General features: G+C 68.8%; 56 protein-coding genes, 3 tRNA genes and 1 other RNA gene (1 of these 60 running past the window's edge). 35 read left to right on the forward strand and 25 right to left on the reverse strand.

Translation table 11 applies throughout. The annotated features are described in order from the left end of the window. Positions 1 to 209 precede the first annotated feature (209 nt). From IPV10_RS04865 to IPV10_RS04915, 12 genes are all read right to left on the reverse strand, one after another. A complete protein-coding gene (locus IPV10_RS04865) occupies positions 210 to 512 on the reverse strand; it encodes a hypothetical protein (RefSeq protein WP_207481011.1) in 303 nt (100 codons plus the stop codon). Between the two features lie 438 nt (positions 513 to 950). Continuing rightward, positions 951 to 1,352: a P27 family phage terminase small subunit gene (locus tag IPV10_RS04870; RefSeq protein WP_207481013.1), complete on the reverse strand. Its 402-nt coding sequence runs from the start codon at positions 1,350 to 1,352 to the stop codon at positions 951 to 953. A 132-nt stretch (positions 1,353 to 1,484) separates the two neighbouring features. Next, complete coding sequence (locus IPV10_RS04875; RefSeq protein ID WP_207481015.1) at positions 1,485 to 2,075, reverse strand: hypothetical protein; 591 nt, start codon at positions 2,073 to 2,075, stop codon at positions 1,485 to 1,487. Between the two features lies 1 nt (position 2,076). Further along, positions 2,077 to 2,301: a hypothetical protein gene (locus IPV10_RS04880; protein ID WP_207481017.1), complete on the reverse strand. Its 225-nt coding sequence runs from the start codon at positions 2,299 to 2,301 to the stop codon at positions 2,077 to 2,079. Beyond that, positions 2,298 to 2,453 (reverse strand): hypothetical protein, encoded by a 156-nt coding sequence (locus IPV10_RS04885; RefSeq protein WP_207481019.1) that lies wholly within the window; start codon positions 2,451 to 2,453, stop codon positions 2,298 to 2,300. The genes IPV10_RS04880 and IPV10_RS04885 overlap by 4 nt, the downstream gene beginning before the upstream one ends. Beyond that, a complete protein-coding gene (locus IPV10_RS17135) occupies positions 2,453 to 2,575 on the reverse strand; it encodes a hypothetical protein (RefSeq protein WP_278249311.1) in 123 nt (40 codons plus the stop codon). Before IPV10_RS17135 ends, IPV10_RS04885 begins: the two co-directional genes overlap by 1 nt. Positions 2,576 to 3,009: 434 nt before the next feature. Further along, the gene (locus IPV10_RS04890) at positions 3,010 to 4,329 is read right to left on the reverse strand and encodes an AAA family ATPase (RefSeq protein WP_207481021.1); all 1,320 of its coding nucleotides are present in this window, start codon (positions 4,327 to 4,329) and stop codon (positions 3,010 to 3,012) included. After that, positions 4,329 to 4,751 carry a hypothetical protein gene (locus tag IPV10_RS04895; protein ID WP_207481023.1) on the reverse strand — a complete coding sequence of 141 codons (423 nt, stop codon included), beginning with the start codon at positions 4,749 to 4,751 and terminating at the stop codon, positions 4,329 to 4,331. Before IPV10_RS04895 ends, IPV10_RS04890 begins: the two co-directional genes overlap by 1 nt. Then, entirely contained in the window at positions 4,748 to 5,128 is a 381-nt protein-coding gene (locus IPV10_RS04900; protein ID WP_207481026.1) for a hypothetical protein, read from the reverse strand. Before IPV10_RS04900 ends, IPV10_RS04895 begins: the two co-directional genes overlap by 4 nt. Continuing rightward, positions 5,125 to 5,799, reverse strand: coding sequence for a hypothetical protein (locus IPV10_RS04905; protein WP_207481028.1), 675 nt, complete (start codon positions 5,797 to 5,799; stop codon positions 5,125 to 5,127). The genes IPV10_RS04900 and IPV10_RS04905 overlap by 4 nt, the downstream gene beginning before the upstream one ends. Further along, entirely contained in the window at positions 5,796 to 6,140 is a 345-nt protein-coding gene (locus IPV10_RS04910) for a hypothetical protein (RefSeq protein WP_207481030.1), read from the reverse strand. The genes IPV10_RS04905 and IPV10_RS04910 overlap by 4 nt, the downstream gene beginning before the upstream one ends. Next, positions 6,140 to 6,358 (reverse strand): AlpA family transcriptional regulator, encoded by a 219-nt coding sequence (locus IPV10_RS04915; protein ID WP_207481032.1) that lies wholly within the window; start codon positions 6,356 to 6,358, stop codon positions 6,140 to 6,142. The genes IPV10_RS04910 and IPV10_RS04915 overlap by 1 nt, the downstream gene beginning before the upstream one ends. A gap of 261 nt (positions 6,359 to 6,619) precedes the next feature. Between IPV10_RS04915 and IPV10_RS04920 the strand changes: the two genes are divergently transcribed. Both IPV10_RS04920 and IPV10_RS17375 read left to right on the forward strand, forming a co-directional pair. Continuing rightward, positions 6,620 to 7,174: a helix-turn-helix domain-containing protein gene (locus tag IPV10_RS04920; protein WP_207481033.1), complete on the forward strand. Its 555-nt coding sequence runs from the start codon at positions 6,620 to 6,622 to the stop codon at positions 7,172 to 7,174. After that, positions 7,167 to 8,309, forward strand: a complete 1,143-nt coding sequence (locus IPV10_RS17375) for a site-specific integrase (RefSeq protein WP_207481035.1) — start codon at positions 7,167 to 7,169, stop codon at positions 8,307 to 8,309. The genes IPV10_RS04920 and IPV10_RS17375 overlap by 8 nt, the downstream gene beginning before the upstream one ends. On the opposite strand, the gene IPV10_RS04930 is transcribed toward IPV10_RS17375, so the two are convergent. The 3 genes from IPV10_RS04930 to IPV10_RS04940 all read right to left on the reverse strand — a co-directional run bounded on the left by IPV10_RS04930 (position 8,296) and on the right by IPV10_RS04940 (position 9,797). Continuing rightward, positions 8,296 to 8,898: a hypothetical protein gene (locus IPV10_RS04930; RefSeq protein ID WP_207481037.1), complete on the reverse strand. Its 603-nt coding sequence runs from the start codon at positions 8,896 to 8,898 to the stop codon at positions 8,296 to 8,298. The two genes, IPV10_RS17375 and IPV10_RS04930, sit on opposite strands and share 14 nt — an antisense overlap. 401 nt (positions 8,899 to 9,299) lie before the next feature. Next, positions 9,300 to 9,387: transfer RNA gene (locus tag IPV10_RS04935), tRNA-Ser, on the reverse strand. Between the two features lie 53 nt (positions 9,388 to 9,440). Beyond that, positions 9,441 to 9,797, reverse strand: coding sequence for a DUF4406 domain-containing protein (locus tag IPV10_RS04940; protein ID WP_207481038.1), 357 nt, complete (start codon positions 9,795 to 9,797; stop codon positions 9,441 to 9,443). Positions 9,798 to 9,853: 56 nt separating this feature from the next. Here IPV10_RS04940 and IPV10_RS04945 point away from each other — a divergent pair, with 56 nt between their 5' ends. Both IPV10_RS04945 and IPV10_RS04950 read left to right on the forward strand, forming a co-directional pair. Then, the gene (locus IPV10_RS04945; RefSeq protein ID WP_207481040.1) at positions 9,854 to 10,600 is read left to right on the forward strand and encodes a DeoR/GlpR family DNA-binding transcription regulator; all 747 of its coding nucleotides are present in this window, start codon (positions 9,854 to 9,856) and stop codon (positions 10,598 to 10,600) included. A 31-nt stretch (positions 10,601 to 10,631) separates the two neighbouring features. Further along, positions 10,632 to 11,522, forward strand: a complete 891-nt coding sequence (locus IPV10_RS04950; protein WP_207481042.1) for a rhodanese-related sulfurtransferase — start codon at positions 10,632 to 10,634, stop codon at positions 11,520 to 11,522. 16 nt (positions 11,523 to 11,538) lie between these two features. Here the strand turns inward: IPV10_RS04950 and IPV10_RS04955 are convergent, their stop codons facing one another. From IPV10_RS04955 to IPV10_RS04965, 3 genes are read right to left on the reverse strand one after another with little or no spacing between them, the layout of a single operon-like run. Next, positions 11,539 to 13,791 (reverse strand): DUF3488 and transglutaminase-like domain-containing protein, encoded by a 2,253-nt coding sequence (locus IPV10_RS04955; RefSeq protein ID WP_242684666.1) that lies wholly within the window; start codon positions 13,789 to 13,791, stop codon positions 11,539 to 11,541. Continuing rightward, complete coding sequence (locus tag IPV10_RS04960; protein WP_207481045.1) at positions 13,778 to 14,968, reverse strand: DUF58 domain-containing protein; 1,191 nt, start codon at positions 14,966 to 14,968, stop codon at positions 13,778 to 13,780. Before IPV10_RS04960 ends, IPV10_RS04955 begins: the two co-directional genes overlap by 14 nt. A gap of 10 nt (positions 14,969 to 14,978) precedes the next feature. Further along, entirely contained in the window at positions 14,979 to 15,968 is a 990-nt protein-coding gene (locus IPV10_RS04965) for a MoxR family ATPase (RefSeq protein WP_207481047.1), read from the reverse strand. Positions 15,969 to 16,086: 118 nt separating this feature from the next. On the opposite strand from IPV10_RS04965, the gene ffs reads away from it, so the two are divergent. From ffs to IPV10_RS05045, 16 genes are all read left to right on the forward strand, one after another. Then, positions 16,087 to 16,183, forward strand: an RNA gene (ffs, locus tag IPV10_RS04970) — signal recognition particle sRNA small type. Positions 16,184 to 16,224: 41 nt separating this feature from the next. Next, complete coding sequence (locus IPV10_RS04975) at positions 16,225 to 16,851, forward strand: rhomboid family intramembrane serine protease (RefSeq protein ID WP_307861061.1); 627 nt, start codon at positions 16,225 to 16,227, stop codon at positions 16,849 to 16,851. Positions 16,852 to 16,952: 101 nt separating this feature from the next. Beyond that, positions 16,953 to 17,525 carry a hypothetical protein gene (locus IPV10_RS04980; protein WP_242684667.1) on the forward strand — a complete coding sequence of 191 codons (573 nt, stop codon included), beginning with the start codon at positions 16,953 to 16,955 and terminating at the stop codon, positions 17,523 to 17,525. Positions 17,526 to 17,534: 9 nt separating this feature from the next. After that, positions 17,535 to 19,646, forward strand: coding sequence for a phosphate acetyltransferase (gene pta, locus IPV10_RS04985; protein ID WP_207481051.1), 2,112 nt, complete (start codon positions 17,535 to 17,537; stop codon positions 19,644 to 19,646). Continuing rightward, complete coding sequence (locus IPV10_RS04990) at positions 19,643 to 20,863, forward strand: acetate/propionate family kinase (protein WP_207481052.1); 1,221 nt, start codon at positions 19,643 to 19,645, stop codon at positions 20,861 to 20,863. The genes pta and IPV10_RS04990 overlap by 4 nt, the downstream gene beginning before the upstream one ends. A 107-nt stretch (positions 20,864 to 20,970) precedes the next feature. Continuing rightward, entirely contained in the window at positions 20,971 to 21,753 is a 783-nt protein-coding gene (locus IPV10_RS04995) for a beta-phosphoglucomutase family hydrolase (RefSeq protein WP_207481273.1), read from the forward strand. Then, entirely contained in the window at positions 21,750 to 24,245 is a 2,496-nt protein-coding gene (locus tag IPV10_RS05000; RefSeq protein WP_207481054.1) for a glycoside hydrolase family 65 protein, read from the forward strand. The genes IPV10_RS04995 and IPV10_RS05000 overlap by 4 nt, the downstream gene beginning before the upstream one ends. Positions 24,246 to 24,331: 86 nt before the next feature. Continuing rightward, positions 24,332 to 26,695, forward strand: a complete 2,364-nt coding sequence (locus IPV10_RS05005; RefSeq protein ID WP_207481056.1) for a DNA polymerase III subunit gamma and tau — start codon at positions 24,332 to 24,334, stop codon at positions 26,693 to 26,695. Next, positions 26,695 to 27,288, forward strand: a complete 594-nt coding sequence (gene recR, locus IPV10_RS05010) for a recombination mediator RecR (RefSeq protein WP_207481057.1) — start codon at positions 26,695 to 26,697, stop codon at positions 27,286 to 27,288. Before IPV10_RS05005 ends, recR begins: the two co-directional genes overlap by 1 nt. Next, entirely contained in the window at positions 27,285 to 28,202 is a 918-nt protein-coding gene (locus tag IPV10_RS17290) for a DMT family transporter (RefSeq protein WP_207481060.1), read from the forward strand. The genes recR and IPV10_RS17290 overlap by 4 nt, the downstream gene beginning before the upstream one ends. Before the next feature lie 199 nt (positions 28,203 to 28,401). Further along, positions 28,402 to 29,688, forward strand: coding sequence for an aspartate kinase (locus IPV10_RS05020; protein ID WP_207481062.1), 1,287 nt, complete (start codon positions 28,402 to 28,404; stop codon positions 29,686 to 29,688). A 154-nt stretch (positions 29,689 to 29,842) separates the two neighbouring features. Beyond that, a complete protein-coding gene (locus tag IPV10_RS05025; protein WP_207481064.1) occupies positions 29,843 to 30,913 on the forward strand; it encodes an aspartate-semialdehyde dehydrogenase in 1,071 nt (356 codons plus the stop codon). An 84-nt stretch (positions 30,914 to 30,997) separates the two neighbouring features. Next, on the forward strand, positions 30,998 to 32,470 hold the full coding sequence (locus IPV10_RS05030; protein WP_207481066.1) for a malate:quinone oxidoreductase: 1,473 nt from the start codon (positions 30,998 to 31,000) through the stop codon (positions 32,468 to 32,470). Positions 32,471 to 32,477: 7 nt separating this feature from the next. Beyond that, positions 32,478 to 33,131, forward strand: coding sequence for a thymidine kinase (locus tag IPV10_RS05035; protein ID WP_207481068.1), 654 nt, complete (start codon positions 32,478 to 32,480; stop codon positions 33,129 to 33,131). Positions 33,132 to 33,304: 173 nt separating this feature from the next. Further along, the gene (locus tag IPV10_RS05040) at positions 33,305 to 34,030 is read left to right on the forward strand and encodes a FadR/GntR family transcriptional regulator (RefSeq protein ID WP_207481070.1); all 726 of its coding nucleotides are present in this window, start codon (positions 33,305 to 33,307) and stop codon (positions 34,028 to 34,030) included. A 10-nt stretch (positions 34,031 to 34,040) separates the two neighbouring features. Further along, positions 34,041 to 35,300: an alpha-hydroxy acid oxidase gene (locus IPV10_RS05045; protein WP_207481072.1), complete on the forward strand. Its 1,260-nt coding sequence runs from the start codon at positions 34,041 to 34,043 to the stop codon at positions 35,298 to 35,300. 42 nt (positions 35,301 to 35,342) lie between these two features. On the opposite strand, the gene IPV10_RS05050 is transcribed toward IPV10_RS05045, so the two are convergent. The 3 genes from IPV10_RS05050 to IPV10_RS05060 form a co-directional block, all read right to left on the reverse strand. Continuing rightward, positions 35,343 to 36,119 (reverse strand): HAD-IIB family hydrolase, encoded by a 777-nt coding sequence (locus IPV10_RS05050; RefSeq protein WP_207481074.1) that lies wholly within the window; start codon positions 36,117 to 36,119, stop codon positions 35,343 to 35,345. Next, positions 36,116 to 36,568, reverse strand: a complete 453-nt coding sequence (locus IPV10_RS05055) for a VanZ family protein (RefSeq protein WP_207481076.1) — start codon at positions 36,566 to 36,568, stop codon at positions 36,116 to 36,118. The genes IPV10_RS05050 and IPV10_RS05055 overlap by 4 nt, the downstream gene beginning before the upstream one ends. 82 nt (positions 36,569 to 36,650) lie before the next feature. Further along, entirely contained in the window at positions 36,651 to 37,439 is a 789-nt protein-coding gene (locus IPV10_RS05060; protein ID WP_207481078.1) for an SDR family NAD(P)-dependent oxidoreductase, read from the reverse strand. 140 nt (positions 37,440 to 37,579) lie between these two features. On the opposite strand from IPV10_RS05060, the gene IPV10_RS05065 reads away from it, so the two are divergent. After that, entirely contained in the window at positions 37,580 to 38,638 is a 1,059-nt protein-coding gene (locus tag IPV10_RS05065) for an AraC family transcriptional regulator (RefSeq protein ID WP_207481080.1), read from the forward strand. Positions 38,639 to 38,753: 115 nt separating this feature from the next. Continuing rightward, positions 38,754 to 40,133 (forward strand): NAD(P)/FAD-dependent oxidoreductase, encoded by a 1,380-nt coding sequence (locus tag IPV10_RS05070; RefSeq protein WP_207481082.1) that lies wholly within the window; start codon positions 38,754 to 38,756, stop codon positions 40,131 to 40,133. Positions 40,134 to 40,228: 95 nt separating this feature from the next. Here the strand turns inward: IPV10_RS05070 and IPV10_RS05075 are convergent. From IPV10_RS05075 to IPV10_RS05085, 3 genes are all read right to left on the reverse strand, one after another. Beyond that, a tRNA-Pro gene (locus IPV10_RS05075) sits at positions 40,229 to 40,302 on the reverse strand. A gap of 52 nt (positions 40,303 to 40,354) precedes the next feature. After that, positions 40,355 to 41,290: a metallophosphoesterase gene (locus IPV10_RS05080; RefSeq protein WP_207481085.1), complete on the reverse strand. Its 936-nt coding sequence runs from the start codon at positions 41,288 to 41,290 to the stop codon at positions 40,355 to 40,357. Further along, positions 41,287 to 43,857, reverse strand: coding sequence for a transglycosylase domain-containing protein (locus IPV10_RS05085; RefSeq protein WP_307861062.1), 2,571 nt, complete (start codon positions 43,855 to 43,857; stop codon positions 41,287 to 41,289). The genes IPV10_RS05080 and IPV10_RS05085 overlap by 4 nt, the downstream gene beginning before the upstream one ends. A 99-nt stretch (positions 43,858 to 43,956) precedes the next feature. On the opposite strand from IPV10_RS05085, the gene IPV10_RS05090 reads away from it, so the two are divergent. Further along, positions 43,957 to 44,181, forward strand: a complete 225-nt coding sequence (locus tag IPV10_RS05090; RefSeq protein WP_207481102.1) for a hypothetical protein — start codon at positions 43,957 to 43,959, stop codon at positions 44,179 to 44,181. Continuing rightward, positions 44,178 to 44,636, forward strand: a complete 459-nt coding sequence (locus IPV10_RS05095; RefSeq protein WP_207481104.1) for a RidA family protein — start codon at positions 44,178 to 44,180, stop codon at positions 44,634 to 44,636. Before IPV10_RS05090 ends, IPV10_RS05095 begins: the two co-directional genes overlap by 4 nt. A 92-nt stretch (positions 44,637 to 44,728) precedes the next feature. Here IPV10_RS05095 and acs read toward each other — a convergent pair whose 3' ends face one another. Beyond that, positions 44,729 to 46,696: an acetate--CoA ligase gene (gene acs / locus IPV10_RS05100; RefSeq protein ID WP_207481275.1), complete on the reverse strand. Its 1,968-nt coding sequence runs from the start codon at positions 46,694 to 46,696 to the stop codon at positions 44,729 to 44,731. Between the two features lie 404 nt (positions 46,697 to 47,100). Here acs and IPV10_RS05105 point away from each other — a divergent pair, with 404 nt between their 5' ends. The 11 genes from IPV10_RS05105 to IPV10_RS05155 form a co-directional block, all read left to right on the forward strand. Next, positions 47,101 to 48,114 (forward strand): TadA family conjugal transfer-associated ATPase, encoded by a 1,014-nt coding sequence (locus tag IPV10_RS05105; RefSeq protein WP_207481106.1) that lies wholly within the window; start codon positions 47,101 to 47,103, stop codon positions 48,112 to 48,114. After that, positions 48,111 to 49,004 carry a type II secretion system F family protein gene (locus IPV10_RS05110; protein WP_307861063.1) on the forward strand — a complete coding sequence of 298 codons (894 nt, stop codon included), beginning with the start codon at positions 48,111 to 48,113 and terminating at the stop codon, positions 49,002 to 49,004. The genes IPV10_RS05105 and IPV10_RS05110 overlap by 4 nt, the downstream gene beginning before the upstream one ends. A gap of 67 nt (positions 49,005 to 49,071) precedes the next feature. Next, positions 49,072 to 49,269: a DUF4244 domain-containing protein gene (locus IPV10_RS05115; RefSeq protein WP_207481110.1), complete on the forward strand. Its 198-nt coding sequence runs from the start codon at positions 49,072 to 49,074 to the stop codon at positions 49,267 to 49,269. Then, positions 49,269 to 49,625 carry a TadE family type IV pilus minor pilin gene (locus IPV10_RS05120; RefSeq protein WP_207481112.1) on the forward strand — a complete coding sequence of 119 codons (357 nt, stop codon included), beginning with the start codon at positions 49,269 to 49,271 and terminating at the stop codon, positions 49,623 to 49,625. The genes IPV10_RS05115 and IPV10_RS05120 overlap by 1 nt, the downstream gene beginning before the upstream one ends. Then, the gene (locus IPV10_RS05125) at positions 49,625 to 49,954 is read left to right on the forward strand and encodes a helicase (protein ID WP_207481114.1); all 330 of its coding nucleotides are present in this window, start codon (positions 49,625 to 49,627) and stop codon (positions 49,952 to 49,954) included. Before IPV10_RS05120 ends, IPV10_RS05125 begins: the two co-directional genes overlap by 1 nt. Before the next feature lie 99 nt (positions 49,955 to 50,053). After that, positions 50,054 to 52,894, forward strand: a complete 2,841-nt coding sequence (topA, locus tag IPV10_RS05130) for a type I DNA topoisomerase (protein ID WP_207481116.1) — start codon at positions 50,054 to 50,056, stop codon at positions 52,892 to 52,894. Next, a complete protein-coding gene (gene tmk / locus IPV10_RS05135) occupies positions 52,891 to 53,523 on the forward strand; it encodes a dTMP kinase (RefSeq protein ID WP_207481118.1) in 633 nt (210 codons plus the stop codon). The genes topA and tmk overlap by 4 nt, the downstream gene beginning before the upstream one ends. 67 nt (positions 53,524 to 53,590) lie before the next feature. Further along, positions 53,591 to 54,763, forward strand: a complete 1,173-nt coding sequence (locus IPV10_RS05140) for a DNA polymerase III subunit delta' (RefSeq protein WP_207481120.1) — start codon at positions 53,591 to 53,593, stop codon at positions 54,761 to 54,763. Beyond that, positions 54,760 to 56,316, forward strand: a complete 1,557-nt coding sequence (locus IPV10_RS05145; RefSeq protein WP_207481122.1) for an alpha/beta hydrolase — start codon at positions 54,760 to 54,762, stop codon at positions 56,314 to 56,316. The genes IPV10_RS05140 and IPV10_RS05145 overlap by 4 nt, the downstream gene beginning before the upstream one ends. A gap of 143 nt (positions 56,317 to 56,459) precedes the next feature. Next, a tRNA-Thr gene (locus tag IPV10_RS05150) sits at positions 56,460 to 56,535 on the forward strand. 65 nt (positions 56,536 to 56,600) lie between these two features. Beyond that, positions 56,601 to 56,609 carry the start of an isochorismatase family protein gene (locus IPV10_RS05155; RefSeq protein ID WP_207481124.1) on the forward strand. Its footprint extends 573 nt past the window's final position, so the window shows 9 of its 582 coding nt (coding positions 1–9); the start codon lies at positions 56,601 to 56,603; its stop codon lies off the right edge, out of view.

Raw genomic sequence — 56,609 nt, forward strand, 5'->3', positions numbered from 1 at the left:
GCCTCACTGCGCTCGGGCGAGTCTGGTGACCCCACTTGCTACCCTGGGTTCCCGGGAACCCAGGGATACCCGCGGTCATGCGTTCGCGAGCCGCCGGCTTCTCCATCTCCTCGATGGCCATGCCGAGCGCTGCGGACTCGGAGGGGAGCATCCGGCTTGCGTGCGGTGTTCTCATCCCGCTCAGCCGCTTTGTTGATGCGCCTCCGTTGTTATATGGAGCTCGGGTCGAACGGTTCATCGGGGATGAGCCTGGGGTCAACCTCTTCCTCGTCGCCGAGAGCATCAAGGATGCTCTCAAGCAACTCTGTCTGCCGCATTGACTCGACATGGATGCCGTCGAGCACGTTGTACAGGTCGTTGAACGTGCGCGGCTTCGACGGGCGCGGTGTGGGGTTCGACCCGTTCGGCGGATCATAGTTCCCGTTGCGGATCTCGTTCACGTCGCCCAGGAGGAAGGTGATGCTCTCAAGTTCCTTCAGTATCCCCTTGAGTGTTTCGCTATCGGTCGCCATGGCAGCCCTTTCAATCCGTAGGTCAGCATCCGACCCCGGACGGGGCTGAATGCTGACGCTTAGTTAAGCACTGGATTCCGGCCCCCGGCGAGAATGCGAGCTTCTGCTTCCCTGATCCACTCCCACCCCACATCCGTCAACACGAACTCCGGGTACACGCCTGGTCGCTTCTCCTGCTGCAGCATCCGAAACGCAAACATGGGGACGCCGGCACCGATCAGACTCGCGAACGACACTCGCGCGGGCTCTTCCGCCCATCCCTGGGAGACGCCCCACGCGCGCGCCACGGCGTCAAACCAGGACAGAGGACCGTCGCCTACCGTTGAGACTCCCAGGCGGTCACAGAGCGCTGCACAGCCCGTAGGATCGGCCCACACAGGATGCAGACGAGACCGCAACTCCTCCGGTGCACTGCCGCTCGCGGCGCGGCTCCTGAGCCTAGGCACCCCGTGCTCGCTTCGACTTCGCCCAACGAGCGTTCGCCGCGGCCTGAGCCTGAGACGAAATCGCTCGGGACAGTGCCACCTGCCCGTTACTGCCGTCCATCGCATCCGACAGGTTCAACGTCGCCACCAGTCGAGACAGCCCCGCCTGCTGCTGGCGAAGCTCCGGGATCGCCGGATGCACAACCGTCTGACCCATCGAGCCGGTCGACGTCACCCCGTCCTGCTCGATCGTCTCCGCAAGCGCATCGATCGTGTCCACCGCTCGGCACACCTCCAACACGAGCTCATCTTCGTGCGGATCGAACTCCAGGCGCTCATGCAGCTCAGCCCACAGCGCGCGGCCGCGCTTCTTCAACTCCGATGGAACCACCATGATTCTCCAATCTTCGAACATCTGTACGTAAAAATGAGGCCTGGCACGCTTCGGGAGGGAAACCACCTCTCCGGCGGTTCGGAAAGGGGAAGGCGATCGCGGGTGTACCCCCGGGGGTGCTCGAGCGGAGTCGAACACCCCTTCGAGTTGGGGTTAGATCGGGTCGGCTCCGTGGTGCTGGTGCCGGCTGTCGGTGTGTTCGCGGCGTGGTGCTTCGTTGCCGCTGCTGGTGATGGTCCAGCTGACGATGCTGTTGGCCTCTGCCCTGTCGGTCCAGGCGAGAGCGGCGCGTGCTTCGTCGTAGGCGGCTCGGGCTGGTGCGATGGATGCGAGCATGTCGGTGAGGGTGTCGGCGGTGTCGGCGAGTCGCTGCTGCTGGTGGGTGAGGATGCTCTCGTGGTGTTGCTGGACCCATGTATCGAGGTCTCGGTCGGCTGCTTCTATCGCGCGCTCGAGGGCTGCGACCTGCTGGTCGGCTGCGTCTCGTCGCGCGGTGAGCGCGTCTTGGTGTTCGGTCGGGTTCGCGAGCGTGGTGCCCTTGCGGGTTGCGGTGGCTACCGCATGGGCGTCTGCTGCCTGGGCCGTGTCGTCGAGCCCTCCGGTGAGGTTGCTGGGGCGTAGCTCGAGGGTGACGGCGACGGCTGCGCGGCGGCGCTGGTGGAGGTCGCTGATCTCCTTCAGGAGGGTGTGTGCGCCCTTGGGGAGGGTGTCGGCGGGTGGGATGTTCTGGAACTTGATGCGCATGTCAGTTGTCTCCTTCGTAGTGGATGCGGCCTTCGTCGGCTGCGGTTGTGATCTCAGCGAAGCGGCCTTCGGCGTAGAGCTTGTTCACGTCGTCCCTGGTGAGGGTGTTGCCGGGGGTGTGGGGTGCGGGGATGCCTTTGATCTCGTTGAGCCGGCCGTCTTCGTCGGCTTTCACGATCTCGGCGGGCGTCATCGTCTTGATGTCGTCGTGGGTGAGTTGGGTCATGTCGTCTCCTGTGTGTAGGTGTTCCGGAAGTAGCGGATCGCGTTCTCCTGTTGCCAGGCGCTCCAGTCGTTGCGGAGCTCGGTGCTGATGTTGCGGAGTGATTTCGGGTCGGCTCCGTTGTACTGGTCGGCGTTGGTCCATCGGCGTGGCATTAGGTGTCCTCTCTTTGGGTCCAGTCGTGGGCGGGGAGCCGGTGCCCGGATGCTTCGAGTTGGGTGTAGTACTTGTGCAGTTCGCGGGCGAATGCCACGGGGTCATCCCAGACGTCTGCCATAGCGCGCATGTTCAGTGGCCGCGGGGCGCTCATATCTCGTTCCTTTCCTCGCGCGGGTGGTGATCACGTGGGCTGCGGCGCGAGTGCAGAGCTTGACCGGGTGGTCGTATATGTCGTGCCAGTGCTCGCGGCACTCGGGGTGCTCGAGCTTGTGGCTGATCGGCGCGCTGAGGCACTTGACGCACAAGACATGGATCGTGTTGATGACGTAGTGGATACGGCCCGCGCCGATGACGCGGCTGCATCGGGTGCAGCTGACGGGGGTTCGGGATGGTGGGGTCATGCGTTCGGCCCGCCTTTCCCTTGTTGCGCGAGCCAAGGGCATGTGTCGTCGTGCAGGACCGCTGCGGCGTACACCTTGGGTGCTATCTCGATGAGTTGAGTTTCTGAGGTGCAGTCGGGGCAGGTGATCGCTGAGGTGACCCGGGCGGCGTTCATGCGGTCACCGGGTGATCTGCTCGGTAGTTCGCGTGGGCCGTGTCGATGGTGTCGCAGTAGCCGGGGTTGTTCATGCTGACGGGCTCGCTGCAGACTGGACAGGTCATGTCGGCGCGGTCGATGATCGCGGGCCGGTAGTCGAGGTAGGACACTGGTGCGACCTCCTTGTCGTCGGCCGCTGCCTGAGTCAAAGGTGGCGTGAAGGTGGCAAAGGTGGCGGGGTTCGGAACCGTGCCACCTTCGCCACCTTTGGTGCCACCTTCAGGTGAGATCGCCCAGACCCACCCGATTCCTCGGCCGCCCGACTTCTGCGATGCGACGCGCGGATTACGGCAGCGGCGCCTGGCGTCCTTGATCTCCTGCTCACTGAATCCGGCTGCTCGGCCCGCCTTGATGACGTCACTGGCTGCCGCTTCGTATCCGTCACGGTCGCGGAGGTAGTCGAGCAGGAACGCTTGAGCGGCGTTACGGTCGTCGACGGTCTCGGCGTCCCCGTTGGCGGTGCGGTTGATGATGTCGCTGACGGTGACGTCAGTGTCGCCGAGGTACTGGACGACGCCGATATCTGAGCATGCTCCGTCGTCGGTGTAGACGGGGGTGCTGATCAGGTTGAACGCGAACGATGCGCCGCGGTCCTGCGAGTAGTTCGCCTTGTCGAGCGTGACGACTCTCTGCCCGGTCTCGTCGTCGGTCGCGAAGAGCAACACGGACCTCACAGCGTCTCGGAAACCGTGGGAGCCTGAGAGCTTGTCTGAGGCGTTCCCGGTGCCCTTGTTGAAATGCATGATCCCGATGACCGCTATCTCGAGCGCCTGCGCGAGCTGCGTGAGCGGGTCGAGCGCTCGGCGCACATCGGTGACCTTGTGGAGGTCGCCGCTGATCGTCGACGTGATCGGGTCGATGATGATCATCCGCGCCCCGGTCTGCTCGACGGCATCGCGGATCAACTGGAGGTCGATCGGGAACGCTGGCACAGTCTCCGATGTTGTCTCGTCGATCGTCATCCGCACCTTCACCTGGTAGACGTGATCCAGGTTCGCTCCGGCTCCGATCAGTCGGGGGTTCATGACCGTAGACCAGTCGTCTTCGTGGCTGACGATGAGAACCGGGTAGCCGTTACCGTGAAGGTCGCCCTCAAGCTCGCCCTTGTTGATCAGCGCGGCGAGGTAGAGCGCAAACGTCGATTTCCCTTCCCCTCCGCGGCCGGCGAATATCGTCGTCGTGCCGAGGGGGATGCGGCCGGCCCACAGCCACGCTTGGCGGCGGGTGGGGATCTGGCTTGCGGGGGTGAGTAGCAGGTCACGCTGATCAGTCATCAGGCGGCCGTCCTTCCATGTTCAGTTGACGGGAGCCGCAGCGGTTCCCGGATGTTGTCGAGGTTGGCGAGGTAGATACGCCACGCCTCATCGAGTACGTCGTCCACGTCGGGGCGGTTCGCGAGCTCCGCGGCCTGATCGAGCCGGCTGAGCAGATACGCGCGGCGCGTGGTGTCTGGCATCGCGAGGAGCCAGTGACGATCCGCGTCGATACGCATAACGCGGATCTCGTCATCTCGGGATGCGCGGCCCTGCGTGTAGGCGACGTTGTAGAGGGTGCAGACGGCATCGGGTAGTTGCCAGAGGCGCAGCGATCCGTCTGCGAGTCCCCATGCCCACGCATCGAGGGTTCGGGATGCGTCGGGTGTGATCCGGTGCTGGGGGAGACCCGCTCCCGAAGGTGCGGGCCTCTCCCTGGTCATTGGTCCCTCTCCCGTAGGTCGTCGTCGATGTCGCTGGATCGGCGGAGGATGCGGGGTTGCTCGGCCTCCGCGGCTTTCACCATCTGAGCGAACTCGGGATGCGTGGTGATGACGTCGAGCAGGTTACGCAACTCGCCGGTCTTCGCGATGTCGTCGGCTTGCACTTCCACGGTCAGGAGCACCAACTCGAGGACCGCCATGAGCACCTCGACCCGCGCCGCGGCAGTGCCGATTTCGCCGTGGATCTTGCGCATGAGCAGGCGCTCGACCATTTCGTTCCGCAGGTCACCGAACTCGGTATTCGTGGCGATGGATACGAGTTCTTTCGCGACCCGGATCGACTCGGGTCTCTGCTGAATGCCGAACGGGTTCGTCACTGGGTCACCTCCTGCGCTGCGACCATCTCGCCGATGGTCTTGAACCCGCCTTCGCGCATCTTCTGGGCGAGGTTGCGGGCTCCCATCGATGCGGTTGCGGAGAGGGGCGGGTCTGCGGCGTCGAGGGCATCAGCAGCGGCGGTGAAGTCGGCAGCGTAGCGGCGGAGATCGTCGGCTGTGACCTCGGTCTCGTTCTTGCTGAAGTACACGTACACGCCCTTGTCGTGCTGCTGGACAACTCCGTCGCGCCAGGATGCCGCGGTGCTGATCTCCACGGCTCCCTGACTCCATCCGTAGAACAGCCCGACGCACTCGAAGTCATCGATGGTGCCGATTCTGTTGGCCCAGGCGGGGGCGGCTGCTGCGACCTCGGGGTGTACGGCGACCCACTGCTCGGTGGTGGTCCACTCGTAGTCTTCCGGCGTCGCGTCGGGGGTGTTGAGCCATTCCGCGCCGAGTCGTGCGACCTCCGCGTGCTGGAACTTCGCGATGAGGCCCGTCTCCTGGTCGAGCACATCGGTGGCGACGACGATGTAGCGGGGCGTCTCGACCTGAGCGCTGGTGTCTGAGATAATGGACATGATCTGGTTCTCCTTCTGGTTGTTGGTGTTCTGGTCATTGCCCTCAGCAGCGGTTGCAGCCGCATAGCTGGGGGCGTTCTTCTTGGTCATGCTGCGGTGTCCTTCGGGATGTTGAGCTTCCAGACGGTGGCCGCGTTGCCGAGCGCAGACTTTCCGATGCGACCCGAGTCGGCGACGTGCCCGCGGCGTGTGAGACGTGCCCGTGAAGTGCGAATCCGCTGCGGGGTGACCATCGGCACGCCGGGATAGTGCTCTACGCGGGACCGGTAGAGGGCGACGATCGAGTCGTCGACGAGCGGGCCAGCCGTGCGGAGGATGTCGAGGACAACGACCTCCACCTTCGCGAGCGTCGCGGCGTCAGCCTTCGACTCTGCTTCGACGCTGTGGCCCTCGAGGACCATCGCCCGTGCCCGTGAGGCCGGCCGAGCCATTAGGCCACCTCAGCGGTGCTGGTGCGCTCGGACCCCTCGAGCCACGCGATGATGTCGGCGCGGCGGTAGACAATTCGGCGGGGCGTCGGGGCCAGAAACTTCGGGCCGGTGCCCTTGAATCGGAGTTGCGCAAGGTTCCCCTTCGTCATGCCGGGTACGATCTCGCACACCTGCTCGGCTGTCAGGTACTCGGTGAGTTCGTTAGTTGCAGTGGCCATGTCGGCCTCCTTTCATTCGTTTGTGGAACCGCCAACAGGGCTGGCTTCCGCTGGGCTAAATCTCTCGCTGCCAATCACGTCTTTGGGATTGACGCTCGCAGTCCTCATAGCCGATTACGGGCTGTCCCCGGTTCCCTTTCGGGCCTTGACGGGCTGTTACTCCTGCAAGCACAACGTCGTCGCGTTGATTTTTAACACCGTAGCAGTGTTACAACGAGATTGTCTAGCTGTTCTACAATTTTTTGGAGTAGGCTTAACGTCATGGCTGTACCGGATGAAGAGCTGGCACGACAGATCAAGCGCGCACGCGAAGCGCAGGGCATGTCGCAAGAGGGTCTCGCAGGACGCGTCGCGACGATCCTTGGTCATGAATTCCGGCAACAGACGATCTACAAGATTGAGAGCGGCACTCGCAAGGTCGTCGTCTCTGAGCTCGTCGCCATCGCTGCGACACTTGGCGTTCCCGTGACTACGCTGCTCGGGATCGGATCGGAGCGTGCTCCCATGTTCAGCGCGGGAGGGCGCCTAGAAGAGGCGATGCGCGCCTTGCGAGAGTCTGGCATCGCCTACGCCAAGGCCATGCTGGCGTTCGCTCGCACGGCTGACGTTATGGAGGATCTTCATCCAAGCGACAAAGAGTATGCCGAAGGTGCGCTACTGCGTCAGACGCCCGCGTGGGTCGCTGCTTCAGATGCCCTAGTGTCGCTTGAGTCATCATTGAAGTTGAATCGGATCGCCGAGCTAGGACCGCACGCTCGCGCGGTTCTAGCCGTCCTAAGAGAAGATGACGAGCACTTCGGAAACGACGATGGGTAGCATCCACTCCTACGAGACGAAGGCTGGCAAGAGGTTCTATCGGATCGTCTACCGACGCCCTGATCACAAGCAGACCCAGGAGCGAGGATTCACGCGCCGACGTGACGCGGAGCTGCGACTTGCGGAAGTCGAGATCGGGAAGGCGAAGGGGGATTACGTCAACCCAGCCGACGCGCGCGAGGATGTTGCCTCAATCGCCACAGGGTGGCTCAGGGCGCGTGAACAGGTCATGAAGCCATCGAGCTATCAGGCGCTGCGCGGAGCGTGGGAGACGCACGTGCAGCCGCGCTGGGGTGCACGCCAGGTCGGGGGAGTGAGGCACTCCGAAGTACAGGACTGGGTTTCGGAGCTCTCGCGCGATAGAGCTGCCACGACGGTGCTGCGAGCGCACGGTGTGCTGGCCGCGGTGCTGGACGTCGCTCTGAAGGATCGGCGGGTGAGCCGGAACGTCGCTCGAGGGGTCTCGCTGCCGCGGAAGGTGTCGAAGTCGAAGCCGTACCTCACTCACCGCCAGGTGCAGACGCTCGCCGATGCGTCAGGGCATCCCGTCCTGGTCCTGTTCCTCGCGTACACGGGCCTCAGGTGGGGTGAGGCTACCGGGCTGCGGGTGAAGCACGTCGACGCGCTCAGGCGGCGCGTGAACGTCGAAGAGAACGCGGTCCTGGTCGGCGGCGTCATCCACATCGGGACGCCGAAGACCCATGAGGCTCGCTCGGTGCCCTATCCCGAGTTCCTGGCGCTACCGGTCGCGAAGCTCTGCGAGGGCAAGAGCCGCGATGATCTCCTGTTCGGTGATGGGCTGGTTCATATGCGGCTGCCGAACAGCGTCAAGGGTTGGTTCGCCGGCGCGGTGAATCGCGTGCTCGAGGTCGAAGCAAAGGCCGCGGCTGTGGCGAAGTCCCGAGGCGAGGAAGAGCCGGCGCGGATGCCGCGTGTCACGCCTCACGACTTGCGGCATACCGCGGCGAGCTTGGCGATCAGCGCTGGTGCCAACGTGAAGGCCGTGCAGCGGATGCTCGGCCATGCGTCGGCGAGTATGACGCTCGACACGTACGCGGATCTCTTCGATGACGACCTTGACAGTGTTGCGATTGCCCTCGATCAGGCTCGCCGTGCGGTCATCACCAATCTTTGATGACGGCGCATGCCGTGATGAACTCGACATCCTGCATGTCACGCGGGGGTGTGGCGACATCGATCTGTCGAAATCCTGCCGGTCGATAGAGGCGCTCGAACACCTCCGGGCGCGCATCGACGACAAGGAACCGCCCCGCGACGTAGTTGCGCGCCCGCTTTATGACCTCTTTCGCCTCATCCAGGATCGTCGAACCCGGGAGTTGCTTAGACGAGAAGTCATCCGAGCGAGCCAACTCGGCGATGCTGTATGCGCCGGTCTGCTCACGGCTGATGTCTCCCATCAGCTTCTTACGCGCGGTCGCACTCGCCTGACTGAAGTTGAGCGCCGTCATCCCGACGGTGAAGAACCCGGCGACGTCGATCGTGTCATCGGCAGCCGTGATCATCACGTATGTGCGGCTGTGCCCGTGCGCTTCGTACTTACGAACGCTTGTGCGAGCGAAGTTCTGCAGGTGCGGGGAACGCTCGCACTTGAACTGAGTCATCCGCTCGTTAACTCGATCAGCGAGCGCCTGATACTTCTCTTGCTGGATATCGGCGAGGGCGAAGACGTCGTACGCGATACGAGACGCCCCAGAGGCGCTCAACGTCCGTTCGTGGTGTGTGCGCTTACAAGACGCTCAAGCGTCGAAAGGCGCCGATCTGCGTTTGTCGGAGCGTGAAGGCGCGACGAAAACCCGGGCGACGCCACGGGGGCGCTCCCGTGAGCCGCCATCTCTGCCAGCTGAGATGCGCCAGCCTTCGAGAGAACATAGGCGCTACCGAGGGCCTCAGAAGCCATGTCGATCTCCGTCTCCGATTACCTCACCATGCCCCATACATGGGGAGGAACGTCCCCCCACGATAACACCTGATCCTGGGGATCCATGTTGCGATCTTGAGACATGCGATCAGCAGTTGTTGCCAAAGTGTTGCCACGGGGTCAGATCAGGGAATGAAGAAAGCCCCGACTCCCCAGCGTTTTCTAGGGGAGTCAGGGCTTTCAAACTGGCGGTGACGGCGGGATTCGAACCCGCGGTTGCTTGCACAACACACGCTTTCCAAGCGTGCTCCTTCGGCCGCTCGGACACGTCACCAGGAACAACCTGTCCATCCTATCCGATCGGCCGGGCCCCCGTTGACAGGGCGGTCAGGCAGCCGGCACCTCGTCGAGCGAGAAGTACACCGGAAGCCCCCGCTCGCGGGCTATCGCGACGTCGTTGTCGGCGCCGGCGGAGTCGCCGGGGAGCCGGAGCACCGCATCGCAGTGCTGCAGCAGCCGCGCGGCGGTGTCGTACATGACGTCGCTCCCGGCTGCCTCGGGCTCGGACATGCCTCGCAGGGTGGGCAGCGCGACCCACTCTCCGATCATCGGCACGTGGCCGAGCCGGTGCAGTGGAGCCGCCGCCCGTTCCAGTCGCTCGAGGTTGCGGGCGATCGCGTCCGCGTCGCCGCCGGTGCCCGAGCGATAGGGGCCGGCGATCAGGATCAGGAGTGGCTTCTTCATGTCGGACACTGTAGCGTTAACTGTGCAGAAACATGCAACAACAGGAAGAAGTGCGAATGCTGGGTGTGCAGCGCAAAGATCATCTCCTGAGCGTCCTGCGGCGCGAAGGACGGATCGTCGCGAAGGATGCCGCGGCGGAACTCGGCGTCTCGGAGGACTCGATCCGTCGTGATCTGCGGGAGCTCGCGGATGCCGGAGCCTGCGTGCGGGTCTATGGCGGAGCGGTGCCGGTGCCGGCAGCCGAAGCCCCGGTCGAGCAGAGGCTCACCGTCGCGACCGACAGCAAGCAGCGTGTCGCCCGCGCGGCCGTCCGCCTGATCCGCCCCGCATCCACGATCGTCCTCGACGCGGGGACGACGACGCTCGCGATGGCGAGGATGCTGCCACACGGAGCCGGCCTCACCGTGATCACGCCGAGCCCCGCGGTCGCCCTCGCCGCGATGGAGCACTCGCAGGCACGCGTGCTGATGGTCGGCGGCGAGCTCAGCAGGCACTCCGGCGTCGCCGGCGGTGCCCTTGCGCAGGAGACGATCGCGCGTCTCGGGGCCGATGCCTTCTTCCTCGGCGTCACCGGCGCCGATCCTGACGCCGGGCTTACCACGGGAGAGCTCGACGACGCCGTGACCAAGCGCGCTCTCGCGGCGCGCAGCGCTGACGTGTTCGTGCTCGCCAGCGCGGAGAAGATCGGGGCGGTCTCCCGCTTCCCCGTGGTCGGTCTCGACGAGGTGGCGGGGATCATCGCCGACCCGGCGGATCGGAACCCGCTCCTCGAGCGGCTTGGGCTCCTCCACCCTGCGGAGTGATCGGGGGGCGGAGTCGACGTAGGATTCCTGGGTGGCAACACCCAAGATCGTCCTCTTCTACGCCTTCACGCCGCTCGCCGACCCCGAGGCCATCCGGCTCTGGCAGCGCGACCTCGGCGAGGCGCTCGGGCTGCGCGGGCGCCTGCTGATCTCGAAGGACGGCATCAACGGCACACTCGGCGGCGACCTGCCGGTGCTGAAGAAGTGGGCGCGATCGTTCCGGTCATACTCCCCGTTCAAGGATGCCGACATCAAGTGGAGCGAGGGCACCGGCGTCGACGCCGAGGGGCGCAGCCTCGACTTCCCCAAGCTCAGCGTCAAGGTGCGGGACGAGATCGTCTCGTTCGGCGCGCCAGGAGAGCTGCGCGTCGACGAGCACGGCGTCGTCGGCGGAGGCGCACGACTCACGCCCGAGGCCCTGCACCGGCTGATGGACGAGCGCGGCGACGAGGTCGTCTTCTTCGACGGACGCAATTCCCTCGAGGCCCAGATCGGCCGCTTCCGGGGCGCTGTCGTTCCCGATGCGGACACCACCCGCGACTTCGTGCAGCTCCTCGACTCCGGCGCGTACGACGACCTCAAGGGCAAGCCCGTCGTGACTTACTGCACCGGCGGCATCCGGTGCGAGGTGCTGTCCAGCCTGATGACGTCCCGGGGCTTCGGCGAGGTCTACCAGCTCGAGGGCGGTATCGTCCGCTACGGCGAGGAGTACGGCGACGACGGTCTCTGGGAGGGCTCGCTCTACGTGTTCGACAAGCGCGGTTCGGTCGACTTCACCGGTCATGCGGCTGTGATCGGGGAGTGCGCCGGATGCGGCACCCCCACCAAGCGCACGGCGAACTGCCCCGACCCGTCATGCCGTACCCAGTTCGTCGTCTGCGAGAGCTGCGACGCGGTGCGCTGCGACGTGCACGCGGCCTGACGGCACCGACCTCCGCCTAGGCGAGCAGCGGCGCGTCGACCCCGCGGCCGGCGACCAGCGAGCGGGGGAGCAGCAGCGCCCGCACCCTGCTCATGCGGTCGACGCTCCGTCGCAGCTCCCTGAGGACGTCGTCGAGAGCCGCCGCGAGGTCGGCGGTGGCAGCGCCTTCGCGGGCGTAGCTCGCCCGCTCGACGGCATCCGTCAGCCTCCGCATCGTCGCCGCGTCGACGCCGTTCTCCCCGACCAGGAGCGCTCCCCGCTTCCGCGGGGAATCGGCATCCGACACCGGCAGGCGCAGATCCAGCATCGTCGCGCGCAGCTCGGTCCAGGCGGCCCCGGCATCGCCGCCGGCAGCACGGCCGCGGCGCGCCGTCCGCACGCCCATGCGGATCAGCGCAGGCAGCAGCACGACGAAGAGCACCCCCGCAGTGCCCACCATGATCGGCGTCGGATCCAGGCGGCGGAGCTGCCCGGTCCCGCCGGCATCCGGGTCGTTCTCGCCGCGATCCACCTCCGGTCCCGAGGTCTCCTCGGCGCCCGGCGCCACGGTCGGGGCGGGGGTCGCGGGACCGCCCGTACCGCCGCCGGCGGTGGTGCCGGCGGCGAACGCGGTCGGCACGCCGAGCGAGGCGGTCGGCTCGAACGGCACCCACCCGACGCCGGGGAACAGCACCTCGGGCCAGGAATGCAGCTGGTCGCTGGCGACCGAGAACACGTTGTCCCCGCCGCGCTTCTCATCCGTCAGGACGCCGGGCAGATACCCGACGACGATGCGCACCTGCATCCCCAGGCTCTCCGCCATCAGGGCGAACGCCCCCGCGAAATGCACGCAGTAGCCGGAGCGCGCCTCGAGGAACTGCGCGACGGCCTCTGCTCCGGTGCCGTCGAACCCCTCCTCGACCGGAGTCTCCAGCGAGTATATGAACTGGCTGCGGAACCAGCCCTGCAGGGCGACCAGCCGGTCGTAGTCGCTCTCCTCTCCGGCGGTGACCTCGGCGGCCGTGCGCGCGATCACCTCGGGAAGCGCCACCGGCTCGGCACCCGGATCCGCGAGCGGCTCGGCGGCCGCGAGTGCACGGATCTGCTCGAGCGTCGGGATCACGCGCATCGACGTGACTGTGTAGTCGCTGCCGACGGCATCCGCGTTCCGGGAGGCGACCGTCCGGTTCTCGCGAATCAGCTGCCACGTCGCGGTGACGCCCTGGATGCTCGTCGCGGGATAGGGCACCGGCAACCACGAGCTCGACACCCGGATCACCCGGATCGACGTGCTCTCCTGCTCCGTCGCGATGCCCTCGCCCCACTCCTCCGGGCCGAAGCCCTCACTCTGCCGCAGCAGGTCGCCCCTGTCGGGCTGCCACACCCTCCCGTCGAACTGCGAGAGCGTGGTGAGGCGCAGGTAGGGGGCGGAGTCCGCGGTGGTCGCCACCGTCAGCACCTCGACGGGGTTGGGCTGGCGGAGGTCGTCACCCAGCCGCAGGGACGCATCGATGGTGACGCCGACACCCGTGCCGGCGAGGGTCGCCGACACCGGCAGCGCCGGCGCGACGACGACGGTCGCGAGAAGGGCGGCGACGCCGACGCCGGCGGCGAGGGCGGTCGAGGAACGCCGTGGCGATTCCGGATGCCGTCCGGCGGTGTGGCGGAACAGGAGCAGCAGCACGATGCCGAGCATCACGAACCAGACGACGTTCGCTCCGCCGAGCGTCACGATCATCGGGACCGCGCCGACCACGGCGGCGACGAGTCCGGCGACGACCGCGCTGCGGGCGGCGACGAGGTGATCGATCAGGATCGCGACCACGGCGAACCCGATGCCCATGACGGCCCGCATCCCGGGGGTCCCCTCGATCGGCGCGGTGCCGAAAGCCACCTCCTGCCAGGCTGCCTCCGACAGCGTCCGGAAGGTCAGCAGCGTCGTCGGAGTCGGGATCGCACCGAAGATCGCGGTGTCGCCGGCGACGAGCTGGGTGAGCGTGGCCACAGCGACCGCGAGCTGTGCTCCGAATGTCGCGAACCCGCGGATCCAGCCTCTGCTCCGGCTCAGCAGAGTGCGCACGCCGAGCCCGGCGAGAGCGGTGACGACGATCACCGCGAGCACCGCGAACGACCAGGAGCCGGGTGCGATCACCGAGGTGTAGGGCCACATCGCGACCAGGGACGCGGCCGCGGCGAGCACCGCCGGCACGAGGTGGCTCTGAGGCGTCTCCCAGTCGCGATGCCAGGACGACGGCGCGGCGCGCCGCTGCCCGCGTTCAGCGCTGGACATCGCCGAAGCCCGTCCGCTCGGGGAGGGCATCCTCCCAGGCCTCGGCGACGTCGTCGCCCAGCACGACCATTCGCCAGCCGTGCTGGGCGGCGGCTTCGGCCGCGCCCTCCTGCGCGTCGGTCGTGAACAGCATCGGCGCTGCCGCGCCCGAGGGCCGCAGCAGCGTGGCGTCCTCCTCGTCGAGCCGTCCGGTGATGTACACGAGGGGGCCCGGGGGTGTGCCCCCGATCAGGCTGGTGAGATCGCGCGACCCGCCTCGCGGCGTGACCAGCGCCAGTGCGACGAGCAGCCCGTCCCTGTCGTCCTCGTGCCCGCGGAGAGTGCCGAGTGCGTTCCCCGCGCTGTCCATCACGTCCACCCCGTACCCCTCCTGCATCAGGTGCACGGCCGCCGAGGCGCACAGCGAGACCGCCGCTTCGAACGCGGGATCCGCCTGCTCGCCCTGTTCGCCCCAGCGCGCGGCGGCGCGGTCGAGGATCACGAGAGCGTCAGGGCTCGACTCCTCCTGCTCCTGCCGCACCATGAGCTGGCCTCGGTGCGCCGTCGCTCGCCAGTGGATGCGCCGCATCGAGTCGCCGGGGATGTAGTGCCGCGGTGAGAGGTTGTCGCTGCCCTGGCCGAGCCGGCTCGACGAGGTGTGGGCGGTGCCGCCGGCTGCTCCCACCTTGACGGTGAGCGGGGCGAGCGTGAAGACCTCGGGAACGACCGTCACCGTGCGGGTGTCGCCGAACGCCTGCTCGCGCTGCGCCAGCCCGAACGGATCGACCGTGCGCAGCATCAGCGGGCCGATCGGCCAGACGCCTCTGCGCACCCCGGTGATCAGGTAGCTCAGCTGCCCGCCCTCCGGCGGGTACTCTCCGGCCGAGTCTCCGTCCACCGCGTCGGGGAGGACATCGCGCCACAGCCCGTGCGGCACCCGGATCGCGCGGAGACTGAACCGCACGTTCACCCTCGACGTCTCGGAGACCGTGAGCAGATCGGTGGAGATCTGCCTGGCGACCGTGCCGCTGCGGCGCGGCACGCGGACCACCAGGAGTGCGAACACGGTGAGGGCGAGGAGAAGGATGCCGATGTACAGCAGGATGGATGCTCCGACCAGGTTCGCCGCGATCAGGCAGCCGAGCCCGGCGAGCAGCGCACCGGCGCCTCGGGCGGTGAGGGAACGACGGCGTGGCACGGCTGCCCGTTCAGGAGCGGACCGCGACGGGGACCCGCACGCGTTCCACGATCTGCCGCAGGGCCGCTTCGACCGGCTGCGCGCCCGCACGATGCGCTCCGCGGGCCGGAAGCAGCCGGTGCGCGAGCACCGGGATCAGCAGGGACGTGACATCGTCCGGGATCACGAAGTCGCGGCCGTCGAGCGCCGCCCAGACCTTCGCCGCCCTGACCAGCTGCAGGGTCGCCCGCGGGCTCGCCCCCAGGTGGAGGTTCGGGTCGGCTCTGGTGGCCTGGGCGAGTGCGACCGCGTACTCCTCGATCGCGGGGGCGACGTGCACCGAGCGCGCCCATGCGATCAGGCCGGCGACCGAGGCGGCGTCCGCCACCGGCGTCACCGCGTCCAGCGGGCTCACGACGTCGCGCTGGCGCAGCATGAGGGCCTCGGCCGCGGCATCCGGATATCCCATGGAGATGCGCATCATGAAGCGATCGCGCTGCGCCTCCGGCAGCGCGTACGTGCCCTCCATCTCCAGCGGATTCTGCGTCGCCACGACGAGGAACGGCCGCGGCAGCGGATGCGTCGCGCCGTCGACCGTGACCTGCCCCTCCTCCATCGCCTCGAGCAGCGCCGACTGGGTCTTCGGCGAGGAGCGGTTGATCTCGTCGGCGATCACGATGTGCGCGAAGACCGCGCCGCGCTTGAACTCGAACTCCCGGTCGACGGGGTTGTAGACGCTCACCCCGGTGACATCTCCCGGCAGCAGATCGGGGGTGAACTGGATCCGCCGCACGGTGGCGTCCACGCTCGCAGCCAGCGCGCGGGCCAGCATGGTCTTGCCGACGCCAGGCACGTCCTCGATGAGCAGGTGCCCCTCGGCCAGCAGGCACACCAGAGCGCTGCGCACGGCATCCGGCTTCCCGTCGATGACCTGTCCCACAGATCCGAGGATCGACGACGTCTGGGCGGCGAACTGCTCGGCATCGATCGAAGCCGGGATCAGGGGGGCGTTCTCTGGCATGCGTTCCCTCTCGCGCGTGGGCGCAGCGTTGCGCGTGAATCGATCGTACGCTTCGACGGGCTCAGCGACCCAACCTCACCTGGGCACCTGAGCCTGTCGAAGGTCGGGTAAGATGGTTGACGGCTCTCCGCGTGGCGGCATCCAGGCCAATTCCCCCAGGGCGGAGACGCAGCAAGGGTAACCGGGCTCTGCTGGGTGCGCGGAGGGTCATTTCCTTTGTCAGCATCCTCTGTGGCTGCCCTGCGAGGATCATGACGTGATCAGCCCCGCCATGCACCGCCCCGCCGAATCCCCGCGCTCATCCGCTCTCGGTCGCTTCGCGTCGCCGGTCCTGCTTCTCGCCGCGATGTGGATCATCCAGTTCGCCGACGCCGTGCTCCCCGGCTCGTTCACCGGATTCGGTCTGCGCTCCTGGGACGCAGCGGGACTCGCCGGGATCGCGCTCGGTCCGCTGCTGCACGCGAGCTGGCCGCACCTGATCGCGAACTCAGTGCCCTTCCTGGTCCTCGGCTGCCTGGTCGCCGTCGAGGGCGGTCGCAGATTCTGGGCCGCCACGGCGATCATCGCGATCATCGGCGGCATCGGCACCTGGCTGGTGAACGCTCCCGGCACCGTGACGGTCGGAGCATCCGGCCTCGTGTTCGGCTACTTCGGGTACGTCGTGATGCGGGTGTTCGCGCCGGGGCGCGTCTCGTACCGGATCCTGTACGCGGTCGTCGCCCTCATCGTGATCAGCCTCTACGGCGGCTCCATGCTCGCCGGCGTGTTCGGAGTGCGTGCGGGCATCTCGTGGCAGGGACACCTGTTCGGCGCGATCGGCGGCGCGCTCGCCGCCTTCGCCGGACGGCGTCCTCGAGCCTCCGTCGGGGGTCGGCGAGAGTGACCGCTGCGCGCACACGCCGCAGACCGTCGCGGAGCCGGCGGCCCGCGGCGCGAAGGCGGCGCCCGTCGCCGGGGCAGCGGGCACACAGGAGGCGGCAGCGCATGCGGATGCTGCGCAGGATCGCCGTGTCGGCCGGCGTCGTCGCGCTGATCGCCGGCGTCGCCGTGCTGCTGCCGCTCAGCCTCGCGCAGGAGCCCGCGGAGTTCTGCGTGGAGGAGCCGGCGACCTTCCCCGCCGGGGGCGTCGAGGGGTGGCACGGCGAGCAGCTCGAGAATGCCGCGACCATCGTCCGCACGGCTTCCGACCTCGGCTTCGGACGCGATGGTCAGATCCTCGGAGTCATGACGGCGATGGGGGAGAGCAGCCTGCGCAACATCGACTACGGCGACTGGGAGACCCGGGGCTTCACGAACCCCGACGGGTCCCGCACCACGAGCATCGGCCTGTTCCAGCAGCAGCAGTGGTGGGGCAGCGCCGAGACGCGGATGGACCCGGCCGGCGCCGCGACGCTGTTCTATGCGCGCCTCGGCCGGTTGGAGGGCTGGCAGACGATGCCGCCGTCCCATGCCATCCACCGGGTGCAGATCAACACCGAGCGCGATTACTACGCGCAGTACCAGGCCGACGCGATCGCCGTCGTCGACGCGCTGTCCGGAGTCTGCCCCGCCGCATAGGCTGAACCCGTGGCGCAGAGCATCTACATCACCTCGGCCGAAGGACACACCGGCAAGTCGACGATCGCGCTCGGCGTGCTCGATGCGCTGATGCGCGTGAGCCCCCGCGTCGGCGTCTTCCGCCCGATCGCGCGCTCGGTCACCGAGCGGGACGAGGTGCTCGAGCTGCTGCTCGCGCACGACGGCGTGCACCTCGAGTACGAGGACTGCATCGGCGTCACCTACGACGACGTGCGCCGCGATCCTGACCGCGCCCTCTCCGAGATCGTCTCCCGGTTCAAGGCGGTCGAGGCCAGGTGCGACGCCGTCGTGATCATCGGCAGCGACTACACCGACGTCGCCAGCCCCGCCGAGCTCGGCTACAACGCCAGGGTCGCGGCGAACCTCGGCGCACCCGTGCTGCTCGTCCTCTCCGGCAGAGACCAGCAGAACCAGGCGGAGCAGCTCGGCACGACCACCGCGCGCACCGCGGACCAGATCGCGCAGATCGCCGCGCTCGCCGTCGCAGAGCTCGCCGCGGAGCGCGCCGAGCTGTTCGCGGTGATCGTGAACAGGGCGGATGCCGAGGCTCTCGCCGAGATCGCCGACGGCGTGCAGGCCGGGGGGAACCCGGTATGGGCCATCCCCGAGGACCGCGCTCTCGTCGCACCCTCCATGCGCGGGATCCTCGACGCCGTCGACGGGCGGCTGGTCCGCGGCGGCGCACAGCTTCTCGAACGCGAGGCGTACAGCATCGTGATCGCCGGCATGTCGATGGTCAACGTGCTGCCGCGGCTGACCGAGGGCGCGGTCGTGGTCATCCCGGCCGATCGTTCGGAGGTGCTCCTCGCCACGCTGCTCGCGGCGGCATCCGGCACCTTCCCGTCACTGGCGGGAATCGTGCTGAACGGCCCGTTCGCGCTGCCGGAGCCGATCCTGCGCCTCCTCGACGGCTTCGACGTGAGCATCCCGATCGTCGCCACGGACCTCGGGACCTACGACGCGGCCGTGCGGATCATGAGCACGCGCGGGCGGATCACCGCAGAATCCGGCAAGAGGTACCAGACCGCCCTCGGCCTGTTCCAGTCCCACGTCGACATCACCGAGCTGACGATCGAGATGGGTCTCGCGAGATCGACCGTGATCACCCCGCTGATGTTCGAATACGGTCTCATCGAGCGCGCCCGCACCGACCGGCGGCACATCGTGCTCCCGGAGGGCGACGATGAGCGCATCCTGCGCGCGGCGTCTCTGCTGCTCGCCCGCGACGTGGCCGATCTGACGATCCTCGGCGACGAGACGGAGATCCGCGCGAAGGCCGCGGCGCTCGGCCTCGACCTCTCCGCCGCGGCCGTGGTCAGCCCCACCGACCCGGAGCTGGTCGAGCGCTTCGCCGCGGAGTACGCGCGGCTGCGGGCGCACAAGGGCATCACGCTCTCCCAGGCCGCGGACACGGTCACCGACGTGTCCTACTTCGGCACCATGATGGTGCATCTCGGGCTCGCCGACGGCATGGTCTCCGGGGCCGCGCACACCACGGCGCACACCATCCGACCGTCGTTCGAGATCATCAAGACGAAGCCGGGGGTGAACGTCGTCTCCAGCGTGTTCCTGATGGCGCTCGCCGACCGCGTGCTCGTGTACGGCGACTGCGCGGTCATCCCCGATCCGACCAGCGAGCAGCTCGCCGACATCGCGATCTCGTCCGCCGCGACGGCTCGGCAGTTCGGCATCGAGCCGCGGGTCGCGATGCTCTCCTATTCGACGGGGGAGTCCGGCACGGGCGCCGACGTCGACAAGGTCCGCGCAGCGACCGCTCTCGTGCACGAGCGCGCACCAGGGCTGCCGGTCGAAGGGCCGATCCAGTACGACGCCGCGGCCGACGCCGCGGTGGCCAAGGCGAAGCTGCCGGACTCGGCCGTCGCCGGCCGTGCGACGGTGTTCGTCTTCCCCGACCTCAACACCGGCAACAACACGTACAAGGCCGTGCAGCGCTCGGCGGGGGCGGTCGCGATCGGCCCGGTGCTGCAGGGGCTGAACAAGCCGATCAACGACCTGTCGCGCGGTGCCCTGGTGGATGACATCGTGAACACGGTCGCGATCACCGCGATCCAGGCCCAGCAGACGGGAGCGGCCTCGTGAGCGTCATCCTCGTGATCAACAGCGGATCTTCCTCGCTGAAGTACAGCCTGATCGACATCGAGGGCGAGAACGAGCTCGCGAGCGGGCTCATCGAGCGGATCGGCCAGCCCCCCGGAGCGATCACGCACACGGTGCGCCCGCCGCTGAATGCGGATGCCGTCGTCACCATGCTCGACGCCTCGTACAGCAGTGAGCGGCAGGTAGCCGATCATGAGGCCGCGTTCGCGGTCATGCTCGAGCAGTTCGCCGAGCACGGGCCTCGGCTCGCCGAGCATCCGCCGGCCGCCGTCGGCCATCGCGTCGTCCATGGTGGCGCGAGGTTCTACGAGCCGACCCCGATCACCCGCGACGTCGAGGAGCAGATCGACGAGCTCTCGGTGCTGGCGCCCCTGCACAATCCGGCGAACCTGGCAGGCATCCGCGCCGCGAAGAGGGTGTTCGCCGACGTGCCGCACCTTGCGATCTTCGACACGGCGTTCCACCAGACCCTGCCGCCGGCCGCGTACACGTACGCGATCGACGCCGAGATCGCCGCCGCGCACCGCGTGCGCCGCTACGGGTTCCACGGCACGAGCCATCAGTTCGTCAGCGAGTCGGCGGCCGCGTTCCTCGGCCGCGACCCCGCCGGCCTCCGTCAGATCGTGTTCCACCTCGGGAACGGGGCATCCGTGACCGCGATCGACGGCGGCCGGTCAGTGGAGACGTCGATGGGGCTGACGCCGCTCGAGGGGCTCGTGATGGGCACCCGGTCCGGCGACATCGACCCGGCGGCGCTCGTCCACCTGTCCCGCCGCGCCGGCTGCTCGATCGACGATCTCGACGCGCTGCTGAACACTCGCAGCGGCCTGAAGGGCCTCGCCGGCCGCAGTGACATGCGCGACATCCTCGCGGGAGTCGACGCAGGGGACGACGCCGCGACCCTCGCGTTCGACGTGTACATCCACCGCCTGCGGGCCTACGCCGGGGCATACATCGCGCAGCTCGGCGGGGTGGATGTCATCTCGTTCACGGCCGGAGTCGGCGAGAACGCCGCTCCCGTCCGCGCAGCGGCCGTGGCCACGCTCGGATTCGCCGGGGTGGAGCTGGACGCGGCGCGCAACATCGCGCGCGAGCGCGGCATCCGCCGGATCTCCACCGACGCATCCCGCGTCGCCGTGCTCGTCGTGCCGACGAACGAGGAGCTGCAGATCGCACGGCAGACCGCGGGGATGCTCTGACCGAGGCCGCACGGGCAAGGGGGGTTACCTCGCCACCTGGGCCGCACTACGCTGGCACAGTGGCACGCAGAGGTGCCGAGCCCGCCGTTCCCCACCCGGAGGTCCCTGTGCCCGAAACCCTGCCGGATCTTTTCGCCGCCGACGGCGTGCTGTTCGATCTCGACGGCGTGCTGACGCCGACCGCCGAAGTGCACATGCGCGCCTGGAAGGCCGTGTTCGACGAGGTGTTCGAGCGCTGGGACATCACACCGGCGTACTCCGACGAGGACTACTTCGACTTCGTCGACGGGAAGAAGCGCTACGACGGGGTCGCCAGCCTGATGCGCAGCCGCAATGTCGAGGTGCCGTGGGGTGCGGTGGACGATCCGCCGGAGGCCGACACGATCTGCGGCATCGGCAATCGCAAGAACGCCGCATTCGCGGTGTCGCTGCGTGGGGAGGGCATCGCTCCGTTCCCCGGCTCGCTGGCGCTGATCGAGCGGCTGCAGGCTGCAGGCATCCCGCTCGGGGTCGTGTCGAGCTCGAAGAACGCCGAGGAGGTGCTCGCCGCCGCCGGCATCCGCTCCTTCTTCCGCGTCGTCGTCGACGGCGTCGTGGCCGAGCGCGACCACCTCGCCTCCAAGCCTGCCCCCGACATGTTCCGCGCCGGAGCCGAAGCACTGGGCGTCGACCCCGCGCACAGCGTCGCGGTCGAGGATGCCACCTCGGGTGCGGCATCCGCGGCCGCAGCCGGCTTCGCGACCGTCGTGGGCGTCGATCGGGGAACCGGAGCGGACTCGCTGCGCGCAGCAGGCGCGACGTTCGTCGTCGACGACCTCGACGCCTTCGTGACCTCTTCCCACTCCGACTCCCGCTCCGACTCCGACTCCGACTCCGAGGAGACCGCATGATCGATCGCGACCGCTTCCCCGTCGACCCGTGGCGCCTCATCGAGACGCGCTACAGCGAGGACGGCGTCGGCGAGACGCTGTTCGGCATCGGCAACGGCTATCTGGGTCTTCGCGGCAACCACATCGAGGGTCGCGGTGCGCACGAGCACGGCACGTTCATCAACGGGCTGCACGAGACCTGGCCGATCCGGCACGCCGAGCAGGCCTACGGCTTCGCCGAGGTGGGGCAGACGATCGTCAACGCGCCGGACGCGAAGGTCATGCGCGTGTACGTCGACGACGAGCCGATCTCGTTCGACGACGCGGACGTGCGCGAGTACCGGCGCACCCTCGACATGCGCACCGGCGTGCTCGAGCGGGTCCTGCTGTGGGAGACGCCCTCCGGCAAGCGGGTGCGCATGCGGGACGAGCGCATCGTCAGCTTCGAGGAGCGCCACCTCGCCATCCTGCGACTCGAGGTCGTGGTCGAGAACGCGGATGCTCCTGTGACCATCAGCTGCCAGATGCTGAATCGTCAGGACGGTGCCGGCGTGTACGCCGGCACCCCCGTGGCGGCGAAGGGAGCCGGCTTCGATCCGCGCAAGGCCGAGAAGATCGTCGAGCGGGTCCTGCAACCCGCAGAGCACTGGCAGAGCGGACTGCGCTCGGCGCTGTCGTACCGGGTCGCGGCCTCCGGGATGACCGTCGCGGTCGTCGCCGACCACGTCGTGGAGACCGAGAACGACTACGACGCGCGCACCCTGATCGAGCCGGACATCGCGAAGAACGTGTTCCGCGTCCAGGCGCGCGCCGGCGTGCCGATCAGCATCACCAAGCTGGTCAGCTACCACACCTCTCGCGGAGTGACGCCGCGCGAGCTCGTCGACCGGTGCCGCCGCTCCCTCGACCGGGTCGCGGTCGAGGGGGTGGAGACGCAGTTCCAGCGGCAGCGGGAGTGGCTCGCGGCGTTCTGGGAGCGCAGCGACGTGCAGATCGAGGGGCACGACGATCTGCAGCAGGCGGCGCGCTGGTGCATGCTCCAGCTCGCGCAGGCCGCGGCGCGTGCCGACGGCGTCGGTGTCCCTGCGAAGGGGGTCACCGGCTCCGGATACAGTGGCCACTACTTCTGGGACACCGAGATCTACGTCCTCCCGTTCCTCACGTACACGTCGCCGCAGTGGGCGCGCAACGCGCTGCGCGCGCGGGTGCTGATGCTCCCCGCCGCCCGGCGCAGGGCGGTGCAGCTGAACGAGGCGGGCGCCCTGTTCCCGTGGCGGACGATCAACGGCGAAGAGGCCTCGGCGTACTACGCCGCGGGCACCGCGCAGTACCACATCAACGCCGACGTGAGCTTCGCGGTCGGCAAGTACGTGCGGGCGACCGGCGACGAGGAGTTCCTGCGCCGTGAGGGTGCGGACATCGCGATCGAGACGGCCAGGCTGTGGGCGACGCTCGGATTCTGGCGTGCATCGCCGGGCTCCGCGACGGGTGAGGAGGAGACCTTCCACATCCACGGCGTGACCGGGCCCGACGAGTACACGACGGTCGTGAACGACAACCTCTACACGAACGTCATGGCACGCTACAACCTGCGCTATGCCGCGAAGATCGTGCGCGAGATCGAGGACGTGTTTCCCGAGGACTACGCGCGGCTGGTCGAGCGCACCGGCCTCGGTCCTGCCGAGGCCGCGGAGTGGGACCATGCCGCCGAGGCGATGTTCATCCCGTACAGCGAGGCGCTCGGCATCCACCCTCAGGACTCGCTCTTCCTGGAGCGCGAGGTGTGGGACCTGGCGCACACGCCGGCGTCCCAGCGTCCGCTGCTGCTGCACTTCCACCCGCTCGTGATCTATCGCTTCCAGGTGCTCAAGCAGGCGGACGTCGTCCTCGCGCTGTTCCTGCAGGGCAACCACTTCACGCCGGAGGAGAAGCGCGCCGACTTCGACTACTACGACCCGCTGACCACGGGCGACTCGACGCTGTCCGCCGTCGTGCAGTCGATCCTGGCCGCCGAGGTCGGATACCAGGACCTCGCGCTGGAGTACTTCCTGCAGTCGCTGTTCGTCGACCTGCACGATCTGCACCACAACGCCGCAGACGGGGTGCACGTGGCCTCTGCCGGCGGTGTCTGGACGGCGCTCGTCTGCGGCTTCGGCGGCATGCGCGACTACGCCGGCGAGCTCAGCTTCGACCCGCGACTTCCGGCTGACTGGCCCTCGCTGTCGTACTCGCTGCAGTGGCAGGGGTCGGCCGTGCAGGTCACGGTGACCCGCGAGGAGCTGCGGGTGCAGGTGCGGAGCGGCGATCCGGTGCCCTTCACGGTCCGCGACACCGCGTACATCGCGTCCGAGGAGCACGAGGTCGTGGTCGAGCTCGCCGATCAGGGGCCGCTGCTGCCGGGGCGCCCGACGCTGCGTCAGTTCGCGGACGCCCGCCGCGAGGACGGCACGCGCATGTCGGCATCCGTGCCCGTGATCACGACGTCGATCCCGATCGTCGAGCCGATCGACTGACCCCGCAGGCGGGGTGCCGGGCGGCGGGAGCGGATGCAGGGATGCTCGACCGCGCGCGTGTCCGTGGCACGCCGTAGGCTGTTGTGGTGACCACAGCCCTCTACCGCCGCTACCGGCCCGAGTCGTTCGGCGAGATGATCGGGCAGTCCCAGGTGACCGAACCTCTGATGACCGCGCTGCGCGGCGATCGCGTCGGCCACGCCTACCTGTTCTCCGGTCCCCGCGGGTGCGGCAAGACGACCTCTGCCCGCATCCTCGCGCGGTGCCTCAACTGCGCCGAGGGCCCGACCGACGTCCCCTGCGGCACCTGCCCGAGCTGCGTGGAGCTCTCCCGTGCCGGCGGCGGATCCCTCGACGTCGTCGAGATCGACGCGGCCAGCCACAACGGCGTCGACGACGCCCGCGACCTCCGTGAGCGCGCCACCTTCGCACCCAGCCGCGACAGGTACAAGATCTTCATCCTCGACGAGGCGCACATGGTGACGCCGCAGGGCTTCAACGCGCTGCTCAAGCTCGTCGAGGAGCCGCCGGAGCACGTCAAGTTCATCTTCGCGACGACCGAGCCCGAGAAGGTGCTCGGCACGATCCGCTCCCGGACCCACCACTACCCGTTCCGCCTCGTGCCGCCGGCGGCGATGCTCGAGTACGTCGAGAAGCTCTGCATCGAAGAGGGAGTCATCGTCGAGCAGGGCGTGCTGCCGCTGGTCGTGCGCGCCGGCGGCGGATCCCCTCGTGACACGCTGTCGCTGCTCGATCAGCTCATCGCGGGGTCGGACTCGCCCGCGGGTTCCGAGACCGTCACGGTCGGCTACGAGCGGGCGGTCGCGCTGCTCGGCTACACGCACGGCGCGCTGCTCGACGAGATCGTCGACGCGCTCGCCGCGGCTGACGCGGCTGCCGCGTTCCCGGCGATCGACCGGGTCGTTCAGACGGGACAGGACCCACGGCGCTTCGTCGACGACCTGCTGGAGCGACTGCGCGACCTCATCGTGATCGCGGCCGTCGGCAGCGGCGCCTCGGCGGTGCTGCGAGGGATCGCGGTCGACGACCTCGAGCGCATGCGCGTGCAGGCGGACGCCTTCGGCGCGGCGCGCCTGTCCCGCACCGCGGACATCGTCAGCGCGGCCCTCGACGACATGTCGGGGGCGACGTCGCCGCGTCTGCACCTGGAGCTCCTGGTCGCGAGGGTCCTCGCCGGGGGAGCGGATGCCGCGGCTGCGGCACCGGTCGCGACGGCCGAGCGCTCGTCTGCCCACACCTCGGTCGTTGAGCGAGGGAGCGCAGCGAGCGAGACGAAACGCAGCAAGGTTCCCGTGACGTCGGCCCCCGCGGCCTCGGCCGTCGTCACCTCCGCTGAAGCTCCGAGCGCCGCAGCCGCAGAGACCGCTCCCGCGGAGACCGCTCCCGCAGCGTCCGCTCCCGCAGCGTCCGCTCCCGCGGCGTCCGCTCCCGCAGCGTCCGCTCCCGCAGCGTCCGCTCCGGCAGCACCCGCGCCGTCCGGCCCCGTGACCTTCGACCGCGTCTCGGCGTCATGGCCTGCCGTGCTCAAGCGCCTCGAGACGATCAGCCGCATGTCGTGGCTGCTGGCGACGGCGGTGCAGCCTCTCGGGTACGACACCGACACCGAGGTGCTCACGCTCGGTTTCACGAGCCAGCACGACGTCGCCAAGTTCAAGGGGACGACGCCGGGCTCCGGCCCGTCCGACCACCTGCGCAGCGCGATCGAGCAGGAGCTCGGCGTGCGGGTGAAGTATCTCCCCGCGCCGATGCCGACCGGAGGGGCGCCTCGCCAGCCGTCGGCATCCGGCGCCGCCCGCCCCGCCGACGCGGCTCCCGCATCGGAGCCTGCGTCAGCGGGTTCACCGCGTCCCCAGGTCAGGAGTGCATCGGCCGCTCCCGTGACCGACTGGGCCGTGGCGCCCATCCCCGCAGCCTCAGAGGCATCGGCGCCGCAAGGTCTCGGCGCGGCGTCCGGCATCGCGGCGTCGCCCGCCGCAGCCGCGGGTCCCGAGTCTTCAGCGCCCGAGTCTTCAGCGCCCGCGACGGCAGCGCCCGCGACGGCGCCCGCGGCCGGAATCTCGGCGCCGACGGCATCCGCACCGACCGCGCCCGAGCCCGCGTCCTCGCGATCGCCAGGCCGCGCGCTCGCCGACGACGAGCCGCCTCTCCCTGACGAGCCGCCGGCGTACGACGACGAGCCGCCTTACGATCCGATGTACGAGCCGGCGATGTCGGATGCCCCGGCGCAGCCGAAGGCTCCCGTGCAGAACCCGGCGCCGTCCGCGGCATCCGCTGCGCCGAGCGCGCGGCCCCCGCGCGCCGCGCCGGTGGTCACCGATCGCACCCCTGCCGGGGGTGTGCAGCGATACGGCGAAGCCGTGATCCGCCAGGTGCTCGGTGCGACGTTCGTGCGCGAAGAGCCCTACGAGCCACCCACGAGGTTCTCCTGATGTATGACGGCATCGTCCAAGAGCTGATCGACGAGTTCGGCCGGCTGCCCGGGATCGGACCGAAGTCCGCTCAGCGCATCACCTTCCACATCCTGCAGACGCCGACGTTCGACGTCGCGCGACTCGCGGAGCTGCTCACCGAGATCCGCATCCGGGTGAGGTTCTGCGAGGTGTGCGGCAACGTGGCCGAGCAGGAGCGGTGTGCGATCTGCCGCGATCCTCGACGCAACCCCGCCCTGATCTGCGTGGTCGAGGACGCGAAGGACGTGGCTGCCATCGAGCGCACCCGTGAGTTCCGCGGTCTCTATCACGTGCTCGGCGGGGCGATCAGCCCGATCGCGGGCGTGGGACCCGACGATCTGCGCATCGCGCAACTCATGACGCGCCTCGCCGACGGCACCGTCCAGGAGGTCATCCTCGCCACCAACCCCAACCTCGAGGGCGAGGCGACCGCGAGCTATCTCAGCAGGCTCCTGACAACCATGGAGATCACGGTCTCGCGGCTGGCCTCGGGTCTGCCCGTCGGCGGCGACCTCGAGTACGCCGACGAGGTCACGCTCGGCCGGGCCTTCGAGGGCCGGCGCGTCCTGTGACGGCGCACGCCGGATTCTCGCGGCGCGGCTGGCTCCTCTTCGGGGCGATGTCGCTGCTCTGGGGAGTGCCGTATCTGTTCATCAGCATCGCGGTCGAGTCGCTGTCGCCGCCGGCGGTCGTCGCCGGGCGCACGCTGATCGCCGCACTGCTGCTGCTCCCGTTCGCGATCCGCGGCGGTGCGCTGCGTGCGGCGATGAAGCACTGGCCGTGGGTGCTCGCGTTCGGCCTCGTGGAGATGGCCGGCCCGTTCCTGCTGCTCGGGCACGCCCAGATCACACTGCCGTCCGGCATGACAGGTCTGCTCGTCGCCACGGTGCCGCTGTTCGCGGCGCTGATCGCGCTCGGCGGCGGAGATCGTGGCGTTCTCCGCCCGGCCAGGGGCATCGGGCTCGTCGTCGGGTTCATCGGCGTCGCGATCGTCGTCGCCGGCCCCGGGCTGTTCGGCGGAGAGCTCAGCCTGATCGCAGCGGGCGAGGTGCTCCTCGTCGCGATCCTCTACGCGATCGCTCCGTTCATCGTGGCGCGCAAGCTCGCCGACGTGCCGTCGCTCGGCACGATCACGATGTCGCTCCTGATGATCGGCATCCTCTACCTGCCGATCGCGATCCTCACCCAGGACCGGATGCCGACGCCGTCGTCGATCGGCGCCCTGATCGCCCTCGCCGTGATCTGCACGGCGATCGCCTTCCTCGCCTTCTTCGCCCTGATCCGTGAGGTCGGCCCGGTGCGCGCGCCGCTGTTCACCTACGTCAACCCGGTCGTCGCGATCATCCTCGGCGTCATCATCCTCTCCGAGCCGCTCACCCCCGGTCTGCTCATCGGGCTCCCGCTGATCATCGCCGGCTGCTGGTTCGCCGGGACAGGCGGACGGCTGAGGCCCGCGGCATCCGCTGCCGTGCCGCCCGCCCTCTGACCTGCGCGGTCGCCGTCTCGGTCGCCTGGTCATGTCAGGGACCTCGTGTTGCCGCCCGTCACCGCTCGGGGCGGCATTCTGAGGTCCCTCGTGCATCGGCTCTCTGCGCCCGCATGGAGCCGACACATGCGTAACAGTGCATATGCCGCGAACGTAGAATGAGCGTGGGCGGATCCGCCCGACATCCCAGGGAGTGAACGTGGCCCTCATCGTGCAGAAGTACGGCGGCTCCTCAGTCGCCGACGCAGAGAGCATCAAGCGCGTCGCCAAGCGCATCGTCGACACGCGCCGGGCAGGTCACGATGTCGTCGTCGCGGTGAGCGCGATGGGCGACACGACCGACGAGCTCCTCGACCTCGCGAACGAGGTCGCGCCGATCCCTGCGCCTCGCGAGCTCGACATGCTGCTCTCCAGCGGCGAGCGGATCTCGATGGCCCTGCTCGCGATGGCGATCCACTCGATGGGCTTCGAGGCGCGCTCGTTCACCGGCAGCCAGGCCGGCATGATCACCGACTCGCAGCACGGCGCGGCGCGCATCGTCGACGTCACCCCGGTGCGCCTGCGCGAGGCGCTCGACGAGGGCGCCATCGTCATCGTCGCCGGCTTCCAGGGCTTCAACCGCGACACCCGAGACATCACCACGCTCGGCCGCGGCGGCTCCGACACCACCGCCGTCGCCCTCGCCGCCGCCCTCGACGCCGACGTGTGCGAGATCTACAGCGACGTCGACGGGATCTTCACCGCCGACCCGCGTGTGATCCCGAAGGCGCAGAAGCTCGACCACGTCTCGAGCGAGGAGATGCTCGAGCTCGCCGCGAACGGCGCCAAGGTGCTGTACATCCGCGCCGTCGAGTACGCGCGCCGTCACGGCGTCCTGATCCACGCCCGGTCGACGTTCTCGTCGTCCGAGGGCACATACGTTCTGGGTGAGGGCATGAAGAACCCCCGCCAATCCGAGGGAGCAGTCATGGAAGAACCGATCGTCGCCGGCGTGGCCACCGACTTCAGCCACGCCAAGATCACCGTCGCGGGCGTTCCGGACGTGCCGGGCAAGGCCGCCGAGATCTTCAAGATCGTCGCGAAGTCGGGCGCGAACGTCGACATGATCGTGCAGAACGTGTCGGCCGCCTCCACCCGGCGCACCGACATCTCATTCACGGTTCCCAAGGCTGACGCCGCGGCGGCCCTCAAGGCGCTGGCTGCCGAGCAGGACGAGGTCGGCTTCCAGAACCTCGTGCACGACGACCAGATCGGCAAGCTCTCGGTCGTCGGCGCGGGGATGCGCACGCACTCCGGCGTCTCGGCGACCCTGTTCGAGGCGCTGTCCGCGGGCGGCATCAACATCGAGATGATCTCGACCTCCGAGATCCGCATCTCGGTGGTGCTCCGCGATACCGACCTCGCCGAGGCCGCCCGCACTGTGCACACCGCCTACGGTCTCGACGGCGATGCCGAGGCCACCGTGCACGCGGGCACGGGCCGCTGACACAAACCGAAGACCTGGTCCCTGAGCTTGTCGAAGGGCCGTTCCGGCGCGGTAGACTCACCGGAACCCTGACATCGGCGCCAGGCGCGGCATCCGCATCCCGACGTCGCGCCTCGTGCCTCGTTCGCAGCACCGCACGACGCCAAGGAACCTCATGACCCGCATCTCCGACTCAGGACTCTCCGTCGCCATCGTGGGCGCCACCGGCCAGGTGGGCACCGTGATGCGCGAGATTCTCGCCGAGCGGTCCTTCCCGATCCGCGAGCTGCGGCTGTTCTCGTCGTCGCGTTCGGCGGGAACGGAGATCGAGTTCGGGGGAGTGGCGGTCGTCGTGGAGGACGTGGAGACCGCGGATGCCGGCGGCATCGACATCGCGCTCTTCTCCGCCGGTGCCACGGCCAGCCGTGCGTACGCCCCGCGCTTCGCCGAGGCCGGCGCTGTCGTGGTCGACAACTCCAGCGCCTGGCGCAACGATCCCGAGGTTCCGCTCGTGGTGAGCGAGGTCAACCCGCATGCGATCGACGAGCGTCCCAAGGGCATCATCGCGAACCCGAACTGCACCACGATGGCCGCGATGCCGGTGCTGAAGGCGCTGCACGCCGAGGCCGGCCTCGAGCGGCTCATCGTCTCGACCTACCAGGCAGTCTCCGGCTCCGGTCTCGCCGGTGCGCAGGAGCTCCTCGGTCAGGTCGAGGGCGTGCTCGCGCAGGGTGACACTCTCCGCCTCGTGCACGACGGGTCGTCCATCGACTTCCCGGCGCCCGAGAAGTACGTCGCCCCGATCGCGTTCGACGTCATCCCGTTCGCGGGCAGCCTCGTCGAAGACGGGCAGAACGAGACCGACGAGGAGAAGAAGCTCCGCAACGAGAGCCGCAAGATCCTCGAGCTCCCCGGCCTGCGGGTCGCCGGCACCTGCGTGCGCGTTCCCGTCTTCACCGGCCACTCCCTGTCGATCCACGCCGAGTTCGCGGGAGACATCACGCCTGAGCGCGCGACCGAGGTGCTCTCCGCAGCCCCCGGCGTCGCTCTCGAAGAGGTCCCCACGCCCCTGTACGCCGCGGGCAAGGACCCGAGCTTCGTCGGCCGCATCCGCGCCGACCAGTCGGCTCCCGAAGGCAAGGGCCTCGTGCTGTTCATCAGCAACGACAACCTGCGCAAGGGTGCGGCGCTGAACGCGGTGCAGATCGCCGAGATCCTGGCGGAGCGCCTCAGCGTCATAGCCTGAGAGCATCCGCGCCATGCGGATCCGGTCTGACCGGACGAGCCTGCGTGGTCAGGAGGGCGGGAGCCCGCGAACTAGACTGTTGTGGTGACAGAAAACGTCGATGTCGTCTTGATCGGCGGTGGCATCATGAGCGCCACCCTCGGAACCCTGCTGCACCAGCTGCAGCCGGATTGGAAGATCGTCGCCTTCGAGCGGCTCTCCGATGTGGCGCAGGAGTCGTCCAACGCGTGGAACAACGCAGGCACCGGGCACGCCGCGCTCTGCGAGCTGAACTACATGCCGCAGCAGGGCAGCGCGCCGCTCGACCCGGCCAAGGCGATCTCGATCAACGAGCAGTTCCAGCAGAGCCGCCAGTTCTGGTCGTCGCTGGTCGAGAAGGGCGTGCTCGACGCGCCGTCGACGTTCATCAACGCCACCCCGCACATGACGTTCGTGCGCGGTGAGAAGGATGTCGCCTACCTCCGCAAGCGCTACGAGGTGCTCAGGGAGCAGCCGCTGTTCGCGGGCATCGAGTACAGCGAGGACTCGCGCGTCATCAACAAGTGGGCGCCCCTGCTCATGCAGAAGCGACGCAAGGGCGAGCCGTTCGCGGCCACCCGGGTGCCTTCGGGCACCGATGTCGACTTCGGTGCGCTCACGCATCAGCTGTTCGACCACCTCACGGCGTCCGGCGTCGACCTCCGTCTGAACCATGAGGTCCGCGGCCTCAAGAAGCAGAAGGACGGCGACTGGCTCGTCAAGTACCGCACCACGATCGGCCGCACGCCGAATCAGATCAAGGCACGCTTCGTGTTCGTCGGCGCGGGCGGCTGGGCGCTCAAGCTCCTGCAGAGCTCGGGCATCCCCGAGATCGAGGGCTACGGCGTCTTCCCGATCGGCGGGCAGTTCCTGAAGACCACCAACCCGAAGGTGGTCGCGCAGCACCAGGCGAAGGTGTACTCGCAGGCTTCCGTCGGGGCTCCGCCGATGTCGGTTCCGCACCTCGACACCCGCGTCGTCGACGGCGAGGCGTCGCTGATGTTCGGCCCGTTCGCGACGTTCAGCCCGAAGTTCCTCAAGCAGGGCTCGATGCTCGACATCGTCACCCAGGTGCGGCCGCACAATCTGTGGCCGATGCTCCGGGTCGCCTTCGCGAACCCCGACCTGATCACGTACCTCGTCAGCGAGCTGGTGAAGAACCACCGCAAGAAGGTCGATAACCTCCGCACCTTCATGCCCGGCGCCGAGGATGAGGACTGGACCCTCATCGACGCAGGTCAGCGCGCGCAGGTGATGAAGAAGGACGCGAAGAAGGGCGGCATCCTCCAGTTCGGCACCGAGGTCGTCTCCTCGGCCGACGGCTCGATCGCGGGCCTTCTCGGCGCCTCGCCCGGCGCTTCGACGGCCGTGCCGATCATGCTGCAGCTCCTGCAGAAGTGCTTCCCCGAGCAGTTCCCCGGCTGGGAGGCGGAACTGCGCAGCCTGATCCCGACGTTCGGCGAGAGCCTGAACGCGGATGCCGAAGCCGCGGCGAGGTCGACCGCGGAGACCGCCGAGGCCCTCGGCATCAACGCGTAGCCGCATCGTGGCGAAGCTCTACTTCCGCTACGGCGCGATGAACTCGGGCAAGTCCACGTCGCTGCTGCAGGCCGCGTACAACTACGAGGAGCGCGGACAGCGCGTGCTGCTCGCGAAGCCCGCGATCGACACGAAGGGCGCGTCGCAGATCGACTCCCGCCTCGGGATGACGCGGGACGTCGACTTCCTGATCGGCGCCGACGACGACGTCAGAGTGCTGTTCGCCGAGCATCGCGAGCGTCTGCGCCGCACCGTCGAGTCCGAGCTCATCCCGAGCGGGCCGGTGGACGTCGCCTGCCTCCTGATCGATGAGGCGCAGTTCCTCACGCCGGAGCAGGTCGACGACCTGTTCCGGATCGCCGTCGAGGACGGCATCCCGGTGCTGGCCTACGGCATCCGCAACGACTTCCGCACCCACGCCTTCCCCGGCTCCGCTCGGCTGCTCGCCATCGCGCACTCGCTCGAGGAGCTGAAGACGATCTGCCGCTGCGGACGCAAGGCCGTGTTCAACGGCCGCGTGATCGGCGGCCGCTTCGTGTTCGACGGCGATCAGGTCGCGATCGACGAGGGCGCCGCCGGTGCCGCTGCCGCCGAGCTGACGACCTACGAATCGCTGTGCGGCTCCTGCTACCTGCAGGAGTCCGGAGGCCGTCTGGGCTGACAGCCCGGCGTCTGCACACCGCCCGTTCACAACTCCTCAGGATCGGGCTGCCCGGGCGCGCAATCATGCCCCGCGGCCTCGTCGGAGAGCGTTCCTGAGGAGTTGTGCAACGCGCCTTGCGTGGTCTGACCACAGGCGCTACTGTGGTCAGACCACAGACCTGAGGAGAGCGGATGCCGGAGCAGCAGCCTGCACGCGCATGGCGCCTGGTGCTCGAGCACATCGAGCGCGACCTCCTCGACGGACGGCTCGGACCGGGGGACCGTCTCGCCTCGGAGCGGGATCTCGCGACCGACCTCGGCGTCGGGCGCTCCAGCGTCCGCGAGGCGCTCCGGGTGCTCGAGGTGATGGGGCTGATCCGCACGTCGACGGGCTCAGGGCCGCAGTCGGGCGCGATCGTGATCGCGACGCCCCACGGTGGCATGTCCGCCCTCCTGCGCCTCCAGGTGGCGGCTCAGGGCTTCCCGCTGGACGATGTGGTGCAGACCCGCCTCGTCCTCGAAGGGGCGGTCGTGCAGGCGCTCGCAACGCGACCGGGACGGGATCTCACCGGGCCTCGCCTGCTCCTCGAGGCGATGGAGGCAGACGACCTCACCGCGCAGGAGTTCCTCGCGCTCGACGCGCAGCTGCATCTGGCGCTCGCCGAGGTCAGCGGCAACACCGTGATCGCCGCCATGATGGCGGGCCTTCGCAGCGCCATCGAATCGTACGTGCAGGAGGGCGCGGCATCCGTCGCCGACTGGGCTGAGACGGCCTCGCACCTGCGCACCGAGCACCTCGCGATCGTCGAGGCGATCGAAGCGGGAGACGCGGATGCCGCCCGCACGCTCGTGCATGACCACATCACCGGCTACTACACCGCGACGGGGCTGACCCGCAGCTCGCCGTCCCCCCACTGAGAGGAACACCATGGTCCAGCGACAGGTGCCCAACCCCGCAGAGCTCCTCGAACTGATGAAGTTCAAGAAGCCCGAGCTGAACGGGAAGAAGCGTCGCCTCGACGGCGCGCTCACGATCGACGACCTGCGCCTGATCGCGAAGCGCCGCACGCCCAAGGCCGCGTTCGACTACACCGACGGGGCGGCGGAGGGGGAGCTCTCACTCACCCGCGCGCGCCAGGCGTTCCAGGACATCGAGTTCCATCCCGGCATCCTGCGCCCCGCCCCGGACGTCGACACGTCGACGGAGATCCTCGGCGGGCCCTCCGCGCTGCCTTTCGGCATCGCACCCACCGGCTTCACGCGCCTGATGCAGACCGAGGGCGAGGTCGCCGGTGCCGGTGCCGCTGCGGCCGCCGGCATCCCGTTCACCCTGTCGACCCTCGGCACCACGTCGATCGAGGGCGTGAAGGACGCGAATCCGCACGGCCGCAACTGGTTCCAGCTGTACGTCATGCGCGACCGCGAGATCTCCTACGAGCTCGCCAGGCGCGCCGCGGCATCCGGGTTCGACACCCTGCAGTTCACCGTCGACACCCCCGTCGCCGGCGCGCGTCTGCGTGACAAGCGCAACGGCTTCAGCATCCCCCCGCAGCTGACCCTCGGCACGATCATCAACGCCATCCCGCGGCCCTGGTGGTGGTACGACTTCCTCACCACGCCGAAGCTCGAGTTCGCCTCGCTGAAGACCACGGGCGGCACGGTCGGCGAGCTGCTCGACGCCGCGATGGACCCGACGATCAGCTACGACGATCTCGCGGTGATCCGCGACATCTGGCCGGGGAGGATCGTGATCAAGGGCGTGCAGAACGTCGAGGACTCGCTGCGCCTGCGCGATGCCGGCGTCGACGGCATCGTGCTCTCGAATCACGGCGGTCGTCAGCTCGACCGGGCCCCGATCCCGTTCCACCTGCTCCCGGAGGTTCGCAAGGCCACCGGCGACGGCTTCACCGTCATGATCGACACCGGCATCATGAACGGCGCCGACATCGTGGCCGCCGTCGCCCTAGGGGCGGACTTCACCCTGATCGGCCGCGCGTACCTGTACGGGCTGATGGCCGGCGGGCGCGCGGGCGTCGACCGGACGATCGCGATCCTGCGCACCGAGATCGAGCGGACCATGCGCCTGCTCGGCGCCTCGACCCTGGCCGAGCTCGAGCCTGCGCACGTGACCCAGCTCACTCGGCTGGTGCCGGTGGCCCGGGCAGCGGCCGAGGCGGTCGCTCGCTAGCGCTGCGGCGCTGCGGCGCTGCGGCGCTGTGACGCTCGGCGGTTACGAGCGCTGCGGCGTCGCGACGAGGCCCGCGAGCAGCTCGTCGAGCTTGTCTGCGGTGTCCTCCCAGCCCTCGACTGCCACGGACGGCACGCCGAGCGCCAGCACCGGGTAGTCGTTCCCGCCCGCGTCGAGGCGGTCGCCGTAGAACAGCATCGACGTGAGGGGGATGCCGGTGTGCTCGGCGAGCTGCAGCATCCCGTACGCCTTGTCGATTCCGGCGCGCGTGATGTCGATCGACGTGGAGCCGCCGGCGCGGACCTCGAGTCCGGGGAGCCGCGCGGCGACGGCGTCACGCAGGGTGAGGCGCTTGGTGCCCGTCGGGTCCCAGTCATGCTTCGCCTCGCGTGGCGCCTGCTGGCCGAGGGCCGAGAAGGTGATCTGCGAGCCGCGGTCCTCGAGGATCTCGCCCCAGGGTGCGGCCTCCCAGAGGTCGAGGCGCTCTGCCTCCTCGCGCAGCGCGATGAGGGCCGCGGACTTCTCATCTTCCGTCAGGTCGTGCGCGTACAGCGGTGCGAAGCCGCTGCCGTCGTGACGCAGGTAGCGAGTGCCGCAGGTCGGCAGCAGGTGGAGGCGCGCGAGGTCCGCCGCATCCGCGTCGCCGAGGTGAGCGATCACCTGGGAGCGGAACTGCTCCTCGTTGCCGCCCGAGATGATCGCCACATCCACTGCGCGCAGGAGGGCACGGAGCTGGCCGGCGACCCGCGGGCTGATGGCGGCCTTCGAAGGGGCGAGCGTGTCATCGAGGTCGAAGGCGACGAGGGCAGGCGAAGTCATGATGTCTCCAGCTTAGAAGACCTCGCCTGAGAGCCGCTTCGCGTGAACAGCAGGCTCAGCAGCAGGGCCGCGATCACGCCGATCGTGGCGCCGGAGGAGTTCGCGAGCACGTCGCTGATCGTCGCGGCGCGGTGGGGCAGCGCGATGCGCTGCGCGAGCTCGATCCCCGCCGAGACGGCCGGGCCGATGAGCCATGCGAGTGCACGGAATCGGCGGGGGAGCAGCACGACGGCGAGGATCCCGATCGGGATGAAGACGAGCACGTTCGCGAGCACCTCGAGCCGGGTGAAGTCCAGCGACTCCCAGCCGAGCCGGTGCGCGGCCCGCAGCGCGAGGTCGAGCAGGTTCGGCATCGCGTTCTCGACGCGCGAGGGCGTCAGGGTGAGGAACGCGAGGCAGGCCAGGAACGGGATGCCGAGGAGCAGCGCCATTCGCCGGAACGGTGTCATGCGGCGTGCTCCTCTCGGTCCACGCCACTCTACGTGCCGCCTCGGTGAGAACGCTGGAGACGAAGAGGCGGGCCCGCCTTCCTCAGTGCATGACCTGATCCACCCGCAGTACGCGTGTGACCCAGTCAGCGACGCGGGGTGGAAGCACGGCGAACAGGCGTCCCTGGGCCGCGATCTCCCTGGGGACGCAGACCTCAGGGTGGCCGAGCCGGATGGCGTCGACGATGCGGTCGGCGACCACTTCGGGCTCGATCACGCGGACGCCCACGGCGTCGTTGAAGTCGGTCGTCATGTCGGTGCGGATCACTCCCGGCATCACCACTGTGGTGCGCACGCCGCTGCCACGCAGCTCTGCGCGCAGGGCTCGGGTGAACCCCAGGACTGCGTGCTTGGTGGCTGTGTAGACGGCGCCGTTCGCCGTGGCGATCATGCCTGCGCTGGACGCCATGTTCACCACGTGCCCGTCACCGCGATCCAGGAACCGTCGCAATGCCAGCCGGGTGCCGGTGACGACTCCCTTGATGTTGACGTCGAGCTGCAGCTGCACGGATTCATCGTCGGCGCCGGCGAGCGGTCCCATGCGGAGCACTCCTGCGTTGTTGACCAGCACCTCCAAGGGGCCGAGATTCGCCTCTACTGCGTCGAGGAATGCCGTGAACGAGTGCTTGTCGCGCACGTCGAGGACGTATCCCACGACGTCGCTGCCCAGTTCGGCTGCCGCCTCGGCGACGCGATCGGCGTCGACGTCGCCGATCCCGACCTTCATCCCCGCTTCGGAGCATCGCCGGGCGATGGCGAACCCGATTCCTCGGGCGCCGCCGGTGACTGCGACGACCTTGCTGTCCAGTCGCTGTTCGGCCTGCTTGGTCATCGGATCTCCGTCTCGGTGACGCGGCTGGTCGTGACGGGGCTGGCCGTGACGGGGAGCAAGGGGCGGGAGCGCATCGGACATCCTCGGGGATCGTGAAACGGAGCGGATGACTCACGATCCCAGCGCGGGCGCGTCCGGTCTTGACTTGCGGGGACCAATCCTTGACATTTGGAGACATGGCCTTGATTCGCGGGACTTCCCTCTCCGGCTATCCGGAGCTCGTCACCGAGCTGGGCGCCGACCCAGAGGTTCTGTTGCAAGCAGCCGGGCTGCGGGCCCAGGACATCGGCCGCAGCGACGTGTTCATCAGCTATCCGGGGGTGGTCAGGGCGGTCGAATCAGCTGCCGCCGTGACCGGCGCCAACGACTTCGGCCGACGTCTCGCCACCCTCCAGGGCATCGAGATCCTCGGGCCGGTGGGGGCCGCGGCGAAGTCGTCGGCCACAGTCGGGGACGCCTTCGCGATCTTCGCCACCTACATCGCTGCCTACAGTCCGGCGATCCGCACGACACTGAGGGCGGAGCCCGGATCTCGGCATTGCGTGTTCGAGTTCCAGATCGTGCTGGACAGGGTCGTGATCCATCCCCAGGTGACTGAGTTGTCTCTGGGAGTTGCATTGCGCGTCTGCCGCTTCCTGATGGGGCGCGAGTACGGTCCCGTCAAGGTGCACCTGCCGCACGCCGCGCTGGCGCCTCGCGCGGACTACGTGAAGTACTTCGGATGCGCGCCCGTGTTCAACGATCGCCTCACCGGTTTCACCCTCGACGTCGCCACACTGCAACGTCCTCTCCAGAACGACGATGTGACCCACCATGCTCTCGTGGACTACCTGCGCAGCGTGGTCGACAACCAGGAATCCGGCCTCTCGAGCGCGACCCGTGACCTCGTGCGCCAGCTTCTGCCCACCGGCGCCGTCACGCTTGACGTCATCGCCATGCAGTTCTCGCTGCATCCCAAGGCGTTCCAGCGTCGGCTGGCGTCCGAAGGGCAGACCTTCGGCGATCTCGTGGACGGTGTACGCAGGGAGAGCGCCGAACGGTACCTCTGCGGAACCGAGATGAGCCTTTCGCATCTGACTCTCGAACTGGGCTATTCCGAGCAGAGCGTGCTGACCCGCTCCTGCCGCCGGTGGTTCGGGGACAGCCCTGGCAACATCCGACGACGTGCACGAGCGGGGCAGACGCCCATTCCGGAGTGACGCGCGCGGTGACTCCGACGCACGGGCCCCGGCCGATGTGCGCCGTGTCGCGCCGGGTCAAGTTTTTGTCCTGTGAAGTCAAGTCCACAGAGGGTGCATCTGCCAGCCTTCCTCTATGCCTTACTCGGTCAGACAGAGCCACCGTGCCCCCGCCATCACCACGCCGATCGCGCCCGATCCGGCATTGCCGAGGGTCTGCGTCATCGGGGCCGGCTCGTCTGGACTCGCCGCCGTCAAGGCCCTCTACACCGGAGGCATCCCCTTTGACTGCTACGAGAAGGGTCCCGTCGTCGGCGGCAACTGGGTCTTCGGCAACCCCAACGGCCAGTCCGCCTGCTATCAGACGCTTGAGATCAACACGTCGTGTCCCCGTATGGCGTTCTCGGACTTCCCCATGCCCGCGCACTATCCGCAATACGCCCGTCATGACCAGGTCGCGGACTACTTCGAGGCCTACCTCGACCACTTCAGGCTCCGCGATCAGATCACGTTCTCCACCACCGTGACTGCTGTGACCCGTGCAGACGACGCCACGTGGCGCGTGAGCATCTCGGGCCCGGACGGTGACGCGGTCATCGAGTACGACGCGGTCATCGTGGCCAACGGCCACCACTGGGATCCCCGATGGCCCGACCCTGTGTATCCCGGAACGTTCGACGGTGAGCAGATGCACGCCCATGACTACAGATCGGCGTCGCAGCTGGAGGGACGCGACGTCGTGGTCGTCGGCTCGGGCAACTCCGCCCTCGACATCGCAACCGAGGCGGGGCGTGTCGCCCGCTCCACACATCTGTCCCAGCGCCGCGGACAGTGGGTGCTGCGGAAGTACCTTCTCGGCGTCCCTGCAGACCAGGTGGCTCTGCCGGGCTGGGTGCCGTGGTGGGTCACTTCGGCCCGGCTGCGCCTCGCCGCCATGCTCTCCGGGAACGTCGCAGAACTCGGCCTCCCGACCCCTGGCCACAGACCCGGCCAGTCCCACCCCGTTCAGTCCGACGGCATCCGCGATGCTCTCCGCTCCGGCAAGGTCCAGCCTCGCCCAGGTATCGCGCGGCTGGACGGCGGCAGCGTCGAATTCGTCGACGGGACCCGCGTCTCCGCGGACCTCGTCGTCTGGGCCACCGGATACCGAGTGACGTTCCCCTTCTTGGACCCCGCCCTGATCGCCGCCGAGGACAACGATCTTCCGCTCTGGAAACGCACCATCCACCCAGACCTGCCCGGCCTGTACTTCGTCGGGCTGCTGCAGCCCATCGGGGCCGTGATGCCCCTGGCCGAGGCCCAGAGCGCATGGATCGCCGAGCACGTCTCCGGGCGCTACGTCGCACCCCCGCGGGATGAGATCCGCCGACAGATGCTCGCCGATCACCAGCGGAACCGCCGACAGTTCTACACCTCGGCCCGGCACACCATGGAGGTGGACTTCGACCACTACCTGTGGGACCTGGGCAGAGAGCGCCGCCGCGGGGCCCGGCGCGCACGTCGCGTGCCGGCGTGAGCGGCGTGCGGAGCCTCCTGCGCCCGCGGGGCCCGCTTCACTGCCGCGAAACGCAGAAAAAGGGCCCGCCTTCGGCGGACCCTTTTCCTGCGTTGTCGGGGTGACAGGATTTGAACCTGCGACCTCTTCGTCCCGAACGAAGCGCGCTACCAAGCTGCGCCACACCCCGTTTTGCAACCCTCCGAGTCTACAAGCAAAACCCTCGGAACACCGAATCGGCCTCAGGTCCGCGCGGTGAGGGTGAGCAGCGTCGCCTCGGGGCGGCACGCGAACCGCACCGGCGCGTAGATCGAGTGTCCGCACCCGGCGCTGACGTTGAGAGGGATGGAGCGGCCGCCGCGGGTCCAGGTGCTCAGGCCCTTCGCCTGCTTGAGCGGGATGTCGCAGTTCGCGACCAGCGCGCCGAAGCCGGGAAGGCAGACCTGGCCGCCGTGCGTGTGCCCGCCGAAGATCACGTCGGCGTCGAGATCCATGAAGCCGTTCAGCACGCGCTGATACGGCGCGTGTGTGACGCCGATCACGGAGGTGCCGGCATCCCTCCCGCCCAGATCCGCGATGGCCGCCGGCAGATCCTCGAGCCGATCCCAGTCCCGGTGCGCGTCGCTGACGCCGAAGAGGTCGATCTCGTTCCCGGCTATCCGAAGGCGAGCCGCCGTATTGTTGAGGCCGGTCCAGCCGAGCTCATCCGTGAAGTACCGGTCCATCGCGTCGGTGTCGAGCTTCGTCTGCTCGCGATGGCGTGCCGATGGCCCCGAGAAATAGCGGAGCGGGTTGCGCGGGGACGGGCCGTGCACGTCGTTCGAGCCGTGCACGAACACGCCGGGGATGCCTGCCAGGGGCTCGAACGCGCGGCGGATCCCGTCGATCCCGTCGACGTGCCCGAGGTTGTCACCCGTGTTCACCACCAGGTCGGGCTCGAGCCGCGCGAGAGACGCCAGCCACTCCTGCTTGCGATGCTGCCAGGGTGCCATGTGCACGTCGGAGACGTGCAGCACCCTGATCGGTGCGGAGCCCGGCGCGAGGGCGGATGCCGTCACCTCACGCACAGTGAAGAGGTAGCGCTCGATCCCGATGCCCCAGACGGCGGCCGCAGCGCCCGCGGCCCCCACCGCGCCGAGCGCGATGAGGGCCGGGTGCGCTGTGCGGCGAGAGGTCACTCGCACTGCACCTTGATCGAGGTGCTCTTGGTCGTGGCGGTCCCCGCGGCCGGACTCGTCGACTTCACGGTCGCCTCAGGCGGGTTGCACGAGCCGGTGAAGTCCACCGTCGTGAATCCTGCCCCGAAGAGGGCTGCCTGTGCCTGTGCCTTCGTCTGCCCCGCGACATCGGGAACCGTCGCGCCCAGCCCGTTGCTCGGCGAGATCGTGATCGTCGTGCCGCTGGCGGCCTGACCAGACGGATCCTGCGCGGCGACCACGTTCACCGGCTGATCGCTGTCGACCGCCGAGCCGACTGCCACGGTGAAGCCCGCCGTCTCCAGGATCGACGTCGCCTCCTCGATGGACTTGCCGACCACGTTGGGCACCTCCGCCATCACCTGACGGATGAGCTTGTCGTCGGGCTTGGGGAACGCGTCTCCGCCGTAGACGGCGTTCGCCGCCCGCTGGATCTCACGGGCGAGGCCGTAGCGGATGTCGTTGAGGCGAGTGCCGTCGCCGTTGCGGAAGTCCTTCAGCGGCGCGCGGCCGTCGATGTTGCCCACCCAGACGGCGGTCGTGACCTTCGTGCTCGACTGGACGAGCATCGTGTGCTCCTTCTCGGCGGTACCGGTCTTGCCGATCACCGGGATGCCGTCGTCCGGGTTCGCCCTGGCACCGGTGCCGTTGCCCTCCATCACGCCGCGCAGCGCGAATGCCGCTGTGGCCGCCACCTCTGGGGTCAGCTGCTGGGTGCACGTCGTCTCCGGTGGTGCGACCTCCTGGCCGTCGATGCCGATGACCTTGTCGATCACCCGGGGCTCGCAGTAGATGCCGTTGTTCGCGACCGTCGCGTAGGCGCCGGCCATCTGCAGCGGGGCGACGCTCTTCGAACCGAGCACCGACGAGAACGGGTCGTTCGGAGCCAGGTTGACCTCGGTGCCGCCGACCGTGATGTCGTCGCCGTTGCCATAGTGCACACCGAGCTTCTTGGCGACCTCGTTGATCTCGCAGAGGTCGAGCTGCTGCGCCATTGCGAGGAAGCCGGTGTTCAGCGACTGAGCCGTGAACTGCCGCACGCTGCTCACCGAACCGCCGCTGTTGCCGAAGTTGTTGATCTTGGCCGCGTTCGTGACCTTGTCGCCGCACCTCGTGAACGGGCTGAAGGTCTTGAGGCGACCGTCGAGCACCTGGTTGACCGAATGACCGGTCTCCAGCCAGCGCAGCAGCGTGAACAGCTTGTACGTCGACCCGGTCTCGAATCCGTAGGTCGAGCCGCCGTGCGCCCTGTCTGCGGCGAAGACCTGCGAGGTCTCTCCGGCCGCGAGATTCGCCTCCGTCGACTCGTTGAACGCGGTGTTCTGCGCCATCGCGAGCACGCGCCCAGTGGTCGCCTCGACCGACACCCCGGTGCCGCCGACGAGGATTCCTGGCATCGACTGCGGGACGCGGGCCTTCACGGCGTCGATCGCGGTCTGCTGCACCCGGAGGTCGAGGGACGTGAAGATCTGCATGCCGCCGCGGCGCAGATTCGAGCGGCGTTCTTCGGGGGTGTCGCCGAACGCCTCGTCGTCCTCGATCACTGCCTTGACGTACTGGCAGAAGTAGGCGTTGTCGCCGGCAGCAGCACAGCCCTGCTTCGACTCGCTGAGCGCCGGAGTGACGGGTGCGGCGACGGCCTCGTCGTGCTCGGCCTGGGTGATCATGTCATTGATCAGCATCTGGCCGATCACGTAGTCGCGGCGGTCCTTCGTCTCCTTGTATCCGTCCGCCTCACCGTTGTGAGCGACGCCCGCATTGTCGGTGTAGGTGCCTTCCGGCCGGTCGATGCGGAGCCTGTTCGGCTCCTGGACCATGCCGGCGATCGTGGCTGCCTGGACGAGCGTGAGATTCGCCGCGGAGGTGGAGAAGTAGCGGCTCGCCGCGGCCTCGATGCCGTAGATCGTGCCGCCGAAGTTCGCGATGTTCAGGTAGCCGAGCAGGATGTCGTTCTTCGAGTACTCCTTCTCGATCTTGAGCGCGTAGCGCATCTCCTGCAGCTTTCGCTGGACGCCCGCGCTGCCCTCAGCGACCGCTGCGTCGAGGAAGCACTGCTCGATCTGCTCGGAGTAATCGTCGGCTGCCGTGTCGACCTCCTGCTCGCACTCCTGGACCTGGACGTTCTTCACGTACTGCTGGGTGATCGTCGAGGCGCCTCGATCGGTCGTCCCGGCGACGTTGCCGAGGGCGGCCTTGAGCGTAGCGCCGAGATTGACGCCGCCGTGGGTGTAGAAGTTCTTGTCCTCGCTCGCGAGGATCGCGTCATACATCACGGTGGCGATCTGCTCGTAGGTCACCGGGATGCGCTTCTGCTCGTAGAACGATGCCAGTGCGACCGGATTGCCGTCGTGTCCGGTGGCGTAGATCGTCGACTGCTGCATCGGAGCGCCGATCTGGAGGTTCTCGGGCAGGTCCTCGAAGATGCCGAAGGCCTGGGATCCTGCGATACCCGTCATGGCGAGGACCGGGGTGACGCTGGCCGTGACGAGCAGACCGGCGACGGCGCTCAGCCCGACGAGGCCGAGAAGGCCGCCGAGCACACCTTTCACCGTGCGATTCTTTTGAGGCATACGCTTGATCGTAGGGGAGTTCCCTGAATACCGCCTTTGACGCAGCTGCCCTGCAGATGCCGCCAGACAGGAGTACCGATGATCACCTGGGAGTACCTCACCACGCCGTTGCTGATCCACAACACCGCAGCGATCCTCAACAACTGGGGCAAGCAGGGCTGGGAGCTCGTGCAGGTCGTGCAGGGGCCGGAGGGAGGGCTCGTCGCCTACTTCAAGCGGCCGGTCTCGACCGATGCCGCGGCCAATGCCGGACTCGCCGCGGCCGCTGAGGCGTCGCGCCAGTTCGAGGGTGGCGCCGCATGACCGTCTCCGCTCGCCTCGGGGAGCTCGGCATCGAGCTTCCGGCTGTCGCAGCGCCCGTCGCGGCGTACGTGCCGGCCGTCGTGCACGGCGGTCTCGTCTACACCTCCGGCCAGCTCCCGTTCGTCGAGGGCGCGCTGCCGGCGATCGGCAAGGTCGGCGCCGAGGTGAGCGCCGAGGATGCCAAGGCTTACGCCCGTACCTGTGCGCTGAACGCTCTCGCCGCGGCGGCGGACGCCGCAGGAGGCGTCGATCGCATCGCGGGTGTGCTGCGGGTCGGCGGCTTCGTCGCCTCCGCGGCGGCGTTCACCGGCCAGCCAGGCGTCGTCAACGGCGCCAGCGAGGTGCTGGGGGAGATCTTCGGTGAGGCCGGTCGCCACGCGCGCGCCGCAGTCGGCGTCGCCGAGCTCCCGCTCGGTGCGCCGGTCGAGGTCGAGGTCACCTTCATCCTCGCCTGAGACCCACCGCGAGACCCCGCTCTACCGCCGAGACCCCGGCCTGCCTGCGAAGGCAGGCCGGGGTTTCGGCGTCAGCGGGGGGTCTCGGCGAGCTACTTCACCTGGGCGGAGATGATACTCATCACCGCGGTGTCGGCGAGCGTCGTGGTGTCGCCGACCTCGCGACCCTCCGCGACGTCGCGAAGAAGGCGGCGCATGATCTTGCCCGAGCGCGTCTTCGGGAGCTCGCCGACGATGTACACGTCACGCGGCCGGGCGATCGCGCCGATCTGCTCGCCGACCCAGAGCCGCAGCTGCTGGGCGAGACCCGCCGGGTCGTGCTCGGCGAGGTAGCTCTCCTTGACGATCACGAACGCGACGACGGCCTGACCGGTGGTCTCGTCGGCCGCTCCGACGACGGCCGCCTCGGCGGTGGCCTCGTGCGCGACCAGCGAGGATTCGATCTCGGCCGTCGACAGTCGGTGGCCCGAGACGTTCATCACGTCGTCCACTCGACCGAGCAGCCACAGATCGCCGTCTTCGTCCAGGCGCGCACCGTCTCCGGCGAAGTAATAGCCCTGGTCCTCGAACTTCTCCCAGTAGGTCTCCTTGAAGCGCTCTGGGTCGCCCCAGATGCCGCGGAGCATGCTCGGCCACGGCTCGGTGATCACCAGCAGGCCGCCGTTGCCGTTGCCGACCTCGGCGCCGGACTCGTCGACCACGTCGAGCGAGATGCCAGGGAGCGGGACCTGCGCGGACCCCGGCTTGGTGGCGGTGACCCCCGGAAGAGCAGACACCATGATCGCGCCGGTCTCGGTCTGCCACCAGGTGTCGACGATCGGGGTCTTGCCCGCACCGATCACCTCGCGGTACCACATCCATGCCTCGGGGTTGATGGGCTCGCCCACCGACCCGAGCAGACGCAGCGAAGAGAGGTCGAACTTCTTCGGGACGCTGCGGCCGATCTTCATGAAGGAGCGGATCGCGGTCGGCGCGGTGTAGAAGATCGACACCCCGTACTTCTCGATGATCTCCCACCAGCGCCCGGGGTGCGGCGCGTCCGGCGTGCCCTCGTACAGCACCTGTGTCGCGCCGTTCGCGAGCGGGCCGTAGGTGACGTAGCTGTGACCGGTGACCCAGCCGATGTCGGCTGTGCACCAGAACACGTCGGATTCCGGATGCAGATCGAACACGTACTTGTGCGAGTAGGCGACCTGCGCGAGATAGCCGCCGGACGTGTGCAGGATCCCCTTCGGCTTTCCCGTCGTGCCGGAGGTGTACAGGATGAACAGCGGGTTCTCGGCGGGGAACGAGCGCGCGGTGTGGTCTGCGGATGCCGCGGGCACCACGTCGTGCCACCAGAGATCGCGATCGTCGACCCAGTCGACCTCGTTGCCGCCGCGCTTGACCACGAGCACATGCTCGACCGTCTGCTGCTCGCCCTCGCCGCGGTCTGCGAGCGCCTGGTCGACTGCGGGCTTGAGTGCGGAGACGCGGCCCTTGCGGTAGCCGCCGTCCGCCGTGATGACCAGCTTGGCGCCGGCGTCGTCGATGCGCGAGCGCAGGCTGTCGGCGCTGAAGCCGCCGAACACGACGGAGTGGACTGCTCCGAGGCGCGCGACGGCGAGCATCGAGGCGATCGCCTCGGGGATCATCGGCAGATAGATCGCGACACGGTCGCCGTGGCCGATGCCGAGGCCCTCGAGGACGTTCGCCACGCGCTTGACCTCGTCGGTCAGCTCGGCATAGGTGATGTCGCGGGAGTCACCAGGCTCGCCCTCCCAGTGCAGTGCGACGCGGTCGCCGTTCCCCGCCTCCACGTGACGGTCGAGGCAGTTGTACGAGACGTTGAGCTCGCCGTCCTCGAACCACTTGGCGAACGGCGGGTTCGTCCAGTCGAGGACCTGGGTGAAGGGCTTGTGCCAGTGCAGCAGCTCGCGGGCCTGCTCGCCCCAGAACCCCTCTCGGTCGGCCGCCGCGCGCTCGTAGAGCGCGGGGGAGGAGATGGTCTGGGCTGCGAACTCCTCGGACGGCGGGAACTGGCGGGTCTCATCGAGAAGATGGTCGATCTGGCTGCTCATCTGCAGGCGCTCCTTTGCGGCGATGCTGGTCGTGCTGGGCACGGTCGCGAGGGTGCGGCGACCACGTCACGGCGAATCTAGTCCCGGCCACAGACGTCGCATACTGCCGAAAGTCGGTATCGAGGCTGGTTTTGTCGGGACGGTCGCCTTGCGTACACTCGACGACAGCCGAATTCTCATTCCGGCCTTGGCGCGCCCGATTCCCCGATCGTGGCGGCGCCGTGGGCGGCATCTCATTCCCCCCGTGAGATGCCGCCCTTCTCTGTGGGAGCGCTCCCCGCATCCGGGTCCCGCTCTGCACTTCCGTACTGCACGCAGACCGGATCCGCCGAGTTCTCCACACCCCGCGTCCGCGGTCCCGTCCGCCGCGGATCAGGGTCGCTCGGCACGTCTAGCGTCTTGGCATGCCTCAGCCGTTCGTCATCCAGCCACGGAACTCCGCGGCGCCGGCATCGACCGGCGCGTCGAGCGCCGAATCGCCGCTGAGCCTCGACCCGGCTTTCGGTCCGCTCGCCGAGCACTGCGCCGATGAGGGCGTCACCGACATCTTCGTCAACGGCGCGGCGGGGCTGTTCGTCGACCGAGGCCACGGCACGGAACCCGTCCCGGAGTGGAGCGCCTCCGAGCGGGAGGTGCGCGATCTCGCGGTGGCCCTGGTCGGCCTCGGCGGCCGGCACCTGGACGATCAGGCGCCGTGCGTCGATGTCAGGCTCGACTCCGGCATCCGGGTGCATGCCGTGCTCGCGCCGGTGTCGACCTCCGGAACCGCGCTGTCGATCCGGGTCCCGCGGGTGCGCGCCGCCGATCTCGACGCGCTCGCCGCACTCGGCGCGTTCGACGGGCGGCAGCAGACCTGGCTCGAGGGACTCGTCGCCGAGCGCGCGAACATCCTCATCACGGGTGGCACGGGCACGGGAAAGACGACCCTGCTCTCCGCGCTGCTCTCGGCCGCGTCGCCTGCCGAGCGGATCGTCACGATCGAGGACGTGGCGGAGCTGCGTCCTCGTCATCCGCACCATGTGGCGCTCGAGGCCAGGCAGGCCAACCTGGAGGGCGCCGGCGGGATCAGCCTGGCGAGGCTCGTGCGCGAATCGCTGCGGATGCGACCTGACCGGCTCGTGGTCGGGGAGTGCCGCGGGGAGGAGGTCCGCGAGCTGCTGACCGCGCTGAACACCGGGCACGACGGCGGCGCAGGCACCCTGCACGCCAGTGGGCTGCGCGACGTCCCCGCTCGGATGGAGGCGCTGGGCGCTCTCGCCGGGATGGACGCCACCGCGCTCGCACGACAGGTCGTCAGCGCGTTCACGATCGTCCTGCATCTCGACAGGGAGCCCGGCGGGCGCAGGCGCATCGCGCAGGCCGGGGCGTTCTCCCTGGCCGGCGACAGGCTCGGCATCGAGGAGGTGCAGCCGTGGTGACAGTCCGCAAGAGGGCGGCGCCGGACAGCGGAGCGGATGCCGCGACCTCGGTGCAGACGCTGGCGGTGCTGCTGCAGGCCGGTGCGGTCCCTCTCGTCGCGTGGCGGTATCTCGCCGACACGGGCGATGTGCACGCCGCGGCGGTCGTCGCCCGCGTCGAGAACGGCACCCCGCTGCTCGCCGCGATCGAAGAGGAGGGCGGGGCATGGCTGGACCTCGCCGCATCGTGGGAGATCGCCACGACGGTCGGGGCGCCTCTGGCGGAGGTGCTGCGGATGATCGCCGGGACGCTGCGCGATGCGGCATCCGCAGCCGACGACGTGCGCATCGCGCTCGCCGAACCCGCCGGGACCGCGCGACTGCTGCTCTGGATGCCGTTCGCCGGGCTGCTGCTGGGGTTCGCACTCGGATTCGACACGATCGGGGTGATCTTCGGAAACCCGATCGGCTCCGCCTGCGTCGTCGCGGGCCTGCTCCTCGTGTTCGCAGCGCGACTGTGGACCACGCGCCTGCTGGATCGGGCGAGGCCCGCCCCCGGCACCCCGGGGATGCAGGCGGAGCTCGTCGCGGTGGCGCTCGCCGGGGGAGCCTCCGTCGAGCGCGCGCTCCGTCTCGTCGCCGAGAGTCCCGCATCGCGGAACGGCACGGAGGAGCGCGTGCGCACCGTGCTGGAGCTCTCGCGCGCCGCAGGCGTCCCGGCCGGTGAGCTGCTGCGCGCGGCGGCCGCGCAGGACCGCCACGCGGCGAGGATCGACGGCCGGCTGCGAGCGGCGAAGCTCTCGACGCGACTCCTGATCCCTCTGGGCGTCTGCACGCTCCCCGCCTTCCTGCTGCTCGGCGTCGCGCCGCTGCTGTTGAGCGTGCTCGCCTCGACGCCCCTGCCGATGTGACGTCGAACCCAGAACCATCGGACCCAGACCATCGGATGCGCCGCATCCACAGAGAAAGAAGGAACACATGGACACCATCCCCACCGTCAGCCGCCGCCGCGCGGCCGAGCTGTTCGGCGACGACAGCGGCGCCGCCACGGCCGAGTACGCGATCACGACGATGGCCGCGGTGGCATTCGCCGGCCTGCTGGTCGTGATCATGAGATCCGACGAGGTCCGCGGCATCCTCACCGACCTCGTCCGCCGGGCGCTCACGGTGTCGTGATGCGCGACGTCCCGCGAGCGCGAGGCGACGGGGAGCGCGGATCGGTCGCCGCCGAGCTCGCTCTCGCCCTGCCCGCAGTCCTGCTGGCGCTGCTCCTCGGTGCCGGCGCGCTGGGTGCGGCCGCCAGGCAGGTGTCGCTGCAGGATGCCGCGGCGGACGCCGCCCGCCTCCTCGGCCGAGGCGAGGGAGCGGGCGCGGCCGCGCAGGCCGTGAGCGCTGCGGTCCCCGGGGCCGACATGTCCAGCGGCGGCTCCGATGGCATGGTGTGCGTGACCGCGCGCGCCGAGGTGTCGATCGGAAGCCTGATGCGGATACCACTGCAGGCATCGAGCTGCGCCCTGGACGGCGGTCGCTGATGGCAGGCTCCGCGCTCGCCGCCGGCGTGCTGACGGTCGCCGCGGCGCTGTCCCTCGGGCTCGCGGCGGCCGGAGGAGCGGCGGTCACCGCCCAGCGCGCGGCGGGAGCAGCGGATGCCGCGGCGCTCGCCGCGGCCGATGCCGCGAGCGGCGCCGTCCCCTCGGCTGACGGGCCGTGCGTGCTCGCTGCGCGGGTCGCCGCGGCATCCGGCGCCACGCTCACCGGCTGCTCGCTCGAGGACTTCGTGGCGACCGTCCAGGTCGAGGCGGCGTACGCTGGACTCGCCGCCGTCTCCCGAGCCCGTGCCGGGCCACCCGACGAGAGATGACCGCGGCACGAGGCACGACCCGGCGTACGAGCCGGGCGATCACTGTGACCAACCCCTCACGGTGGTGTGTATGGTGTGCTTCGAAGAAAGGACGCTCCCTTGGCTGAAGGCAAGAAGCTCGTCATCGTCGAGTCCCCGACGAAGATGCGGTCGATTCAGGGATACCTCGGCGACGGCTACGAGGTGCTCAGCTCCGTCGGCCACATCCGCGATCTCGCCGACAAGAAGGACATCCCCGCCGCGGACAAGGAGGCCTACGGCAAGTACTCGATCGACGTCGACAACGACTTCGATCCCTACTACGTGGTGTCCGACCGCAAGACCAAGACGGTCGCCGAACTCAAGCGCGCGCTGAAGTACGCCGACGAGCTCCTGCTCGCCACCGATGAGGACCGCGAGGGCGAGGCGATCGCCTGGCACCTGCTGGAGACGCTGAAGCCCAAGGTCCCGGTCAAGCGCATGGTCTTCCATGAGATCACCAAGGATGCGATCCAGGCCGCTGTCGGCAACACCCGCGAGCTCGACACCGCGCTCGTCGACGCGCAGGAGACCCGCCGCATCCTCGACCGCCTGTACGGCTGGGACGTCTCGCCCGTGCTCTGGTACAAGGTGAAGACCGGCCTGTCCGCCGGACGCGTGCAGTCCGCCGCGACCCGCATGATCGTGGAGCGCGAGCGCGAGCGCATGGCGTTCGTGTCCGCCGAGTACTGGGACGTCGAGGCGCTCGCCTCGTCGGCCTCCGGCTTCAAGGTCCGCCTCGTGCGCGTCGACGGCGGCCAGCTCGCCCGCGGCACCGACTTCGACGACGCAGGAAAGCTGAAGAAGGCCGTCGTCATCCTCGACGAGGCGAAGGCCGCGGCGCTCGCCGCAGCGGTCGACACCGCGGGCACCGGCACGGTCACCAAGGTCGAGGCGAAGCCCGGCACCCGCAGCCCCTACGCGCCGTTCACCACCTCCACCATGCAGCAGGAGGCCGGACGCAAGCTCTCGATGAGCGCCAAGCAGGCGATGAGCGTCGCCCAGCGCCTCTACGAGAAGGGGTACATCACCTATATGCGAACCGACTCCCAGGCGCTGAGCACCCAGGCGGTGCAGGCGGCGCGGAGTCAGGCGGTCGCGCTCTACGGCGACACCGCGGTGCCGCTGAAGCCGCGCGTCTACAAGTCCAAGAGCAAGAACGCCCAGGAGGCGCACGAGGCCATCCGCCCGTCGGGGGAGAGCTTCCGGACCCCGGCATCCGTCTCCTCCCAGCTCGACCGTGAGGAACTGCGCCTCTACGACCTGATCTGGAAGCGCACCGTCGCGAGCCAGATGGCCGATGCGAAGTACGAGACCACGACCGTCACCATCGCCGTCGACGCCGCCGGCCAGAACGCCGAGTTCACGGCATCCGGAACCGTGTACACCTTCAAGGGGTTCCTCGAGGCCTACGAAGAGGGACGCGACGAGAAGCGGGGCGACAAGGACGCCGACGAGAACCAGTCCCTCCCCGCCGTCGCCGTGGGCGACGAGCTGGGCATGTCGGATGCCGAGGCGAAGGGTCACCGCACCACCCCGAAGCCCCGCTTCACGGAGGCGTCGCTGGTCAAGGCGCTCGAGGAGCACGGCATCGGCCGTCCCTCGACCTTCGCCAGCATCATCGGCACCGTGATCGACCGCGGCTACGCGACCAAGCGCGGGCAGGCGCTCGTGCCGACCTGGCTCGCGTTCAGCGTCGTGCGGCTGCTCGAGGAGCACTTCGCGGCCCTCATCGACTACGACTTCACGGCCGCGCTCGAGGACGACCTCGACGCGATCGCCCGTGGCGAGCAGAAGCGCGTCGAATGGCTGCGCTCGTTCTATTACGGCTCCGATAAGCAGGTCGGACTCCGTCAGGTGGTCGACAACCTCGGTGAGATCGACGCACGGGCGCTCAACTCGACCCGCATCACCGACACGGCGACGCTCCGCTTCGGCAAGTACGGTCCGTACCTCGAGGTCGCGAACCCCGAGGCGCCGGACGAGAAGCCCCGCATCGTCAACGTTCCGGAGGAGCTCGCGCCGGACGAGCTGACGGAGGCCAAGGCGCAGGAGCTCATCGATGCTCCGGTCGCCGGTGACCGTGTTCTCGGCGAGAACCCCGAGAACGGCAAGATCGTCGTCGTCAGGGACGGCCGATTCGGTCCCTACGTGCAGGAGAACGATCCTGTCTCCGATGACGCGGCGGTCGACGAGGCGACCGGCGAGGTGGTCGAGGCTCCCAAGCCGAAGCGGGGAGCGAAGAAGGAGGCGGCACCGAAGCCTCGGACGGCGTCGCTGTTCCGCTCGATGTCGGTCGACACGATCGATCTCGACACGGCGCTGCAGCTGCTCAGCCTCCCCCGTGTCGTCGGCGCCGACCCCGAGTCCGGCGAGGAGATCACCGCCCAGAACGGCCGGTTCGGTCCCTACCTGAAGAAGGGTGCGGACTCGCGGTCGCTCGAAGGCGAATCGCAGATCTTCGACGTCACCCTCGAGCAGGCGCTCGAGATCTACGCGCAGCCGAAGTACGGCGCCCGCCGTGCCTCCAGCGCGCTCGCCGAGTTCGAGGCCGACCCGGTGAGCGGCAAGCCGATCCGCATCCGCGACGGCCGCTTCGGCGCCTACGTCACCGACGGCGAGACCAACGTGACGATCCCGCGCGGCCAGCAGGTCGATGACATCACGTTCGAGATCGCCGTGCAGATGCTCGCCGACAAGCGTGCTAAGGGCCCGGCCCCCAAGCGCGGATCCCGCACGACGGCGGCGAAGAAGCCCGCAGCCAAGAAGGCACCGGCCAAGAAGCCTGCCGCGAAGAAGCCTGCCGCGAAGAAGACGGCGTCTTCGGCGACGGATGCCGAGAAGGCGGCAGCACGATCCGCCGCGGCGAAGAAGGCGGCAGCGACGCGAGCGGCGAACGCGGCTCGCAAGGCGAGTTCGTGACCGCAGGTTCCGGCGTGTGGATCACGCTCGAGGGCGGAGACGGCTCCGGAAAGACCACGCAGGCGAACCTGCTCGCCGACTGGCTGACGGCCGGCGGACAGACCGTGGTGAGCACTCGCGAGCCCGGCGGCTCGGAGGTCGGCCAGCTCATCCGCGACATCGTGCTGCACCACCGAGGGGACATCGCGCCCCGCGCGGAAGCGCTCCTGTACGCAGCCGACCGTGCGCATCATGTCGCCACGGTGGTCAGGCCCGCACTGCAGCGGGGCGAGGTCGTGCTGCAGGACCGGTACCTCGACTCCTCCGTCGCTTACCAGGGGGCGGGCCGCGTGTTGGACGGCACCGAGATCCGCGACCTGTCGCTGTGGGCCGCGGAGGGTGCGCTGCCCGATCTCACGCTGCTTCTCGACCTCGACCCCGAGGCGGCGAGGGATCGACTGGACTCGGACGACAAGCCGTTCGACCGGCTCGAAGCCGAGAAGACCGACTTCCACGCGCGGGTGCGCGACGCGTACCTCGAACTCGCGGCGGCCGAGCCCGAGCGGTTCCTGGTGCTCGACGCCGCGGCATCCGCCGAGAGCATCGCCGCGCAGATCCGCGCCCGCGTCGAGACGCTGCTCGCGCAATAGCGCAGGCTCCCGTCCCGTGACGCCCGACGCGCGGGTCGGCGTCGGTCGTGCAGGTTACGCTGAATGCATGCCCCACATCGACGACGCCCCGACCGTCGCGGCGGAGTTCCCGTGGGGCGACGTGTGGGGGCAGGATGCCGCGGTCCAGACGCTGCGCGCCGCCGCCTCAGACCCGGCCGCCCTGTCGCACGCCTGGCTGATCACCGGTCCTCCTGGCTCTGGCCGGTCGACGCTGGCCTACGCCTTCGCGGCAGCCCTCATCGCAGATCATCCCGATGACGAGGCGACCATGCGTCAGGTGCTCGCCCGCACCCACCCCGACGTCACGGCGCTGCGCACCGACAAGGTGATCATCACGATCGCCGAGGCGCGCGCCCTCGTCGAGCGCTCCTACTTCGCCCCCTCCGCCGGCCGCTACCGGGTGATCGTCGTGGAGGATGCCGACCGCATGGTCGAGCGCACCTCCAACGTCCTGCTGAAGGCGCTCGAGGAGCCGCCGGAGCGGACGGTGTGGCTGCTCTGCGCGCCGAGCGAGGCCGACCTGCTGCCGACGATCCGCTCCCGCGTGCGCTCCCTGCGTCTGCGCGAGCCCGACGTCGCCGACGTCGCACGGCTGATCTCGCGGCGCACCGGCGTGGACGAGAGCGTCGCCGAGCAGGCCGCGCGGCATGCGCAGCGTCACATCGGAATGGCGCAGCGGCTCGCGACCGACGACTCGGCACGCCGCCGGCGCGAGGAGACCCTCCGCTCGGTGCTCGGCGTCCGCGGTGTCGGAGACGCCGTCGATGTCGCAGGCCGCATCATCCAGGCCGCGACAGAGGATGCGAAGGCGCTCACAGCCGAACGCGACGCGACCGAGCGCGCCTCGCTGCTGCACACGATCGGCATCGCCGAGGGGCAGGCTGTGCCGCCCGCGCTGCGCGCGCAGATGTCCGCGCTGGAGGACGACCAGAAGAAGCGGGCCACCCGCAGCCTCCGAGACGGCATCGATCGCGTGCTGACCGATCTGCAGTCGCTGTTCCGCGACGTCGTGATGCTGCAGTTCGGCCGGGGCGAGGAGCTGATCAACCGCGAGCTGCACGCCGAACTGAGCGATCTGGCGTCGGCCTGGTCGCAGACACGTACCCTTGTCGTACTTGACCACCTTGCCGAGACACGCAAGTCGCTGGAGCGAAACGTCGCACCGCTGCTCGCCCTGGAGAGCTTGCTCGTGACAGTCACGAGCGGGAGGACACCGTGAACAACCGATCGACTTCCCGCCTCCGGCGCGCCGCAGCGCTGCTCAGCGGCCTCGCCGCGGCATCCGTCGTCCTGACCGGATGCCTGTACGCGGCGATCCCCGAGCAGGCCGCCCCGAAGCCCTCGGTGACGAACGAGCCCGATACCGAGGGCGTCGCCGAGAACCTGCTCCCGTACTACGGGCAGACGCTCGTCTGGACCGAGTGCGGCACCGGCTTCGACTGCACCGACGTGACCGCACCTCTCGACTGGGAGAGCCCCGGCGGTGGCGAGATCACGCTGTCGGTGGTGCGGCACCAGGCGGAGGGGACTCCACTCGGCTCGCTGCTCACCAACCCGGGAGGTCCCGGGGCCAGCGGTGTGGAGCTCATCCAGGACAGCCTCGACTTCGCCGTCGGGGCCGACCTGATCGAGAACTACGACGTGATCGGCTTCGACCCTCGCGGCGTCGGGCAGTCGACCGCGGTGAAGTGCTTCGATGCCGCCGAGATGGACGAGTATCTGTACGGTATCCCGTCCGCTCCCCGCGGCAGCGCCGAATGGGAGGCGGAGCTGCTCACGGCGCACAAGTCGTTCGCCGACGCCTGCGAGGCGAACAGCGGCGGCATCCTGCCGCACATCACGACGATCAACTCGGCGCGTGACATGGATCTCATCCGCGCCGTGCTCGGCGACAAGGAGCTGAACTACCTCGGCTACTCCTACGGGACGTTCCTCGGGGCGACGTATGCAGAGCTCTACCCCGAGAAGGCCGGACGCCTCGTCCTCGACGGCGCGGTCGACCCCGCGATCTCCGGGCTCGATGTGGGGGCGACGCAGGCGCTCGGCTTCGAGTCCGCGCTGCGGGCGTACATGCAGAGCTGCCTCGACTCCGGCGAATGCCCGTTCAACGGCACGGTCGACGAGGCGATGGCGGATCTCGGCGCACTCCTGGCGAGTGTGAACTCCGCTCCGCTGGAGAGCGGTGACGGACGGATGCTCGGGGCTGATTCGCTCATGACGGGCATCATCGCGGCGCTCTACTCCGAGGAGAGCTGGTCGTATCTGACGCAGGCGCTGGACGAGGCGCTGCAGGGCGATCCCTCGACCGCCCTCCTCCTCGCCGACTTCTACAACGGCCGCGAGAACGGCAGCTACCTCGACAACTCGACCGAGGCGTTCCGCGCCTACAACTGCATGGATTACCCGGTCGAGGAGGATCCGGCAGCGGAGGCGGCGATCGAGGCGAAGATCGCCGAGGGCGCACCGACGATCGCGCCCTACTGGAGCGGACCGGACTCGTGCGAGGTGTGGCCGTATCCGCCGACCGGAACGCGCGGTGAGATCCACGCGGCCGGGGCAGGTCCCATCCTCGTCGTCGGCACGACGAACGACCCGGCGACGCCCTACGCGTGGTCCGAGTCGCTCGCGAAGCAGCTCGAGGAGGGCGTGCTCATCACCCGGGTGGGAGAGGGGCACACCGGCTACAACAAGGGCAACAGCTGTGTCGATGAGGCGGTCGAGGCGTTCCTCCTCGACGATGCGGTGCCCGAGGGCGGCCTGCGCTGCGGGTGAGTCCGGGCGGTCCCTGAGCCTGTCGAAGGGCGGTCCCTGAGCCTGTCGAAGGGCGGTCCCTGAGCCTGTCGAAGGGCGGTCCCTGAGCCTGTCGAAGGGTCGATTCGCGGTGCGGCTCAGGAACGGGTAATATCGATGATCGCGCCGCTTTAGCTCAGTCGGCAGAGCATTTCACTCGTAATGAAAAGGTCGTCAGTTCGATTCTGACAAGCGGCTCCAGCAGGCCCCGTGATGCGAAGAACATCACGGGGCCTTTTGGTTTCCTCCGGGCGTACCCTCGAATCATGAGCAGA

The organism is Microbacterium sp. SD291, assembly GCF_017355365.1.
Lineage (GTDB): Bacteria > Actinomycetota > Actinomycetes > Actinomycetales > Microbacteriaceae > Microbacterium.

Coding starts and splice junctions, on each gene's coding strand:
- IPV10_RS04865 (WP_207481011.1), bottom strand. CDS start 512: ATGGCGACCGATAGCGAAACACTCAAGGGGATACTGAAGGAACTTGAG.
- IPV10_RS04870 (WP_207481013.1), bottom strand. CDS start 1,352: ATGTTCGAAGATTGGAGAATCATGGTGGTTCCATCGGAGTTGAAGAAG.
- IPV10_RS04875 (WP_207481015.1), bottom strand. CDS start 2,075: ATGCGCATCAAGTTCCAGAACATCCCACCCGCCGACACCCTCCCCAAG.
- IPV10_RS04880 (WP_207481017.1), bottom strand. CDS start 2,301: ATGACCCAACTCACCCACGACGACATCAAGACGATGACGCCCGCCGAG.
- IPV10_RS04885 (WP_207481019.1), bottom strand. CDS start 2,453: ATGCCACGCCGATGGACCAACGCCGACCAGTACAACGGAGCCGACCCG.
- IPV10_RS17135 (WP_278249311.1), bottom strand. CDS start 2,575: ATGGCAGACGTCTGGGATGACCCCGTGGCATTCGCCCGCGAACTGCAC.
- IPV10_RS04890 (WP_207481021.1), bottom strand. CDS start 4,329: ATGACTGATCAGCGTGACCTGCTACTCACCCCCGCAAGCCAGATCCCC.
- IPV10_RS04895 (WP_207481023.1), bottom strand. CDS start 4,751: ATGACCAGGGAGAGGCCCGCACCTTCGGGAGCGGGTCTCCCCCAGCAC.
- IPV10_RS04905 (WP_207481028.1), bottom strand. CDS start 5,799: ATGACCAAGAAGAACGCCCCCAGCTATGCGGCTGCAACCGCTGCTGAG.
- IPV10_RS04910 (WP_207481030.1), bottom strand. CDS start 6,140: ATGGCTCGGCCGGCCTCACGGGCACGGGCGATGGTCCTCGAGGGCCAC.
- IPV10_RS04915 (WP_207481032.1), bottom strand. CDS start 6,358: ATGGCCACTGCAACTAACGAACTCACCGAGTACCTGACAGCCGAGCAG.
- IPV10_RS04920 (WP_207481033.1), top strand. CDS start 6,620: ATGGCTGTACCGGATGAAGAGCTGGCACGACAGATCAAGCGCGCACGC.
- IPV10_RS17375 (WP_207481035.1), top strand. CDS start 7,167: ATGGGTAGCATCCACTCCTACGAGACGAAGGCTGGCAAGAGGTTCTAT.
- IPV10_RS04940 (WP_207481038.1), bottom strand. CDS start 9,797: ATGAAGAAGCCACTCCTGATCCTGATCGCCGGCCCCTATCGCTCGGGC.
- IPV10_RS04945 (WP_207481040.1), top strand. CDS start 9,854: ATGCTGGGTGTGCAGCGCAAAGATCATCTCCTGAGCGTCCTGCGGCGC.
- IPV10_RS04955 (WP_242684666.1), bottom strand. CDS start 13,791: ATGTCCAGCGCTGAACGCGGGCAGCGGCGCGCCGCGCCGTCGTCCTGG.
- IPV10_RS04965 (WP_207481047.1), bottom strand. CDS start 15,968: ATGCCAGAGAACGCCCCCCTGATCCCGGCTTCGATCGATGCCGAGCAG.
- IPV10_RS04980 (WP_242684667.1), top strand. CDS start 16,953: ATGCGGATGCTGCGCAGGATCGCCGTGTCGGCCGGCGTCGTCGCGCTG.
- IPV10_RS05000 (WP_207481054.1), top strand. CDS start 21,750: ATGATCGATCGCGACCGCTTCCCCGTCGACCCGTGGCGCCTCATCGAG.
- recR (WP_207481057.1), top strand. CDS start 26,695: ATGTATGACGGCATCGTCCAAGAGCTGATCGACGAGTTCGGCCGGCTG.
- IPV10_RS05025 (WP_207481064.1), top strand. CDS start 29,843: ATGACCCGCATCTCCGACTCAGGACTCTCCGTCGCCATCGTGGGCGCC.
- IPV10_RS05040 (WP_207481070.1), top strand. CDS start 33,305: ATGCCGGAGCAGCAGCCTGCACGCGCATGGCGCCTGGTGCTCGAGCAC.
- IPV10_RS05045 (WP_207481072.1), top strand. CDS start 34,041: ATGGTCCAGCGACAGGTGCCCAACCCCGCAGAGCTCCTCGAACTGATG.
- IPV10_RS05050 (WP_207481074.1), bottom strand. CDS start 36,119: ATGACTTCGCCTGCCCTCGTCGCCTTCGACCTCGATGACACGCTCGCC.
- IPV10_RS05055 (WP_207481076.1), bottom strand. CDS start 36,568: ATGACACCGTTCCGGCGAATGGCGCTGCTCCTCGGCATCCCGTTCCTG.
- IPV10_RS05060 (WP_207481078.1), bottom strand. CDS start 37,439: ATGACCAAGCAGGCCGAACAGCGACTGGACAGCAAGGTCGTCGCAGTC.
- IPV10_RS05070 (WP_207481082.1), top strand. CDS start 38,754: ATGCCTTACTCGGTCAGACAGAGCCACCGTGCCCCCGCCATCACCACG.
- IPV10_RS05090 (WP_207481102.1), top strand. CDS start 43,957: ATGATCACCTGGGAGTACCTCACCACGCCGTTGCTGATCCACAACACC.
- IPV10_RS05095 (WP_207481104.1), top strand. CDS start 44,178: ATGACCGTCTCCGCTCGCCTCGGGGAGCTCGGCATCGAGCTTCCGGCT.
- acs (WP_207481275.1), bottom strand. CDS start 46,696: ATGAGCAGCCAGATCGACCATCTTCTCGATGAGACCCGCCAGTTCCCG.
- IPV10_RS05105 (WP_207481106.1), top strand. CDS start 47,101: ATGCCTCAGCCGTTCGTCATCCAGCCACGGAACTCCGCGGCGCCGGCA.
- IPV10_RS05115 (WP_207481110.1), top strand. CDS start 49,072: ATGGACACCATCCCCACCGTCAGCCGCCGCCGCGCGGCCGAGCTGTTC.
- IPV10_RS05120 (WP_207481112.1), top strand. CDS start 49,269: ATGCGCGACGTCCCGCGAGCGCGAGGCGACGGGGAGCGCGGATCGGTC.
- IPV10_RS05125 (WP_207481114.1), top strand. CDS start 49,625: ATGGCAGGCTCCGCGCTCGCCGCCGGCGTGCTGACGGTCGCCGCGGCG.
- IPV10_RS05140 (WP_207481120.1), top strand. CDS start 53,591: ATGCCCCACATCGACGACGCCCCGACCGTCGCGGCGGAGTTCCCGTGG.